At 39.2% G+C, this 55,282-nt stretch carries 72 protein-coding genes and 1 other annotated feature (2 of these 73 only partly in view); of the genes, 59 read left to right on the top strand and 13 right to left on the bottom strand.

The window, feature by feature from the left end; all coding sequences use genetic code 11:
* The 6 genes from dapF to A5878_RS14230 all read left to right on the top strand — a co-directional run.
* Window positions 1-759: the 3' portion of a diaminopimelate epimerase gene (gene dapF / locus A5878_RS14260; RefSeq protein WP_005228261.1), read on the top strand. 75 nt of this gene lie to the left of the window's left edge; only the last 759 of its 834 coding nucleotides appear in the window; the start codon falls outside the window, past its left edge; its stop codon occupies window positions 757-759.
* Between the two features lie 92 nt (window positions 760-851).
* Window positions 852-1,086: a binding site (T-box leader), on the top strand.
* A 50-nt stretch (window positions 1,087-1,136) separates the two neighbouring features.
* Complete coding sequence (locus A5878_RS14250) at window positions 1,137-1,994, top strand: MetQ/NlpA family ABC transporter substrate-binding protein (RefSeq protein ID WP_060791470.1); 858 nt, start codon at window positions 1,137-1,139, stop codon at window positions 1,992-1,994.
* A gap of 14 nt (window positions 1,995-2,008) precedes the next feature.
* Window positions 2,009-3,034 (top strand): methionine ABC transporter ATP-binding protein, encoded by a 1,026-nt coding sequence (locus tag A5878_RS14245; RefSeq protein ID WP_060791469.1) that lies wholly within the window; start codon window positions 2,009-2,011, stop codon window positions 3,032-3,034.
* Window positions 3,027-3,686: a methionine ABC transporter permease gene (locus A5878_RS14240; RefSeq protein ID WP_086295742.1), complete on the top strand. Its 660-nt coding sequence runs from the start codon at window positions 3,027-3,029 to the stop codon at window positions 3,684-3,686. The genes A5878_RS14245 and A5878_RS14240 overlap by 8 nt, the downstream gene beginning before the upstream one ends.
* Before the next feature lie 183 nt (window positions 3,687-3,869).
* Window positions 3,870-4,202 (top strand): zinc ribbon domain-containing protein YjdM, encoded by a 333-nt coding sequence (locus A5878_RS14235; RefSeq protein ID WP_010749972.1) that lies wholly within the window; start codon window positions 3,870-3,872, stop codon window positions 4,200-4,202.
* A gap of 94 nt (window positions 4,203-4,296) precedes the next feature.
* Window positions 4,297-5,004, top strand: a complete 708-nt coding sequence (locus A5878_RS14230) for a zinc metallopeptidase (protein ID WP_005228270.1) — start codon at window positions 4,297-4,299, stop codon at window positions 5,002-5,004.
* A 71-nt stretch (window positions 5,005-5,075) separates the two neighbouring features.
* Here the strand turns inward: A5878_RS14230 and A5878_RS14225 are convergent, their stop codons facing one another.
* Both A5878_RS14225 and A5878_RS14220 read right to left on the bottom strand, forming a co-directional pair.
* Complete coding sequence (locus A5878_RS14225; protein WP_010749970.1) at window positions 5,076-5,768, bottom strand: HAD family phosphatase; 693 nt, start codon at window positions 5,766-5,768, stop codon at window positions 5,076-5,078.
* Window positions 5,769-5,770: 2 nt separating this feature from the next.
* Window positions 5,771-6,556 carry a DeoR/GlpR family DNA-binding transcription regulator gene (locus tag A5878_RS14220; protein WP_086295741.1) on the bottom strand — a complete coding sequence of 262 codons (786 nt, stop codon included), beginning with the start codon at window positions 6,554-6,556 and terminating at the stop codon, window positions 5,771-5,773.
* Between the two features lie 237 nt (window positions 6,557-6,793).
* Here A5878_RS14220 and lacG point away from each other — a divergent pair, with 237 nt between their 5' ends.
* The 5 genes from lacG (at window position 6,794) to A5878_RS14195 (ending at window position 14,002) form a co-directional block, all read left to right on the top strand.
* Window positions 6,794-8,194 (top strand): 6-phospho-beta-galactosidase, encoded by a 1,401-nt coding sequence (gene lacG / locus A5878_RS14215; RefSeq protein WP_060791468.1) that lies wholly within the window; start codon window positions 6,794-6,796, stop codon window positions 8,192-8,194.
* 24 nt (window positions 8,195-8,218) lie between these two features.
* Window positions 8,219-8,536, top strand: a complete 318-nt coding sequence (locus A5878_RS14210; protein WP_010749967.1) for a PTS lactose/cellobiose transporter subunit IIA — start codon at window positions 8,219-8,221, stop codon at window positions 8,534-8,536.
* Between the two features lie 12 nt (window positions 8,537-8,548).
* Entirely contained in the window at window positions 8,549-10,222 is a 1,674-nt protein-coding gene (locus A5878_RS14205; protein ID WP_010749966.1) for a PTS lactose transporter subunit IIBC, read from the top strand.
* A 15-nt stretch (window positions 10,223-10,237) separates the two neighbouring features.
* Complete coding sequence (locus A5878_RS14200) at window positions 10,238-11,869, top strand: glycosyl hydrolase 53 family protein (RefSeq protein WP_060791467.1); 1,632 nt, start codon at window positions 10,238-10,240, stop codon at window positions 11,867-11,869.
* Window positions 11,870-12,394: 525 nt separating this feature from the next.
* Window positions 12,395-14,002 carry a CTP synthase gene (locus A5878_RS14195; protein ID WP_060791466.1) on the top strand — a complete coding sequence of 536 codons (1,608 nt, stop codon included), beginning with the start codon at window positions 12,395-12,397 and terminating at the stop codon, window positions 14,000-14,002.
* A 263-nt stretch (window positions 14,003-14,265) separates the two neighbouring features.
* On the opposite strand, the gene A5878_RS14190 is transcribed toward A5878_RS14195, so the two are convergent.
* Window positions 14,266-14,721 (bottom strand): YehR family lipoprotein, encoded by a 456-nt coding sequence (locus tag A5878_RS14190; protein ID WP_005233973.1) that lies wholly within the window; start codon window positions 14,719-14,721, stop codon window positions 14,266-14,268.
* Between the two features lie 368 nt (window positions 14,722-15,089).
* On the opposite strand from A5878_RS14190, the gene A5878_RS14180 reads away from it, so the two are divergent.
* The 4 genes from A5878_RS14180 to A5878_RS14165 all read left to right on the top strand — a co-directional run bounded on the left by A5878_RS14180 (window position 15,090) and on the right by A5878_RS14165 (window position 19,053).
* Window positions 15,090-15,959, top strand: coding sequence for a class II fructose-bisphosphate aldolase (locus tag A5878_RS14180; protein WP_005228297.1), 870 nt, complete (start codon window positions 15,090-15,092; stop codon window positions 15,957-15,959).
* Window positions 15,960-16,132: 173 nt separating this feature from the next.
* Window positions 16,133-17,392, top strand: a complete 1,260-nt coding sequence (locus A5878_RS14175) for a UDP-N-acetylglucosamine 1-carboxyvinyltransferase (RefSeq protein ID WP_060791464.1) — start codon at window positions 16,133-16,135, stop codon at window positions 17,390-17,392.
* 2 nt (window positions 17,393-17,394) lie between these two features.
* Complete coding sequence (gene rho / locus A5878_RS14170; protein WP_005228301.1) at window positions 17,395-18,690, top strand: transcription termination factor Rho; 1,296 nt, start codon at window positions 17,395-17,397, stop codon at window positions 18,688-18,690.
* A 99-nt stretch (window positions 18,691-18,789) separates the two neighbouring features.
* Window positions 18,790-19,053, top strand: a complete 264-nt coding sequence (locus A5878_RS14165) for a type B 50S ribosomal protein L31 (RefSeq protein WP_005233979.1) — start codon at window positions 18,790-18,792, stop codon at window positions 19,051-19,053.
* 71 nt (window positions 19,054-19,124) lie between these two features.
* Here the strand turns inward: A5878_RS14165 and A5878_RS14160 are convergent, their stop codons facing one another.
* The 6 genes from A5878_RS14160 to A5878_RS14135 all read right to left on the bottom strand — a co-directional run bounded on the left by A5878_RS14160 (window position 19,125) and on the right by A5878_RS14135 (window position 23,648).
* Window positions 19,125-20,324, bottom strand: a complete 1,200-nt coding sequence (locus A5878_RS14160; RefSeq protein WP_143353834.1) for a site-specific integrase — start codon at window positions 20,322-20,324, stop codon at window positions 19,125-19,127.
* Window positions 20,325-20,446: 122 nt separating this feature from the next.
* Window positions 20,447-21,430 (bottom strand): Abi family protein, encoded by a 984-nt coding sequence (locus tag A5878_RS14155; protein WP_086295740.1) that lies wholly within the window; start codon window positions 21,428-21,430, stop codon window positions 20,447-20,449.
* Between the two features lie 105 nt (window positions 21,431-21,535).
* Window positions 21,536-21,976 (bottom strand): hypothetical protein, encoded by a 441-nt coding sequence (locus A5878_RS14150; protein WP_086295739.1) that lies wholly within the window; start codon window positions 21,974-21,976, stop codon window positions 21,536-21,538.
* Window positions 21,977-22,099: 123 nt separating this feature from the next.
* Window positions 22,100-22,651 (bottom strand): hypothetical protein, encoded by a 552-nt coding sequence (locus A5878_RS14145; protein WP_086295738.1) that lies wholly within the window; start codon window positions 22,649-22,651, stop codon window positions 22,100-22,102.
* A gap of 92 nt (window positions 22,652-22,743) precedes the next feature.
* The gene (locus tag A5878_RS14140; RefSeq protein WP_086295737.1) at window positions 22,744-23,220 is read right to left on the bottom strand and encodes an ImmA/IrrE family metallo-endopeptidase; all 477 of its coding nucleotides are present in this window, start codon (window positions 23,218-23,220) and stop codon (window positions 22,744-22,746) included.
* A gap of 8 nt (window positions 23,221-23,228) precedes the next feature.
* Complete coding sequence (locus tag A5878_RS14135) at window positions 23,229-23,648, bottom strand: helix-turn-helix domain-containing protein (RefSeq protein WP_086295736.1); 420 nt, start codon at window positions 23,646-23,648, stop codon at window positions 23,229-23,231.
* Window positions 23,649-23,812: 164 nt separating this feature from the next.
* Here A5878_RS14135 and A5878_RS14130 point away from each other — a divergent pair, with 164 nt between their 5' ends.
* Together A5878_RS14130 and A5878_RS14125 are read left to right on the top strand one after the other, a co-directional pair.
* On the top strand, window positions 23,813-24,058 hold the full coding sequence (locus A5878_RS14130; protein WP_074536826.1) for a helix-turn-helix domain-containing protein: 246 nt from the start codon (window positions 23,813-23,815) through the stop codon (window positions 24,056-24,058).
* A 21-nt stretch (window positions 24,059-24,079) separates the two neighbouring features.
* On the top strand, window positions 24,080-24,358 hold the full coding sequence (locus A5878_RS14125; protein ID WP_086295735.1) for a helix-turn-helix domain-containing protein: 279 nt from the start codon (window positions 24,080-24,082) through the stop codon (window positions 24,356-24,358).
* A gap of 590 nt (window positions 24,359-24,948) precedes the next feature.
* Here the strand turns inward: A5878_RS14125 and A5878_RS17835 are convergent.
* Window positions 24,949-25,086, bottom strand: a complete 138-nt coding sequence (locus tag A5878_RS17835; RefSeq protein WP_086295733.1) for a rubredoxin-like protein — start codon at window positions 25,084-25,086, stop codon at window positions 24,949-24,951.
* A 93-nt stretch (window positions 25,087-25,179) separates the two neighbouring features.
* Here A5878_RS17835 and A5878_RS17565 point away from each other — a divergent pair, with 93 nt between their 5' ends.
* The 40 genes from A5878_RS17565 (at window position 25,180) to A5878_RS17800 (ending at window position 51,890) form a co-directional block, all read left to right on the top strand.
* Window positions 25,180-25,317: a hypothetical protein gene (locus A5878_RS17565; protein WP_179190645.1), complete on the top strand. Its 138-nt coding sequence runs from the start codon at window positions 25,180-25,182 to the stop codon at window positions 25,315-25,317.
* 4 nt (window positions 25,318-25,321) lie between these two features.
* Window positions 25,322-25,576 carry a hypothetical protein gene (locus A5878_RS14110; RefSeq protein ID WP_086295732.1) on the top strand — a complete coding sequence of 85 codons (255 nt, stop codon included), beginning with the start codon at window positions 25,322-25,324 and terminating at the stop codon, window positions 25,574-25,576.
* 18 nt (window positions 25,577-25,594) lie between these two features.
* Complete coding sequence (locus A5878_RS14105) at window positions 25,595-25,816, top strand: hypothetical protein (protein ID WP_086295731.1); 222 nt, start codon at window positions 25,595-25,597, stop codon at window positions 25,814-25,816.
* Between the two features lie 168 nt (window positions 25,817-25,984).
* Window positions 25,985-26,809, top strand: a complete 825-nt coding sequence (locus A5878_RS14100; RefSeq protein WP_230321977.1) for a hypothetical protein — start codon at window positions 25,985-25,987, stop codon at window positions 26,807-26,809.
* 14 nt (window positions 26,810-26,823) lie between these two features.
* Entirely contained in the window at window positions 26,824-27,231 is a 408-nt protein-coding gene (locus tag A5878_RS14095; protein ID WP_086295729.1) for a hypothetical protein, read from the top strand.
* Window positions 27,206-27,706: a Holliday junction resolvase RecU gene (locus tag A5878_RS14090; protein ID WP_086295728.1), complete on the top strand. Its 501-nt coding sequence runs from the start codon at window positions 27,206-27,208 to the stop codon at window positions 27,704-27,706. The genes A5878_RS14095 and A5878_RS14090 overlap by 26 nt, the downstream gene beginning before the upstream one ends.
* A 4-nt stretch (window positions 27,707-27,710) precedes the next feature.
* Window positions 27,711-28,013: a hypothetical protein gene (locus tag A5878_RS17560; RefSeq protein ID WP_086295727.1), complete on the top strand. Its 303-nt coding sequence runs from the start codon at window positions 27,711-27,713 to the stop codon at window positions 28,011-28,013.
* Window positions 27,973-28,353 carry a hypothetical protein gene (locus A5878_RS14080; protein ID WP_256925793.1) on the top strand — a complete coding sequence of 127 codons (381 nt, stop codon included), beginning with the start codon at window positions 27,973-27,975 and terminating at the stop codon, window positions 28,351-28,353. The genes A5878_RS17560 and A5878_RS14080 overlap by 41 nt, the downstream gene beginning before the upstream one ends.
* Window positions 28,354-28,376: 23 nt before the next feature.
* The gene (locus A5878_RS14075; RefSeq protein WP_005233996.1) at window positions 28,377-28,679 is read left to right on the top strand and encodes a MazG-like family protein; all 303 of its coding nucleotides are present in this window, start codon (window positions 28,377-28,379) and stop codon (window positions 28,677-28,679) included.
* A gap of 41 nt (window positions 28,680-28,720) precedes the next feature.
* Window positions 28,721-29,149, top strand: coding sequence for a hypothetical protein (locus A5878_RS14070; protein ID WP_086295726.1), 429 nt, complete (start codon window positions 28,721-28,723; stop codon window positions 29,147-29,149).
* A 42-nt stretch (window positions 29,150-29,191) separates the two neighbouring features.
* On the top strand, window positions 29,192-29,347 hold the full coding sequence (locus A5878_RS17405; protein ID WP_256925792.1) for a hypothetical protein: 156 nt from the start codon (window positions 29,192-29,194) through the stop codon (window positions 29,345-29,347).
* Between the two features lie 227 nt (window positions 29,348-29,574).
* Window positions 29,575-29,904: a hypothetical protein gene (locus A5878_RS14060; protein WP_086295724.1), complete on the top strand. Its 330-nt coding sequence runs from the start codon at window positions 29,575-29,577 to the stop codon at window positions 29,902-29,904.
* Window positions 29,891-30,181 carry a hypothetical protein gene (locus A5878_RS14055; RefSeq protein ID WP_086295723.1) on the top strand — a complete coding sequence of 97 codons (291 nt, stop codon included), beginning with the start codon at window positions 29,891-29,893 and terminating at the stop codon, window positions 30,179-30,181. The genes A5878_RS14060 and A5878_RS14055 overlap by 14 nt, the downstream gene beginning before the upstream one ends.
* Window positions 30,181-30,510, top strand: coding sequence for a hypothetical protein (locus A5878_RS14050; RefSeq protein WP_086295722.1), 330 nt, complete (start codon window positions 30,181-30,183; stop codon window positions 30,508-30,510). Before A5878_RS14055 ends, A5878_RS14050 begins: the two co-directional genes overlap by 1 nt.
* A complete protein-coding gene (locus A5878_RS14045) occupies window positions 30,500-30,688 on the top strand; it encodes a hypothetical protein (RefSeq protein ID WP_086295721.1) in 189 nt (62 codons plus the stop codon). The genes A5878_RS14050 and A5878_RS14045 overlap by 11 nt, the downstream gene beginning before the upstream one ends.
* Window positions 30,689-30,693: 5 nt before the next feature.
* Entirely contained in the window at window positions 30,694-31,179 is a 486-nt protein-coding gene (locus tag A5878_RS14040; protein ID WP_086295720.1) for a hypothetical protein, read from the top strand.
* 3 nt (window positions 31,180-31,182) lie between these two features.
* Window positions 31,183-31,320 (top strand): hypothetical protein, encoded by a 138-nt coding sequence (locus A5878_RS17555; protein ID WP_179190652.1) that lies wholly within the window; start codon window positions 31,183-31,185, stop codon window positions 31,318-31,320.
* Window positions 31,321-31,501: 181 nt separating this feature from the next.
* Window positions 31,502-31,972: a hypothetical protein gene (locus A5878_RS14035; protein WP_086295719.1), complete on the top strand. Its 471-nt coding sequence runs from the start codon at window positions 31,502-31,504 to the stop codon at window positions 31,970-31,972.
* A gap of 286 nt (window positions 31,973-32,258) precedes the next feature.
* Window positions 32,259-32,438, top strand: a complete 180-nt coding sequence (locus A5878_RS14030; RefSeq protein WP_179190651.1) for a sporulation protein Cse60 — start codon at window positions 32,259-32,261, stop codon at window positions 32,436-32,438.
* A 59-nt stretch (window positions 32,439-32,497) separates the two neighbouring features.
* The gene (locus A5878_RS14025; RefSeq protein WP_086295717.1) at window positions 32,498-32,902 is read left to right on the top strand and encodes a hypothetical protein; all 405 of its coding nucleotides are present in this window, start codon (window positions 32,498-32,500) and stop codon (window positions 32,900-32,902) included.
* Window positions 32,899-33,264 carry an HNH endonuclease gene (locus A5878_RS14020; protein WP_086295716.1) on the top strand — a complete coding sequence of 122 codons (366 nt, stop codon included), beginning with the start codon at window positions 32,899-32,901 and terminating at the stop codon, window positions 33,262-33,264. The genes A5878_RS14025 and A5878_RS14020 overlap by 4 nt, the downstream gene beginning before the upstream one ends.
* Before the next feature lie 114 nt (window positions 33,265-33,378).
* Complete coding sequence (locus A5878_RS14015) at window positions 33,379-33,831, top strand: P27 family phage terminase small subunit (protein WP_086295715.1); 453 nt, start codon at window positions 33,379-33,381, stop codon at window positions 33,829-33,831.
* Window positions 33,828-35,555 (top strand): terminase large subunit, encoded by a 1,728-nt coding sequence (locus A5878_RS14010; RefSeq protein WP_086295714.1) that lies wholly within the window; start codon window positions 33,828-33,830, stop codon window positions 35,553-35,555. The genes A5878_RS14015 and A5878_RS14010 overlap by 4 nt, the downstream gene beginning before the upstream one ends.
* Before the next feature lie 67 nt (window positions 35,556-35,622).
* Entirely contained in the window at window positions 35,623-36,807 is a 1,185-nt protein-coding gene (locus A5878_RS14005) for a phage portal protein (protein ID WP_179190663.1), read from the top strand.
* A complete protein-coding gene (locus tag A5878_RS14000) occupies window positions 36,779-37,351 on the top strand; it encodes an HK97 family phage prohead protease (protein ID WP_086295712.1) in 573 nt (190 codons plus the stop codon). The genes A5878_RS14005 and A5878_RS14000 overlap by 29 nt, the downstream gene beginning before the upstream one ends.
* Before the next feature lie 11 nt (window positions 37,352-37,362).
* On the top strand, window positions 37,363-38,733 hold the full coding sequence (locus A5878_RS13995) for a phage major capsid protein (RefSeq protein ID WP_086295711.1): 1,371 nt from the start codon (window positions 37,363-37,365) through the stop codon (window positions 38,731-38,733).
* Window positions 38,734-38,735: 2 nt separating this feature from the next.
* Window positions 38,736-39,023: a head-tail connector protein gene (locus tag A5878_RS13990; protein ID WP_086295710.1), complete on the top strand. Its 288-nt coding sequence runs from the start codon at window positions 38,736-38,738 to the stop codon at window positions 39,021-39,023.
* A complete protein-coding gene (locus tag A5878_RS13985) occupies window positions 38,995-39,321 on the top strand; it encodes a phage head closure protein (protein WP_086295709.1) in 327 nt (108 codons plus the stop codon). Before A5878_RS13990 ends, A5878_RS13985 begins: the two co-directional genes overlap by 29 nt.
* Window positions 39,311-39,646, top strand: coding sequence for a hypothetical protein (locus tag A5878_RS13980; RefSeq protein WP_086295708.1), 336 nt, complete (start codon window positions 39,311-39,313; stop codon window positions 39,644-39,646). Before A5878_RS13985 ends, A5878_RS13980 begins: the two co-directional genes overlap by 11 nt.
* Window positions 39,639-40,001: an HK97-gp10 family putative phage morphogenesis protein gene (locus A5878_RS13975; RefSeq protein ID WP_086295707.1), complete on the top strand. Its 363-nt coding sequence runs from the start codon at window positions 39,639-39,641 to the stop codon at window positions 39,999-40,001. Before A5878_RS13980 ends, A5878_RS13975 begins: the two co-directional genes overlap by 8 nt.
* Window positions 39,998-40,639, top strand: coding sequence for a major tail protein (locus A5878_RS13970; RefSeq protein ID WP_086295821.1), 642 nt, complete (start codon window positions 39,998-40,000; stop codon window positions 40,637-40,639). Before A5878_RS13975 ends, A5878_RS13970 begins: the two co-directional genes overlap by 4 nt.
* A complete protein-coding gene (locus A5878_RS13965) occupies window positions 40,639-41,103 on the top strand; it encodes a hypothetical protein (protein ID WP_086295706.1) in 465 nt (154 codons plus the stop codon). Before A5878_RS13970 ends, A5878_RS13965 begins: the two co-directional genes overlap by 1 nt.
* Window positions 41,104-41,147: 44 nt before the next feature.
* Entirely contained in the window at window positions 41,148-43,475 is a 2,328-nt protein-coding gene (locus tag A5878_RS13960; protein WP_086295705.1) for a phage tail tape measure protein, read from the top strand.
* Between the two features lie 11 nt (window positions 43,476-43,486).
* Entirely contained in the window at window positions 43,487-44,185 is a 699-nt protein-coding gene (locus A5878_RS13955; RefSeq protein WP_179190649.1) for a phage tail protein, read from the top strand.
* The gene (locus A5878_RS13950; RefSeq protein WP_086295703.1) at window positions 44,182-46,923 is read left to right on the top strand and encodes a phage tail tip lysozyme; all 2,742 of its coding nucleotides are present in this window, start codon (window positions 44,182-44,184) and stop codon (window positions 46,921-46,923) included. The genes A5878_RS13955 and A5878_RS13950 overlap by 4 nt, the downstream gene beginning before the upstream one ends.
* An 11-nt stretch (window positions 46,924-46,934) precedes the next feature.
* The gene (locus A5878_RS13945) at window positions 46,935-47,168 is read left to right on the top strand and encodes a hypothetical protein (RefSeq protein WP_086295702.1); all 234 of its coding nucleotides are present in this window, start codon (window positions 46,935-46,937) and stop codon (window positions 47,166-47,168) included.
* Window positions 47,169-47,170: 2 nt separating this feature from the next.
* Window positions 47,171-50,032, top strand: a complete 2,862-nt coding sequence (locus tag A5878_RS13940; RefSeq protein ID WP_086295701.1) for a phage baseplate upper protein — start codon at window positions 47,171-47,173, stop codon at window positions 50,030-50,032.
* 70 nt (window positions 50,033-50,102) lie between these two features.
* Window positions 50,103-50,567, top strand: a complete 465-nt coding sequence (locus A5878_RS13935; protein ID WP_086295700.1) for a hypothetical protein — start codon at window positions 50,103-50,105, stop codon at window positions 50,565-50,567.
* Between the two features lie 11 nt (window positions 50,568-50,578).
* Complete coding sequence (locus tag A5878_RS13930; RefSeq protein ID WP_086295699.1) at window positions 50,579-50,824, top strand: phage holin; 246 nt, start codon at window positions 50,579-50,581, stop codon at window positions 50,822-50,824.
* A gap of 43 nt (window positions 50,825-50,867) precedes the next feature.
* The gene (locus A5878_RS17800; protein WP_086295698.1) at window positions 50,868-51,890 is read left to right on the top strand and encodes a CHAP domain-containing protein; all 1,023 of its coding nucleotides are present in this window, start codon (window positions 50,868-50,870) and stop codon (window positions 51,888-51,890) included.
* A gap of 646 nt (window positions 51,891-52,536) precedes the next feature.
* On the opposite strand, the gene A5878_RS13920 is transcribed toward A5878_RS17800, so the two are convergent.
* Window positions 52,537-52,794 (bottom strand): hypothetical protein, encoded by a 258-nt coding sequence (locus A5878_RS13920; protein ID WP_086295697.1) that lies wholly within the window; start codon window positions 52,792-52,794, stop codon window positions 52,537-52,539.
* Window positions 52,795-52,982: 188 nt separating this feature from the next.
* Window positions 52,983-53,273 carry a DUF5960 family protein gene (locus A5878_RS13910; RefSeq protein ID WP_086295695.1) on the bottom strand — a complete coding sequence of 97 codons (291 nt, stop codon included), beginning with the start codon at window positions 53,271-53,273 and terminating at the stop codon, window positions 52,983-52,985.
* A gap of 784 nt (window positions 53,274-54,057) precedes the next feature.
* Between A5878_RS13910 and A5878_RS13900 the strand changes: the two genes are divergently transcribed.
* Complete coding sequence (locus A5878_RS13900) at window positions 54,058-54,684, top strand: restriction endonuclease (protein WP_086295693.1); 627 nt, start codon at window positions 54,058-54,060, stop codon at window positions 54,682-54,684.
* 226 nt (window positions 54,685-54,910) lie between these two features.
* Entirely contained in the window at window positions 54,911-55,156 is a 246-nt protein-coding gene (locus A5878_RS17550) for a hypothetical protein (protein WP_016608418.1), read from the top strand.
* Window positions 55,157-55,183: 27 nt separating this feature from the next.
* On the opposite strand, the gene A5878_RS13895 is transcribed toward A5878_RS17550, so the two are convergent.
* Window positions 55,184-55,282, bottom strand: partial view of a MurR/RpiR family transcriptional regulator gene (locus A5878_RS13895; protein WP_060791463.1) — the final stretch only. Its footprint extends 675 nt past the window's final position; 99 of the gene's 774 nt are visible here — the last part of the coding sequence; its start codon lies beyond the right edge, outside the window — the gene reads right to left on this strand; it ends in the stop codon at window positions 55,184-55,186.

The following is a 55,282-nucleotide window of genomic DNA, read 5'->3' as shown; positions in this document are numbered from 1 at the left end:
TCCCATGAACAACTGTCGCAATTTGCTGCTCAGGTTTGCCATCGGAAATTTTCTGTTGGCGCGGATGCAGTCATGGCAGTGGATTTTCCCACAGGAACCGCTGATTTTCGGATGCGGTTTTACAATGCTGATGGGACCGAAGCAGAAATGTGCGGCAACGGCGCTCGCTGTATTGCCCGCTATGCCTTTGAGAAGGGAATTGCTGGCGAGCAGATGACCATCGAAACAGTTGCTGGCGATGTCCCCGCATGGCGCTTGTCGGCAAAACACTACAAAGTAACCTTGAATCCACCGACCGTGACTACATTTGATCAAGCGTACCCGAATCCAATGGTTTCTTTCGTGGACTATGTGGAATTGGGTGATCCAGGAATTCCTCATGCGGTGGTTCACTATCCTGGTCTGGCAGAAACTGAGTTGGAACAGCTGGCTGAACTTGCCAAAGAGATACGCTATTGGGAGGTTTTCCCCAAAGGGGCGAATGTCAATTTCTATGAAGAAGATGACAAGGGTGATCTGATCGTTCGCACGTATGAACGAGGGGTGGAAGGTTTTACCTATGCGTGCGGCACAGGTTCTGGTGCCACTGCGTATGTCGTGACCAAACGTCACCAGCAAGCGGCAGCGAATGTCTTGCTGCACGTGTTAGGTGGCGAGTTAACGGTAGAAGTTGATGTTGATCAGGGCGCATTAGAATTGATCGGTGATGCGGTTATGGTCTCTGAAGGCTTGATTTTAGATGAGAATTTGACTGTATAAACGCTGTGAAAATCATTGTAAAAAGATGGTTTTTTCGTGAAAAAAAGAATTGACATTCATTTGAGGCTATCGTATAGTTAAACACAACTTAAAAACACGCGATGATAAGAAGAGTAAGTCAGTTTCGATTGGATCAGAGAGCTCGGATTGGTGAGAAAGAGCACAGCCGTTTGACTGAAGATGGCCTTGGAGCGTTTGGACGTGAGCAAAAGCAAGCGTGCAGCGGGATTGCCCGTTACAGCAAAGCAGTTGATAAACTGATAAGGTTGGCAGCTTGTGCCAATGAATTAAAGGTGGTACCACGAACATGGTTGTTTCGTCCTTTCTCTATGATGGAGAAAGGACGTTTTTTTATTATAAAAAGGGGGAACTAAAAAATGAAACAGTTGAAAAAGGGAATCGTTGGGTTAGTTGCTGCTGCTGTCTTAATTACATTGGCAGCTTGTAGCAATACTAGCAGCACGGAGGATACACAGTCTGGTGAAAATAGTGTAGATGCAGTGGAAGAAAAAGTCGTTGGAGTGGCACCTGGACCATATGGGGATATGGTGACAGAGGTGATCTCTCCATTACTGGAAGAAAAAGGGTATCAACTAACGACCAAAGTGTTTAATGATTATATTCAGCCGAACAATGCCTTGGCGAATGGACAAATCGATGCCAATTTGTTTCAGCATACGGCCTATCTAGAAAAATTTTCGGCAGATAACCAGTTATCTCTTACGGCATTACAAAAAGTGCCAACATTGGGAATGGGCATCTATTCGAAGCAACTGTCCAGCTTGGATGAGTTAGCAGACGGGGCGACTGTTTCGATTGCCAATGATGCCTCAAATTTAGCTCGGACCTTGCAACTGTTAGCTGCCAATGAGTTGATCACCATCGCAGACAATATCGACGAAACGAAGGCAACGGTGAATGATATCGAAGAAAATCCGAAGAATCTGACATTTAAAGAATTAGACGCAGCCCAATTGGCTCGTTCGTTAGATACAGTCGATTTAGCTTTAGTACCAGGAAACTTCGCTTGGGCGGCTTCTCTTGATCCTGCAGATGCTTTGGCGTTGGAGTCGTTGAAAGAAGAATATAAAAATGTCTTTGTGGTGTCCACCGAAGAAGAAGACAGTGATTTTGCTAAGGCAGTTACGGAAGTATTAGAAAGTGACGCATTTAAAGAAGCGATTGCCGAATCACCGTTCAGCAACTTTGATCAACCGAAATTTTGGACTGAGTAAGAAGGGCATACCTTATGGCAAAAATAGAAGTAAAACAAGTATCAGTGACATTCACTCATAAAAAACAAATCAAAAAAGCAGTGGATTCCGTTGATTTTTCCGTTCAAGCTGGAGAAGTATACGGGATCGTCGGATTGAGCGGGGCTGGGAAAAGTACCTTGGTTCGTACGTTGAATCTACTGCAGGTGCCCTCTAGCGGTCAAATTCTGATTGATGGTCAAGACATCACGCAAGCCAAAGGCAAACACTTGCGTGAAGTACGACAAAAAATCGGGATGATCTTTCAGCATTTCAATCTGATCCATAATCGAACCATCAAGGAAAATTTAGCCTTTGCTTTGCGCGCTGGTGATTATCCGAAAGATCAGCAAGAAGCGAGGATCAAGGAACTGTTGGAAATGGTGGATCTGCCTCACAAAATTCACGAGTATCCGAATAATTTGTCTGGGGGAGAAAAGCAACGGATCGGCATTGCACGAGCGATTGCCAACGAACCTGAGATTTTGTTGTGTGACGAAGCTACCAGTGCGTTAGATGTTGAAACGACTGAAGAAATTTTGAAATTGTTGATCCGAATCAAGGAACAGACAGGCATCACCATCGTCTTTATCACTCATGAATTGGATGTTGCCCGTAAGTTTTTTGATCGGGTGGCAGTGATGGAAAAGGGGCGCATTGTTGAAGAACAAACGACCTATGGCTTGTTCAGTCAGCCTAAACAGCCTATTACAAAAAAACTGGTAGGCCGCTACTTGGATCTGACGCTTCCTGAAGAGATTCTAGCATCTTTCACGCAAGGCGACTTGCTGGAATTGCGCTACCAAGGTGAGTATACGTTAGAACCGCTGATTTCGACTGTAGCGAAAGCCTACGATGTGTCGATCAATATCATCCATGGGAAAATTGAGTATATCAAAAAAGATGTGATCGGTATTTTGTATATCTATTTGACGGGACCCGACGAAGAAGCAGCAAAAGCCCGAGAACACTTAGCTGCGAACGTCTTTTCTCTAAGAAAGATAGGTGAGAAAAATGGCTGAAACGATTGAGATTTTAAAAACAAACCTGCCTCAAGCACTATGGGAAACATTCTTTATGGTGGGGACCTCAGCAATTATAGGAGTAGTTTTCGGCTTATTGATTGGATTAGTCCTGTTTTTAGTCGGCAGTAACCTTTTTCATAAAAATATTTTCTTGCATCATCTGGCCGATTTTGTCGTCAATGCAATCCGTTCGCTGCCATTTTTGATCTTATTGATTACGCTGATTCCGTTATCAGCGATGCTGATCGGTGATCCTTATACCCCAGCGGGTGGTGCGATTGCTTTATCGATTGCCGCGATTCCTTTTTACGTCCGAATCGCTGAATCCGCATTTGCCGAAATCGACTATGGCGTCCTTGAAGCCAGCGTCGCTTCTGGAGCATCGACGAGACAGATCGTTCGCGAAGTGATTTTACCAGAAAGTCTGCCAGCTTTGATTCGCGGATTTGTGCTAACTTTGATCAGTCTTTTAGGCTACTCAGCGATGGTGGGAACAATTGGCGCAGGCGGCATTGGCGATTTAGCAATTCAGTATGGTTATTATCGCTATGAAACGGCGATTTTGATTGTGGTGATTCTCCTGCTGATTCTTCTGGTACAAATCATCCAGTGGGTCGGCGATGCTTGTGCGAATCATTTCTCAAAATAATACCCAACGCTTTGTAGTTCCTTTTCGAATACACTTGAGTTATCGCTTCTGTTATTACTCTACAGAAGCGATTTTTTTTACTTACAGGTCACTGATTTTTGGTTGCACCGCTAATGGTTTTTCGGTATGCTGATGGTGAGTTGTTTTTTTACAGCGAAAATTATATTTTAAAGGAGCAACACTATGACTCAAATTCCTAACTGTCCAAATTGCCAATCTGAATACGCTTATGAAGACCGCGGGCTGTTTGTTTGTCCTGAATGCGGAAACGAATGGCAAGAGCAACAAGCGATGGAAGAAGCACCCGTATATAAAGATGCCAACGGCAATATTTTAGTCGATGGCGATACAGTAACGGTCATCAAAGACTTGAAAGTCAAAGGCGCATCTGGCGCCATCAAACAAGGAACGAAAGTGAAAAACATCAAATTAGTCGAAGGCGACCACAACATTGATTGCAAGATCGATGGCTTCGGCGCAATGAAACTAAAATCAGAATTTGTAAAAAAAGGTTAAAAACAAAATCTTCCAGTCATCTTCATAATTTTTTCACCACTTTAATGGTAAAATAAGGTCAAAGATTAAAAGGGGGAATTTTATCGTGTATGGTATGGGCGGATACGGGTTCGGCTTTTTTTATGACCCGACTTTCATTCTTGTAATTATCGGTATGGTGATTTCACTAGCAGCGTCAGCGTACGTCAAAAGTACCTTTAACAAATATGACAAAGTCAGAAGTAAAAATAATATTACCGGCACAAAAGCGGCGCAGTACATCTTGCAAAGCCAAGGAATCAATAATGTGGGTGTGCAAGCGATCGCTGGTGATTTGACGGATAATTACAATTCTGGCAACAAAATGCTGAGTTTATCGCAATCCACTGCACAATCAACTTCGGTAGCAGCAATCGGTGTTGCGGCCCATGAGTGTGGACACGCAGTCCAAGATGCCAAAGGTTATTTTCCTTTGCGTTTGCGTCATGCGATCGTACCGATCGCTAATATCGGAACCAGCATCTCGATCCCATTGATTTTGATTGGGGTCCTATTACGAGGATCGTTTCTGATCAACTTAGGCTTGTTGGCTTTCTCATTGGCGTTTATTTTCCAATTAGTGACCTTGCCAGTCGAGTTCGATGCCTCAAAACGGGCGATCCGTATTTTGGCAGATGGTGGCTTGTTAACAGAAGATGAAGTACCACAAGCAAGAAGAGTGCTCTTTGCCGCAGCGTTGACGTATGTCGCAGCTGCCGTAGCAACCTTATTGCAGCTCTTACGTTTGATTATTTTATTCGGTAATAACAACCGTCGGAATTAGAAAATGGAAACAAATAATAACAAAGTGGCTCAATCAAGATTTCTTGGTTGAGCCGCTTTTTGTATGGAATATTATGATTTAACGAAAACTTTTGACAGGTGCTCTGTCCAAAAATCAGTAAAATCTTTGATGGTTCCATCTTTATTTAGCTGTGCCTGTTCAAATACTGATTTATTCTTACCGAATGGATCAATTGCGATAATTGTTCCAATCCCAGCACGCTTGGCAGCAAGCAAACCTGAATAAGCATCTTCGATAACAAGACAATCTGCAGGAGCTAAGCCCAATTTGCCAGCCGCTTTAAGAAAAATATCCGGTTGCGGTTTTCCAGGAAAAGAGCCATCGTCATAGACGATCTTATCCCAATCAAACCAGCGAGCTAAATCGAAAGTATCAAAATAAAAAGCAACATTCTCTTTAACAGTAGCGGTGGCGATCGTTAATGGAATCTGCTGGTCAGTCAGCTGATCAAGAGTCGCTTCAAGCCCCTTTGTCAATTGGAGATCGTTCTTATTTTGCAAGCAAAGCATACGATAATAGCTTTCTTTTTCTTCTGACAATACGGCGATCTCAGAGGCGGTCAAATGTTCTGAAATGAAATGTTTTAAAATCTCCGTATTCGTTCGACCATGGATATTTTTTAAAATATCCTCATCTGATAAACCATCTTTTGTATGATCATGAATCATGTGCAGCCAAGCAGCTTCATGTAGATGAGAGTCCAAAAACATTGTTCCGTTGAAATCAAAAATAATCCCTTTCATAGTTACGCTCCTAGAGTGGTATTTTCGGTTGAATCAGCAATTTGCAGATCGACATATTGTGCATAGTGCTCTTGAACCTCTCGCGAGATCTGGCGATCCGTAATGAGTAAATCGAAATCATGTAAATTATAAAACACATAAAAATCATCCCGATTGAACTTTTTGTTATCAACGAGCAGATATTTCTTGCGAGAATTATTTAATGCGATCTGCTGCGCTTCTCCTTCTTCTGTACTGTAAGTAGAAATTGCTTCGTTGTGAACGCCATTTGAACTGATAAATGCTTTTGTAAACTTTAGTCTTCTTAAATTGTCGTTGGTGATTGGTCCAACAAATGCGCCGGTATTTTTACGGAAATCACCACCAATTAGTAAAATTTCTGGTCCATCTGCTTGCGCAAGAATATCAAAAACCGGGTAATTGTTTGTAATAATCCGAATTTTCTTGTTCAGTAAATGGGTCGCCAAAAGTTCGATTGTTGTACCTGGTCCTAAAAAAATTGTTTCGCCTTCTTGAATTGAGGAGGCTGCTGCGGCAGCAATTTCTTTTTTTTCTTGAATCTGCAGAGTGGCTTTTTCGGTGTGAGAAAGTTCTTGATCTAAAGTGTAGGAAAGACTTTGCGCCCCTCCATGGACACGTAGCAGCTTGCCCGATTTTTCTAATTCATCTAAATCTCTGCGAACGGTCATATCAGAAACATCTAATTGATTGATGATTTCATTAACGGTAAGGATTCCTTTTTTATTGACCATTTCTACGATAGTAAACAATCTTTCTTTTTTCAGCATCGTCTTCACCTCTAATTTAAGGATAATCTACCATATAATCGGATAACAGTCAATCTGTTTCGAACAAAAACAAACAATTATTTGCGTGATACATGTTTATTTCAATGGTTTTTATCATTTTTTTTCGATTTTTGTGATTATTTATGTTTGTTTTTGTTGACAAATGTTTTGGATGCGATTACAATTCAATCAGTTAGAAAGTGTGGAAACTGATTATAGATTTGAGGAGAGATGTACATGCTTAAATTACCAGAAGATTTTATTTTTGGTGGAGCCACAGCAGCCTATCAGGTTGAAGGAGCCACTAAGGAAGGCGGCAAAGGCGCTGTTGCTTGGGATGATTTTTTAGAGGAACAGGGTAGATTCAGTCCCGATCCGGCAAGTGATTTTTATCATCAATATGCAAAGGATATTGAATTGTGTGAACGATTTGGTGTGAATGGGCTAAGATTATCCATTGCATGGAGTCGAATTTTTCCTGATGGTGATGGGGAACCGAACCCAGAAGGAATCGCTTTTTATCATCGTGTGTTCGAAGAATGTGCGAAAAGAAACGTAACGCCGTTTGTGACATTGCATCATTTTGATACCCCTAAACGTTTGTTTGACCAGGGAGATTTTTTGAATCGAGAAACAATAGAAGCATTCGTTTCCTATGCCATTTTTTGTTTTCATGAATTCAAAGAAGTGAAAGTGTGGAGTACCTTTAATGAAATCTATCCTGTTGCGACCAATCAATATTTGTTAGGCGTTTTCCCGCCAGGAATCAAATATGATTTTACAAAAATCATCGCCTGTCTTCATAATATGATGGTTGCCCATGCACGTGTAGTGAACTATTTCAAAGAAAACGAACTTCCAGGCGAAATCGGTGTCGTTCACTCATTGGAGACGAAATATGCGGCAACAGATGCTCCAGAAGATAAGCATGCAGCCTTTTTAGACGATGCATTGTCGATCCGCTTCTTATTAGATGCTACTTATTTAGGCTTCTATTCAACTGAAACCTTGACTGCTCTTGATGAGATATGTGAAGCAAATCAGGCCAGCTATCATTTTCCTGAAGAAGATTTTGTCGAATTGAAAAAAGCCTCCACGCGTAATGACTATTTAGGGATCAATCACTACCAATGCCATTTTGTCAAAGCTTACGATGGAGAAAACGCGATCCATCATAATGGCACGGGTGAAAAAGGGACCTCTGTTTATAAAGTGAAGGGGATCGGAGAACGCATTTATAAAGAAGGAATTCCTCGAACAGATTGGGACTGGCTGATTTATCCAGAAGGGCTTTATGACTTGTTGTTGCGAATTAAAAGCGATTACCCGCATTACAACAAAATCTATATCACTGAAAACGGCATGGGGTATAAAGACCAGTTTGAAGATGGCATCATTATGGATCAGCCGAGAATCGACTATTTGAGAGTCTATTTGGAATCCTTAAGCAAGGCGATAACAGCTGGGGTAAATGTGAAGGGATATTTTTTGTGGTCGCTTATGGATCTTTTCTCATGGACAAATGGGTATAACAAAAGGTATGGCTTGTTTTATGTTGATTTTGAAACCCAGAAGCGTTACCCGAAAGAGTCAGCATACTGGTACAAATTAGTTAGTGAAACCAAAACGATTATTTAATAAGTAATAATGGAGGAAGAAAAGATGAATAAAGAGGAATTACAAATGCTTGGTTTTGAGATCGTTGCTTATTCAGGGGACGCTCGCAGTACATTATTGAAATTATTGAAAGAAGTAAGACAAGGGAACTTTGAGCATGTTGATTCAGCACTGAAAGAAGCCGACGAAAATTTAACCCTTGCACACAATTCGCAAACGAAAATTTTAGCGGAAGAAGCATCGGGAAAAGAGATGGAGATGGGATTCATTTTTATCCATGGACAGGATCATTTAATGACCACTTTGTTGCTGAGAGATCTGATTCAAGACTTTATTGCACTGTACAAGCAGAATCAAGGATAGGAGAAGAACGCTATGGATGGAATCATTAAACAAATCGAAAAAGGGAAACCGTTTTTTGAAAAAATCTCACGCAATAGTTATCTGGGAGCCGTTCGTGACGGATTTTTAACAGCGATGCCGGCTATTTTATTCTCAAGCATATTCATTTTGATTGCTGCGGTTCCTGAGATTTTTGGTTACCAATGGCCTGAAGCTGTCTCCACTTGGTTGTGGAAAGTCTATAATTATTCGATGGGGGTTGTAGGGTTACTTGTTTCAGCAACCACTGCTCGCTGCTTGGCTGATTCGATGAATCGCCGCTTACCGAAAAACAAAGTAATCAACACGACTTCTGTGATGCTGGCTTCTGTGGTAAGTTTCCTGTTGTTAAGCGTCTCTCCAATCGAAGGCGGATTTTCAACGGAATACATGGGGACAAAGGGGCTTTTGGCGTCCTTTGTCGCTGCATTTTTAACAGTTAATTTATATAAGTTTTGTGTGCTGAAAGATATTACCATTAAGATGCCTAAAGAAGTTCCTGGTACGATTTCGCAAACCTTCCGAGATATTTTTCCTTTCTCTTTTTCAGTATTTGCGGCCGTTTTAATTGATTTAGGTATTCGGCAAATTTTCCAAATCTCATTTGCAGAAGCAATCATTACTGTGCTGCAGCCATTATTCACAGCAGCCGACGGTTATTTAGGAATCGCTATTATCTGGGGAGCGATGGCGCTATTTTGGTTTGTCGGTGTTCATGGACCGTCGATCGTGGAACCAGCAATTGCAGCAATTATCTATGCCAATGTGGAAACCAATCTGCAATTGTTCAATTCCGGTGAGCAAGCTTCAAAAGTACTGACAGTCGGTTTAGGAAATTTTGTAGGAACTATGGGAGGAACTGGGGCCACATTGGTCGTTCCTTTTATCTTCTTACTCTTTGCTAAGTCTAAACAATTGAAGGCAGTCGGGAAAGCTTCCTTTATTCCAGTAAGTTTTGCTGTCAATGAACCATTGTTGTTTGCAGCACCCATGATTTTGAATCCTTATTTTTTCATTCCGTTTTTGTTAACACCAGTTGTAAACGTTTGCTTGTTTAAGTTTTTTGTCGATGTGCTAGGCATGAACAGTTTTATGTACGTTTTACCTTGGGCAACTCCGGCACCGATCGGTTTGGTTCTAGGAACAGGCATGGGGGTGTTAGCCTTTGTTTTAGCAGCGGTTCTAATCGTCGTTGACTTCCTGATCTATCTACCATTTTGTAAAGCATACGATGCTGTTTTAGTAGAGCAAGAAGCACAAAAAGCGGAAGTGATCGCAACCGAAGAAGGTGCTTCTGCTGCTATACGTGAGGAAGTACCTGTGGCAGCGAGACAAATTATCAGCGATACAAATAAAGAAATCAATGTGTTGGTGCTTTGTGCTGGAGCAGGGACAAGTGCGATGTTAGCTAATGCTTTAAAAGAAGGTGCATCTGAATCGAAAGCACCGATCAGTGCAATGGCGGGTGCTTATGGTTCTCATTACGAAATGCTGAAGGATTTTGATATGGTGGTCTTAGCACCGCAAGTCAATTCTTACTATGATGATATCAAAGAAGATACCGATCGCTTAGGAATCAAGCTGGTTGCGACAAAAGGAGCAGAATATATCGGATTAACGAGAGATCCTGAAAAAGCCGTTCAATTTATTCTGAGCCAATTTCAATAAAGGAGGAGCAAATGAATGAAAAAGGGAGCTTGGTTGCGTAAAGTCGCTTTATTTGCAGCTGTGATAGGGACTTTGGGGGCTGTTTCAAAAACAGTTGAAGCATCTGCCAGCGAGTTTATTCGCGGAGCAGATATTTCAATCTTGTCAGATATGGAAAAATCTGGTGCAAAATATTATGAAGATGGTATTTCAAAAGATGCCTTAGAGATTCTAAAAAATAATGGTGTCAACTATGTTCGACTGCGTTTGTGGCAGGATCCTTATAATAGTAACGGAGAAAGTTATGGGGCAGGGACAAATGATCTGGAAACGACGATTGCCCTTGCAAAACGAGCAAAAAGTCTTGGACTCAACGTGTTGCTAGATTTCCATTACAGTGATTTTTGGGTTGATCCTGGGAAACAGAATGTTCCTAAAGCGTGGCAAGATCTGACCTTTGAAGAAATGAATACGGCATTGTATGACTATACAAAGAACGTTCTGTCGGAAATGAAGCAGCTAGACGTTTATCCTGATATGGTTCAGATCGGCAATGAACTGAATAGTGGCATGCTCTGGCCTTATGGCAAGTCTTGGGGAGAAGACGGGGGAGAGTTTGATCGATTGGCTACTTTTTTGAAGTCTGGTGTCCAAGCTGTTCGAGACACTCAACCTAAAACAACTCCAGTAATGCTCCACTTAGCTGATGGTGGCGATACAGGAGCATTTACTTGGTGGTTTGATGAAATCACCAGTCGGGGTGTGTCATTTGATTTAATTGGAGTATCGTATTATCCGTATTGGCACGGTTCAATGAATGAACTTCAAACCAATATGAATACGATCAGTCAACGGTATGGCAAAGAAGTGATCGTAGTTGAAACAGCTTATGGGCATACAACAGCGAATGCAGATACTATGCCAAATGCCTTTGGCGAAGCCGAAGCAGCGGCGGGGGGATATGAACCAACGCCGTCAGGACAAGCAGAGTATTTGCTGGATCTAGCCGATCGTATTCAAGCGGTGCCGAATGATCGCGGGGCGGGCTTCTTTTACTGGGAACCTCTTTGGTACAACGGAAACGTGAGTTGGGCAACACAAGCAGGTATGAATTATCTCGGTGTTCAATCCACTATGGGAAACGAATGGGACAACCAGGCGATGTTTGATTTTGCTGGAAACGCCTTGCCAAGCTTGCGTGCGTTTAAACAAGCAGGGACGCAAACAAATCTGGTTAAAAATGCAAGTTTCGAGAGCGATGGACCAACGACCAGTCCTTCCGATTGGCAAACGTGGTTTCAACAAGGAACAGCTGAAGGTACGATCAAAACGGAAGCAGGGACTTTTTTTGGAGACTACAAATTAACTTTTTGGAAGGACCAAGCTTACGAGGCATCAGCTTATCAAAATATTAGTGGCATCAGCGATGGAACTTACACATTGAGTGCCTACGTAATGTCTGGGGGAGAGTTTGATACCAATCAGTTATATATCAAAAATTATGGTGGAGCGGAACTAAATACTGCGGTTGATAAAACCAGTGAATGGACAAAAATTACAATCAAAGACATTCCAATTACAACAGGTGTTTGTGAAATCGGGGTTTATAGCAAGGCTTCAGCAAATGCTTGGACGAACGTTGATTTTGTTTCGTTGGTGAAACAATAGTCTAAGGATTGCTGCGATTGATCCTCAGAGCTCCCTTTCAACCGCATCACTAGCGTAGAAGGCAGGAATCGAACCTGCACCTCGTCTTTGCCAAAAATAACCAGAAATACGTTCCGATCATTTTTACCAAAACGAGTAAAGCGCCAGACTTCATCTACACTTTGTATTATGCCAAAGAGAGTTCAACGATTTCGTAAGAAGCAATGAAAAATTTGCAAAAAGTTGTGCAGAAAACATGAAGGTTGTTTAAGAAAGAATAACCATAGAATTTAGTCGAGAAAAAGAAGGAACCAGCTGTATCAATAAGTAAAGCGGTTTGTCTGGAAACTTCGTTTTTTTCTGAAAAAATCAAATAAAGTTTTCTTGACATTTGCTAGGTGAGAATGTATCATTCTGTTTGGGCACTCTTTACAAGAGTCAGAAAGTGATTTAGAATTTTCGCTCCCTATTCATTTATGGATAGGGAGCTTTTATTATTTTCTAAATGCTTTTCCTGTAAAATAGATTAAAGGAGTTTTTCAGTTTATGACAAAATATATTTTTGTAACCGGCGGTGTGGTTTCTTCTATTGGTAAAGGGATCGTAGCAGCATCATTAGGACGTCTGTTGAAAAATCGCGGCTTGAAAGTAACGATTCAAAAATTCGATCCGTACATCAACGTCGATCCAGGAACGATGAGCCCATACCAACATGGTGAAGTATTCGTAACCGATGATGGAGCAGAGACCGACTTAGACTTAGGTCACTATGAACGCTTTATCGATATCAATTTGAACAAATACTCAAATGTAACAACTGGAAAAATCTATTCAGAAGTTTTGCGGAAAGAGCGTAAAGGAGAATACTTAGGCGCGACTGTTCAAGTGATCCCGCATATCACCAACGAGATCAAAGAAAAAATCATGCGGGCAGCCAAAATGACTGATTCAGATGTGATCATTACAGAAGTCGGCGGTACAGTAGGGGATATTGAATCATTACCATTTCTAGAAGCTTTGCGTCAAATGAAAGCAGACGTAGGTTCAGACAATGTGATGTACATCCATACGACGCTGATTCCTTATTTGAAAGCAGCAGGCGAAATGAAAACCAAACCGACACAACATAGTGTGAAGGAACTGCGCGGCTTAGGGATTCAACCAAATATCTTGGTCGTTCGGACAGAACAACCCGTAGGACAATCAACGAAAAACAAATTGGCACAATTCTGTGACGTGGCACCAGAAGCCGTGATCGAATCTCGTGACGTTGAGACCCTTTATTCGATCCCATTGGCACTGCAAGCGCAAGGCATGGATCAAATCGTGTGTGATCATTTGAAACTGACTGCACCAGCTGCTGACATGACCGAGTGGCAAGCATTGGAAGAAAAGGTACTGAATTTGAAGAAAAAAGTACGCATCGCATTAGTCGGAAAATACGTGGAATTGCCAGATGCTTATCTATCAGTTGTCGAAGCTTTGAAACATTCTGGTTTTGCCTTTGATGCTGACATCGAGATCGATTGGATCAAAGCCCAAGAAATCACACGAGAAAACGTGGATTCTTACTTAGGTGAAGTAGACGGTATTCTCGTTCCTGGTGGATTCGGTGATCGCGGGATTGAAGGAAAAATCGAAGCGATCCGATATGCTCGGGAAAACGATGTGCCATTCTTAGGGATTTGTCTAGGGATGCAAATGGCTTGTGTGGAATATGCCCGCAATGTCGTTGGCTTGGAAAATGCCAATTCCGCAGAAACCGATCCTGAAACAGCCAACAACATCATTGATTTGATGGCTGACCAAGAAAACATCGAAAACTTAGGTGGGACATTGCGCTTAGGCTTGTACCCATGTAAAGTGAAAAAAGGCACCAAAACAGCTGCAGCTTATGACGGAGAAGAAGTTGTTCAAGAACGTCACCGTCATCGTTATGAATTCAACAACAAATACCGTGAAATCTTTGAAGCAAACGGGATGGTTTTCTCAGGTGTATCACCAGACAATCGTTTGGTTGAGATCGTTGAGATCCCAGAAAACAAATTCTTCGTGGGTTGCCAATTCCACCCAGAATTGATTTCTCGTCCAACTCGCCCACAACGCTTGATCAAAGCCTTTGTTGGAGCTTCATTGGATAACCGCCAACCATAATAATCGCTAGCTGCAAACCAAGCAATGAATGTGCGAAACTCCTCATCTCAAGATGGGGAGTTTTTTTGAGTTGCGCCATCCCAGTAGTCCGTAAAAGGTTGAAACTTGCATGAGCGTTGGTAGAAGGTATCCATTTCTGCACACAAAAAACTTCCGTCAAAACGACCGGAAGTTTTTGGCTGATGCATTATTTTTTTCGCTAGCAGTTTGAATGAAATCCGCCAGCGGGAAACCCATGTTGATTTGCTGGTGCCTAGAGAGGATTATTCTTTTAGCTTATACCCTTGATCTAAGAGCATTTCCTCTGTACGTTCCATGCTGATCCCATTTTCGGTGTTTCCTTCGAAACTAACCCCAGGCAATTGTTTCGCTGAATCATAATCCAACTCATCATAATTGATGGTCAATGATTCAGTCGCTTCACTATCTGTATAGTCGAGGGAATAGTCCAACCCTTTGACTTGCTGATACTGTTCTGCAATCGGATCAAGCACGGTTTGTGCTTCTTCTTTAGTCGTTACCCCGATCGCTGAATAAGGCATGACATTGTTCGCAGTCTGAGTTTTTACTTTATCGCCTTCATAAGTGAAGACCAGTTCCATCGAAACCCCATTTTGATCCATTGTGAATGTTTTGGTTTCTTCCTTGGCCCCCGAGCTACAGCTTGCCAAGAAAAGAACTCCGATGACTGCCAAAAATCCAATAAGCGCTTTTTTCATTTTATCCCTCCTTTTTTACATAATAATATAGCCGCTTTCACAAGGCTATTCTTATGCTCAAAAGAGAAGAAGAAAGGATTTGCTGGAAGATTATGATAAAATAACGAAAAAATATGTGAAATTTTTCTCGAATTTTCACATGCCGATTTGTTATCTAACGACCACAGACAGAAGAGCAAAACCTTACAGAATCCTAGACTTTCAGAAAAGATGATGAAAATGCTGGATTTTTATATTTGTGCAATCTTTTTTTGAAAAGAGAAATTCCTCTTTTTAGTAGCAAATACCGCAAATCTTTGCTAAAATAGCATTGTCGGTTAAGCATTGCTTAACAAATAAAGTTTTTCAAAACTTAGGAGGAATTTTTTATGCCAGTAGTATCAGGAGCTGAATTCTTAAAAGCTGCTCGTCAAGGCGGATATGCAGTCGGCGGATTCAACACAAACAACTTAGAATGGACACAAGCGATTTTAAAAGCTGCTGAAGCGAAAAAAGCGCCAGTTCTAATCCAAACTTCAATGGGTGCTGCCAAATATATGGGCGGATACAAAGTTGCTAAAGACATCGTTACAAACTTGGTTGATTCAATGAACATCACTGTTCCAGTTGCAATCCACTTAGACCACGGTGATTATGATGCAGCAATGGAATGTATCGAAGTTGGTTACACTTCTGTTATGTTTGATGGCTCTCACTTACCATTTGAAGAAAACTTGAAATTGGCTAAAGAAGTTGTCGAAAAAGCACACGCAAAAGGCGTTTCTGTTGAGTGTGAAGTTGGTTCAATCGGCGGAGAAGAAGATGGAATCATCGGTTCTGGCGAATTAGCTGACATCGAAGAATGTAAACAAATGGTTGCAACTGGTATTGATTACCTAGCTTGCGGAATTGGTAACATTCACGGTCAATACCCTGAAAACTGGAAAGGCCTTGCTTTTGACCACTTACAAGCAATCGCTGATGCAGTAGGTTCTGATGTACCATTAGTATTACACGGTGGTTCTGGTATTCCTCAAGACCAAATCGAAAAAGCAATCTCAATGGGTGTTTCTAAAGTAAACGTAAATACTGAATTCCAATTATCATTTGCTAAAGCAACTCGTGAATACATCGAAGCTGGCAAAGATAAAGAAGGTAAAGGATTCGACCCTCGTAAATTATTAGCACCAGGTGTTGCTGCAATCGTTAAAGATGCAGAAGAACACATCGACTGGTTCGGTTCAGCTGGTAAAGCTTAATCTTAATCAAAGATCAAAACTCTTAGAATCACCGATTCTAAGAGTTTTTTTGCTTTCCAAGAAAATATTCTTGATGCGGGGATCAAAAATATCCTGCATCTTTTTTCTTTGAGTGATCTGTGCTAAAATTGGAATGATACACATAAATTAAAAAAGAGTATAGGTGGAATTCCATGAAAAAAATTGTCATCAACGGCAATCGTCCCTTAAAAGGTGAAGTCACCATTAGCGGCGCAAAAAACAGTGCAGTCGCATTGATCCCGGCAGCGATCTTAGCTGATTCACCGGTCATTTTAGAAGGAGTGCCTGACATTCAAGATGTGCACTCATTAATTGAGATTATCGAAATCATGGGTGTGAAGACCCATTTTGAAAACAATACGCTAGAAATCGATCCGACAAACATCGTTTCGATCCCGATGCCTAACGGAAAAATCAATAGTCTACGAGCTTCTTACTATTTCATGGGGGCATTGTTGGCGAAGTTTGGTGAAGGCGTCGTTGGGTTGCCTGGCGGCTGCTTCTTAGGTCCGCGACCAATCGATTTGCATATTAAAGGCTTCGAAGCACTTGGCGCAAAAGTCACCAACGAACATGGTGCCATGTATTTGCGTACCGAAGAAGAAGGCTTGACTGGCGAACGTATCTTCCTAGATATGGTCTCCATCGGAGCAACCATCAATGTGATGCTGGCAGCAGTAAAAGCCAAAGGCAAAACGATCATTGAAAATGCCGCACGAGAACCTGAGATCATTGATGTTGCGACCCTTTTAAATAATATGGGAGCGAAAATCAGAGGTGCAGGTACCAATGAAATTCGTATCGAAGGCGTGGAAGAATTGCACGGTTGTCGTCATTCCATCATTCCAGACCGGATCGAAGCAGGAACCTACCTTTCTTTAGCCGCAGCAGCGGGGGAAGGCATTACTGTCAAAAATGTGATTTATGAGCATTTAGAAAGCTACATTGCGAAATTGGAAGAAATCGGCGTGCGAATGGATATCAGCGAAGATGAAATCTATGTGCATCCCTCAAAAGACTTGAAACCAGCGACTGTGAAAACTTATCCTTATCCAGGATTTGCCACAGACCTGCAACAGCCGATCACACCATTATTGCTAAAAGCAAAAGGAACGTCGGAGATCATGGACACGATTTACGCCAAACGGGTCAACCATATTCCTGAATTAGCACGGATGGGCGCACAAGCAACGACAGAAGGCAACATGATTTTTGTTAGCGGACCGAGCCAATTGCACGGAGCAGAAGTTGTCGCTTCTGATTTGCGAGCAGGAGCTTGTCTTGTCATTGCCGGATTGATGGCGACTGGCACGACCAGCGTCTTTAATGTCGAGTATATTTTGCGCGGCTATGATCATATCATCGAAAAACTAACGGCTCTTGGAGCTGATATTCAAATGATAGAGGAGTAATTATGAGCGATTATCTTACGATGGCAGAGTTGGAAAACAAAACCTTAAAAGAGATCTACACCTTTGCCAAAGAGTTTCGAATTCCTTATTACAGCCAGATGAATAAAAAAGAATTGTCATTGGCTGTGATACGGGCGCAGGCGGAAAAACAAGGCTTCTTTTATATGGAAGGAATCTTGGATATCGTAGGCCAAGAAGGCTACGGTTTTTTACGCCCAATCAACTACGGACCGAGTGCAGAAGATATCTATATTTCTTCATCACAGATTCGTCGGTTTAGTTTGCGTAATGGTGATAAAGTCGCCGGTAAGGCGCGCCCGCCCAAGGAATCTGAGCGCTATTATGGATTGATGCACGTTGAGTCTGTTAATGGCAAAGATCCAGAAGATGCCAAAGAGCGTCCGCATTTTCCAGCGCTGACGCCGCTTTATCCGAATCGTCATTTAAAATTAGAAACAACGTCAGGACGCCTTTCTACGCGGATGATCGACATGCTGTCGCCAGTGGGTTTTGGCCAACGGGGACTGATCGTTGCTCCGCCTAAAGCTGGGAAAACCAGCATCTTGAAAGAAATTGCCAATGGGATCACTGACAACTATCCTGAGGTGGAATTGATCGTTCTTTTGATCGACGAGCGCCCAGAAGAAGTGACTGATCTGGAACGCAGTGTCAAAGGCGATGTTGTTTCTTCAACCTTTGACCTGCAGCCTAGCAACCATACCCGTGTTTCTGAATTGGTACTAGAACGGGCGATGCGTTTGGTAGAAGACAAGCGTGATGTCGTGATTCTGATGGATAGTATCACTCGTTTGGCAAGAGCCTACAACTTAGTGGTACCGCCAAGCGGACGTACACTAAGCGGCGGGATCGATCCAGCTGCTTTGTACAAACCAAAGAAATTTTTTGGTGCTGCCCGTAATATTGAAGAAGGCGGCAGTTTGACGATTCTTGCCACCGCACTGGTGGATACCGGCAGCCGCATGGATGATGTCATCTATGAAGAGTTTAAAGGAACCGGCAATATGGAGCTGCAGCTTTCTCGCAGCTTAGCAGAACGTCGGATCTTCCCAGCGATCGACATCAAGAAATCTGGTACCCGTAAAGAGGAATTGCTGATGAGCAGCGAGCAATTGGAAGAAACCTGGCGCTTACGCAACAACATGTTGGGGGATTCCTTGGAGTTCACAGAACAATTCATTCAATTCTTGCGTAAAACGAAGAACAATGAAGAATTTTTAGCGGCTTTTCATGATGTCCATTTCGGAGACAAACGGCAAAAAAGAAATATAAAAAGATAATTGCATCTAAAAACCAAACATGGTAAGATAGTCATGTTGTAAAATCGACAAATCAACTCTGGTGAAGCAAATGAGCCAGGGCAAAGGAGAGAAGAAGAAATGAAACAAGATATCCATCCAGATTATCATCCAGTTGTATTCATGGACTCAACTACTGGTTTCAAATTCTTATCAGGTTCTACAAAGAATTCTCAAGAAACTGTTGAGTGGGAAGACGGCAACACGTATCCATTGATCCGTGTCGAAGTAACTTCTGATTCACATCCATTCTACACTGGACGTCAAAAATTCACACAAGCAGACGGACGTGTGGACCGTTTCAACAAAAAATACGGTCTCAAAGACACAAACGCTGCAGAATAAGACAAACATTGTCCAAGGGCTGTTTTATCAGCTTTCTAGAGGTTTTCCTATTTATAGGGAAACCTCTTTTTTTACATTTGACTACCCCTTTGACTACCCCTAGTATTTTTATCTGGATCTGGGCTGCCGTTTGCCATGAAATTTGCAAAGTCATGAGCAGTTTTTTCTTTTCTTTGTTCAGTTACGTGAGCATATATGTTCATAGTAGTTTTAATATCAGTATGGCCCATTCGTTCCTGCACGTCTTTTATTGAAACACCTGCTTCAAATAGTAAACTACAATGAGTATGTCTAAATCCGTGGACAGTCATTTTAGGCAAACGATTTTCTTTCAGGATTTTCGAAAGATTATGGTTCAGGTAATCTAGATAAAGCGGTTTGTTTTCAGTAGAAGGGAAGAGCAATTGCTCTTGAGATAATGAGTTTATGCCAAACTGAAAAAGAAATTTTTGTTGGTGTAACTTCCATTTTTTTATCAGACCCAGCGTCTCATCATCCAAAGAGATAGTACGAATACTTTTTCTTGTCTTCGGCGGCTGAAAAACTAATTCCCAATTCTGTATAGTTGCTAGTGTTTGTTTGACGTTAAGAGTTTTCTTATCGAAATCAATATCTTTCCAACGTAAGGCATGCAATTCTCCTTTGCGAAGACCCGTATACCCAAGAATTCGAAACATCACAAATAATTGTTCTGAATAATTTTCTTTTACCACCGACAAAAAAGTAAGCAACTGTTCACGATCATAGAAAGGAGCGATGTAGTCCTCTTCATCTACTTTTTGCTGTTTTTTTGGTCGAATTACACCGTCCATTGGATTATTGTTAAGCAACCGAATATTGATAGCATAATTGAATACTGATGTCGTGATACCAATTAAGTTGGAGTATTTTTTATAGTAACTAAACCAATGATTTACCTGTTTTTGACAAAATTGAATAGTAATCTTACTCATTCGGATATGACCAAATAAAGGGAGAATATGTTTGTCTATCGCAACCTTTTGAATAGTGTAAGTACTAGGTTTAACCGTGTTTCTGTATTGTTCTAACCACATATTACATACTTCTTCAAATGTTTTTGTTGTTTCAGTGATGAAATCAGGTTCTTTTGATTCTAGTTGTAAACGAGCAAGTGCAAGCTTTGCCTCCTGCTGCGTTTTAAACCCTCGTTTTGTAGTCCGTTTCTTTTTGCCAGAAATAGGGTCTACACCTAAGTAGATTTGAAACATATAGGCATTAGTTCCATCTTTCTTTTTATACTTTTTTATCATTTTTCATCGTCCTTTCTTTGCCCGCCAGCATGTAGAACGAGGTGGCATCACTCCTTTCTGTATGTCTATTAGGAAATTAAAAAAAGTAAGACCAATAAAAATTATATAGGATAGAAAGATGTCTACATTCTTTTTAAATCATTAACGGATTTCATCCTATCAATTATATTTTCTGGAAGATTAAATAGCTGATAAATATTTTTTCCATTGAAGTTTGTTTTTCTTTCCGCATAAGGAGTGAGTAAAAAGTCTAACTCAGTAACAAAGTTATTTAATTGAAAATTATCATTTAGAAGAATTAATATAATTAGCATAACAGAAAATAAATCATTTTTTCCGAGTCCGTTGTTAAACTCTTCTTTTGTGAGAGTATCTTGTTCTATCATAAAAAATAGAGAATTCATAGGAAGTTGTTTTTGAAGTTTCAAATTTAATGTTCGACTTCCATGTGCAACTTTATTTCTAAAATCTTTAACCATTATTAGGCCATTTTTCAAAAATTCTTTTTGATGCTCGGTACTTAAAATAAGATTAAAATGTTTGAATATGTCTGAGCAGATGTATTCTTTTTCAGACCCTTTCAAAATTGTGTACCATTGAATTGTTAACCCGAACATCAGATCATTAACCAGTATCCAAGGAGGAACATGATTTTTTTTATTTTTATAATATGCTGTTACACTATTTTTTTTGGGTTTTGACAGAACCTTTTTAATATCAGTAATTGTGCCACTTCTTGAAGCATTCGGATTTGCATAGTTTTTAAAATACAAGTATTCTATTTCTTTTACACCGAAACGTTCAGAAACAACATAAGATAATTTTGTCTTTAAAGATTTTTCGATAAGCAATATATATTTCAAAATAATATTGCTAAGAGAAATATCAAGCCAATGACATGTGTAAATCATCTCGAATGTTGTACCATCTGCAAAATCATCATCTTCACCAGCTAAAAAAGTATTTTTGTATCCATTCATAAGTGTGTAATAAGAAATGCTAGATAATGACTCATAAGTGAAAAAATCACGTTCAATTTTTACGTTTCTAGAAGAGATAATATCAATCTGTTGGTCTATCGTCATAAAAGGTTTATCTGGATGCAAAGAAAAATAACCTCCTTTCCTTTCGGAAACAGAGGTTATTCCACAGCCATCTTACTACAACGACCATTGCAATTAACCATATGTTACCGAAAATAATCGTATATGTCAATAATTGAACCTAACCGGATCACCAATCGAAATTTTTTCCGAAAAATCAAAAGAGTCTGTATCAATGAGATCTTTGTTATTAACTTTCAGCTCCGCTAATTTATTTTCTGAAGATCCGAACATCGGGGAAAGGGAACCCAATACTCCATTTGGTGTTTTAGTTATTTTTGCACACTCGAAAAAATCCCAGTGGATTTTGGTGACTTCTAAAGATTCTTTTACATAATCATAGAAACCTAGAGAAGATTTAGTTTTGGGATCAAAAATTTCTGTTCCAGGAATTACAACAGATAAGGAATCACCAACTTTTATAGGTTCTTCGATGTATTGCAAGTTACTCTCATAAATACTTTCATTATAATTTCTTCCTCCGTTTACCAATATAGTAAATTCATCTGGTATAGCTACCACATAAAATTGAAACTTTCTATCTTCCATTATTATTTCTCCATTTCTAAGTTGAATTTATCTTGCTATCTATTAAATATGATTGGGCCCAAAATAAAAGATATGTGTTTAATTTGTTTCAGCACGCTCTTACTTTGGTCGATGGGCATGTTTTTAATTTATTGAAGAATTAACAATATCCCAATTGTATTTCAATTCTTTATCGCCACGACTTTCTAAAATGCCAGATAGGGTTACTTGGTCACCGTTTGAATAATTAGAAATAGTTTTTCCATCCTCAAATTTAGCGATAAATACATAATAAGCCAAATCTGTACCGGAGACCTCGGACCAGGTAAGTCCGTCTTCGTATTTTTGATCAGCAATTACATATAATCTATCATCAGATGAATCAATAACTTTTCCTGACCATTCGACAGTGGATCCTTTTACTTCTTCCCAAGCTGTAGTTTTAGAACCGCTCTCATTAGGAATTGCATCGTATGCTACAACGTATTCGTAAAACCTATTGATAAAGTTTGATAGTACAATTGTTTCGTCGGAATTAACTTCACTAGTTTCGATAGTCATGATTGTAGTGGATTCACTACTGGCAGTTGCTTCTTTTTCATCAGTACCGAATAATGCGGCTGCCACCAAGATAAACACACACAACGCCACAAACGCACCTGTAATGATTGCTAAAATTTTCCATATACCCTTCATTTCTTCCTCCTTATTTCTTTGATATAATATATTTGTACAATCTCAGAAATGAGTAGGCCTTTTAGAAGTTGCACCTTCTAGAAGGCTTTTTATTATCCGAAAACTTTAATGGGTTCAACAAATAGGTACTCGTTGTCAAATGTAAATTTATAGTTGCGATGGTAATGATATTTGCCATACTTGTTGAAGTAATGTATAAGTGCATCTTCAAAAAAATCAAAAGTCACATTTAGAAACTCGCTACATTCATAAATATTATTACAACCGTTTAAAGCGCAATCTAAAAGATCATCAAGTGTGATTAACATCTCAATTCCAAACCTTCTAGCCTTCCACTCTTCTTTCCATGCCCCATCAGCTTTGTAATCAAGAATATTTCCAACGGTTCTTTTATAGTGACCGAACTCTTCAGCCAAAACAACTTTCTTTTTTCTATTGGACTTATTTTTTTCTAAATAAATTCTTCCGTTTCTATATAAAGCAGTATAGCTAGTTACACTTTCAACAGGACCTTCAATAACTGGTAACTCAGCAGCAACATTTGACAGAAGCACTTCAAAATCATCCATAAACAAACCTACTTTTTATCAAATTTATTATCCATCTCATCGAGAAATGAATTTATCTTTCTAAGATCCTCATCTGAAACCATTCTATTAGGATCTTCTGAGTGAGCAGCTATAGTGAAAATCTCCTTCTTCTGTTCGTTAAGCTTAAATTTAGCAAAGTTGTAAACCTCATCTTGTTTTCTATTGTCTAATTGATTAAAAATGTTCAGTAACTTGTCCTGAGGTTTTTCTGTCCAACCCATTAAATATCCTGGGGTTGTATCCAAAGAAATTGCTAACTTTTCTAGAACTTCTGTAGGAAGCTTTTCTATTTCCCCTTTTTCATAACGAAATATGGTGGATCTTGAGACACCTAATTTAGCTGCTAGGTAATCAGCATTGTATCCTAACTCCTTTCTTCTTTGCTTTATTCTTTTTCCCACTTCCATTTGAATACCTCCATAATTTATCTTTAATCAAATACTATCAGATGTGTTGCAAAAATGCAACAAAACAATCGCAAAAATGCAACAAATATGTTGACAATTCTTTTTATCGCTTGTATTATAAAAATGTGAGTTGCAATAATGCGACAAATTTAGGAGGTGAAATCATGCCAGTTGATGTTGAAAGGTTGGATGAGATTATCGAACAAAGGAACACAAAACAGAGAGTAGCAGAGCTTATTGGTGTAAATAGAAGTACTTTCTACAGAAAGTTAAAGGGCGAGGGGAAAGGTTTTTCTGTAGAAGAAGCGCAAAAGATTACGGCAGTAGTGCCACTATCTGGGGAAGAAGCTATTCAAATTTTTTTTGGTAATAAAGTCGCAAAAACGCTACACGAGCAAAGTGATCAATAAAAATATATCGAGGTGGTTATTATGGCAATCATTACAGCACCAATAGAAATGCCAGAATCATTTGGGGAAGAATTAGCAGCAGTTATTGCTGCTAAGGTTCTCCAAAAGGTAGGGGAATCGATCAAAGCTGAAGACCTTCCACCATATCCAACAAAGAAGCAAGTAAAACAAATTCTCCGGATTGGTGAAGAACGGATTAACGAATGGATTGTTGAGGGATTACCTCAAATACCTTTTGGTAAGGAAACTAGATTTGACCGTGATGATATAAAAAGATTCCTAAACAATAAAAAAATCTAATGCCCGCCAGCATGTAGAAATAGGAGGAATCAAATGAAATACACATTATCCCAAGAACTACTGATACATGATCTTATTATAGAAAAAATTAGAAGTTTACACGATCAACTTAATGATCGCAAAAGACCGTTAACCGAATCACAACGAGATTTATCGATTCGGGAATTGAGGAGTTATCAAGATCTAATTTATCAGAATCGGTTAAATAGAACGATGGAAGTGAGGTAGGAAGTGTGAAGATACCAAAAAAAAACAAACTATTCCCAAAAGCCGTTCCCAACTGATAAAGAACGGCGCGACTGGGACGATTTCGTAAATATGACCATTGCTGTGGGTGCGTTGATCATAGCGTTGCTAAATTTATTTTTCCAATTAAAAAATTGAAAATATAAATGGCGAAGTATTTGCAAGAAAACTGGGCAAATATCATGTCAGATTGAAAGGAGGTGAGAAGAATGAAAACAGGAATTTTCAGGACAAAATATTCTACAAAAGAAGGTAAATTCACATGTAGATGGATGATGTTATTTGGAAAATGTTACTTCGTAAAACATAAAAAGGCAGCTTAGGTGCAAGCCGCCAAGGAAAAGTTATTTCGTATAGGTTGAGCCATCACAGCGCGGGCACGGTGGAAGCGTGTCCGTGTGATCATCAAGAGTTACTTTTTGACCACAAGAGTTACAAGTATACGTTCCTTTTCCGGGTTTTTCTCCGGTAGTATAAGTCATATTTTTCACCTCCTCTAAGGAGATTATACACTAAAAGGATTTAAAAATGACTAATCGCTAAAAATTTAACTTAAACGGGGAAGTGGTGATTTTGTGAATAAGAAATGGTTAGCTACGCTCCATGACAATCCATTGTATAAAGCACGTCAATTACAAGGGATTGCTTATGCCAGCTTATTGTTAAACGGTATTTTGTTAGCTATTTGTTTCCTATTAATGATTGGAGGGTAACTAGATGTTTAAAGAAAGAGAAATTATTTTCACAACCAGTCGAATGTATGTTAAACCATACACTCAAAAAAATAAGTCGATTATCTGGAATAAGTTTGAATCGACATGTGAAGTAGAAGATCGTTCATTTGATAGCGATGAGACACCAACAATTGCTTTATATTTCGTTGTTTCAGATGATCAGTTTCAAAAGTTACAAATGGCCATCCCAAATTTGTTACCGGATCTGGTTAAAAAGGGCGGAATCCAGTATGAGTGAAAGTTGCGGGTGATGTAGATGTTATCAAAGGCGATCGATTACTTAGAAAAAATGCCTGCAATTGTTATGCAGGTTCGTATGAGGAAACGTGGCGAGAATTATGTATACAGTATTGAAGCGAAAACTGAACGAGGTAGAGTAGAAACATTTCAGTTGCGTGGAAGGACGTTGTATCACCATGTTTTTCATCTGGGAAAACCAACCGAAGAAAAGGTTCTTTTCCAGTTTTCAGAACAATAAAAAAAGCCGCCAAAACTGGCGACTTCTGAGAATGGTATTTCTTATCTCCGACAAGATAAGTATACCATCCTCAGACTGTTTTTGCAAAAAACGCTGCTATTTCGGCGTTTTATCGTCCTTGTATTAGATACTAACTTAACGGACGTAGAAAATTCTGGGGTGTTTGTCATGAAGAAATCATTTGTTAGAGAACGCAGAGTGGAAGCAGGACCATATAAAGAAATCCGACTTTACAGTAGGACGATCGAGCAAGAACGAAAATGCAGAGAACCCAGAGGTAGGAGAAAGAAAGTAACTGGCTTATCTCAAGCAAGATGGAATCAAGCCCAAAGTAAACGAAAGGCTGCTTTGTTCCTGTATGCAAACTTTGGAGAAAAAGATTACTATGCAACCTTCACTTATTCTGATCAATTTCTACCTGAAAAGCCTGCTGACGCCAAGCGTGATCAAGAAAACACTTTGAAAAAACTAAAAAGACTCTATGAGAAAGAAGGGTTCGAACTCAAGTACATGTGGTTTACCTCTTATCAATACGATGAGGAAGTAGGCTATATCACTCGAATCCATCACCATATCGTTTTAAACAATGGACCATCAAGGGATGCAATCGAGAGTGTTTGGTCTAAAGGACGAGGAAAGAAGAAACAGCCTCTTGGTCGAAGACAAGTGCAAAACATTCAATACGATTCAGATGGGATGCAAGGCTTGGTCAATTATTTAACTGGTCAAGAGAAATGGGAAAATCGCCAGTGGAAGAAAGGTCAAAAGCGATGGTCCAAGAGTCGAAACCTTAAAGAACCACACGAAACAACCAACGATGATTATTGGTCATTTAGAAAACTAAATAAATTAGGTATGTCCAACGATGATGGAGCAGAGGAAATTCTTAAGAGGTTTCCTCAATACCGAATTTTAGGAGATATATTGAAAATTTACGATGAGGATCGTGGATGGTATTTCAAAATCGAACTGTTCAGAAATGATGATGGATAGAGAAAGAGGTAGAAATGGAAAATAAACAGACGTATCTGGTCGCCTGCTTTGATAAATCAGATTGTATCGACATGATGCAGGAAGTCTTTTTGATGTTAAACATTGATGATCAAAACAAAGGGAAATTTTCTCCATGTATTAAAACATTGGAAATCAAATCAGAAGAAAAGGAAATCCGGTTTCTTCAAAATCAGCAAATTTGCGATGCTGCATCAAACAAGTTAAATGATCATTCAGCATACGCAGGAATAGTTAAGAGCGATCGGTATTCACAATTCGTTTGCTTTGAAGATAAAGCACACTATGAGCGCATTTACCGTAGAACACTAGATACATTTGGTCAAAATGACAAAGAAGGATTTATTTCTAAACTAATGCAGAAAGTAGGTAGAAACGATGTCTTCAAGAAATTACCAAAATAGAGTCAACAATGATTTGGGCGATATCTTTGAAAAAATGATTGATCAAGGTTGTTGGTACTACAGAACAAAAGAAATTGCTTTAATTGAAAAAACGCCTGAACCGTTTCGTGTTAAGAAAATAATCGGCGATGGCAGCATGATCGTTTATCCGATTGGTAAAGCTCAACCTGATTACAAAGGAACTCTAAGGGATGGACGTGCCATTGTTTTTGAAGCGAAGATGACCACAACGGATCGATTAAAAAAATCAGTGATCACACAAAATCAGGCGGCCTTGTTGGATCTCCATCAAAAATTAGGAGCGATGGCAGGTGTTTGTTGCATGATCAAAAAGACCGTTGGGTTTATCCCATGGAGTGATTGGCAGAACATGAAAGCAAAATATGGTCGTCAGTACATTCTTGAAGAAGAGTTGGAAGAATATCAGGTTGCTACGCCGGGCTACATCGATTTTCTGAATAAAACGAATTGGTGATCCTATGGATGAAAGAATAACCAGTTTCAAAGTAGCACGTGTCGAATTCACCATGTTTTGCGAGGTACGAGGATGGACGGTTGAGTATTTTTCTAACAATACCAAGAATTACCGTCAATACTATGCAAGATGTTACGTTCCGGAAAAGGCAGATACCTATCATTTTATTATTACACTTGCAGGGAAGTACTATCGCCTTCTCGGAAATAAGCAGTGGGAGCCTTATGAATATGTATATAAGCCAGCAGATGCAGGAGGTGATCAACATGAAACAGAATCAACAGGCGATGAAGCAGAAAGAACATGAAAAAAAGAAGCGTCACAGAGAACGTGCTTTAAAACTACAACGATTACTTTATCTATCTAACCTTGATGATCGAGAGATTGATCCAATAAGCGAGGAAGAGCTGGAAGCATTGCGTATTGAACTCTGGAGAGGGGAGCAATCCCATTTGCGAATTGTAGAGGTTATTTACAAAGGCGAAGTGATTTTCACAGGTACTCGGAAAGACGTATGTCGGAAGTGCAAAAAAGCAAATCGAACGATGAACGATTTATTACGTTATGGTCATGAAGATAAGCAAGGAAGGACTTACCGTTATAAGGATTGGACTGAATCCTTTGAAGAGCAAGTTGACTTTGATTAAGCATAATTATTGGAGGGAAAATTATGAATGAATTAGTTGAATTAGTAGAACAATGGTCAAAAGAAAAAGGATTGGATAAAGCAGATTCTAGCAAACAAATGTTGAAAGTTGTCGAAGAAACTGGTGAAGTTGCAGCTGCATTAGCAAGAAACGATCGAGATGCACTAAGAGATGGTATTGGCGATGTAGTAGTAACCTTGATCATCTTGGCAATGCAAAATGATATGGACTTGTACGAATGTTTGAATTTTGCTTATGACGAAATCAAAGGACGGACTGGAAAGATGGTCAATGGTGTTTTCGTTAAATCCAGTGATCTGAAATAATTCCAGAATCGGAAGATATTACCAACTAGGAGGAGAAGAAAATGAGTAAAGAAATGCACGAAAAATGGATGTGTTCTGTGGATGAAGAGCGTTGGCAAGCCACTGAATATTTTGACACTAAAGAAGAAGCCGTGAGATTTGGTATTGAGTCAATTAAAACCTTTAACAAGAATCCAGAAGACGAGTGTTTGGATGATGAAATGGGAAGTACACCAGAAGAAGTTGTAACTAGCTTTTTTGTGGGACAAGCGTTCTGTCCAGGAATACCTTTCAACGTTGATGATTTACTAGAACGTATACAGGAAGCTGCTTATGAAAATGGAGGAGAATTTGCCGAAGACTATTTAGATGATGTAACAAAAGAACACAGGGAAGAACTAGATGACTTAATTCAAAACTGGTTCATAAAGCACAAATATTTACCTAACTGGTACAACATTTATGAAATTGATGAAATTAGTGTGATCTGATTCCACTAACCACCAAAATAGCAAACTGAAGGAGGTAAGGATTTGAAAGTATTAGAATTATTTGCCGGTACCAGATCCATCGGAAAAGCTTTTGAGAAAGCAGGGCATGAAGTCTTTTCTATCGAATGGGATAGAAAGCATGAACTTTGGAACAGGAGGAAGAGTGATGAACAGGCGCCAAAAAAACAAACAATTTAAAAACTGGCTAATCGAAAACGGTTATCCAGATAAAAAAGTAACACTTCATTGTTCAGAATGCGGAAACAAATTGAGCTTTAAGAATGAATACCATAAAAGACACCTTGTGTGTGACGAATTTTGCTATATGCATAGCTTAGGTCTTGGGTGGAATGATTTTCTGTGATGAGCTGTTGGACAAGCAACGAATTCAGCAATCGTCAGCGATAAATGAACGGAGGGGAAAAATGACATTTATAGATTTTGATCCAAGATACAGATTTTCCTTAATTCATCAGCGAGGCAACATTCGAACAGTACACGGATACTACGACAAAGAAATAGAAGCATCAGTTAAAATTAAAAACATTCTAGATACTGAAGATATCGAAAATTTGGAGGATGTAATCGAACTTTATAAAGTCGACGTAACTGATCTAGAAGAAAAGCACAATACAGAGTTAGAAAATATCGATATGCATGATGTATGTTCGGAAAGTCAATTGATTCATAAACTAGTTGTTGATGACAATTTCCTTTGGAAAAGATTTGAGGTTAGCAAACATGATACCAAATAGCATCAAAGTAGCTGGTATGACATATAAAGTTGAAGAAGTGCCGTTTGTTGAAATTGATGGAGACAGAAACTTTCAAGGGGTCTGTCTCTATCATGAAAATACAATTCAAGTTCTTGAGACATTGTCAGAATCCAGAAAGGAACAAACTTTTGTGCATGAACTGACGCACGCTATTTTTTATGAAGCGGGGTTTGAAGAGCAAGACGAAAACATGATAAACCGAGTGTCCTTGGTTCTACATCAAGTTTTAAAGGATCGTCATTTAGAGGTGAAATAATGGCAGAAGAACAATTTTACATGAAATATACTCGTGGTTACCTAGTTTATGTAAAAAATGATACCGGCAGACGAGTGAAGGTGACTTGGAAAGAGTTTTTCGAAAGCTATGATCCAAACAAGAGAGTTAACTTTCAGGATTTGGTTGAACTTATACCAGTTGATGAAAAATACGAGAAGGCTCGTGATCAAATGGAATTTGAAAAGCTAATCCTGAGAGAAAATGAACCCATTGTAGATCAACTAGATTTATTTCATGAATATAGCGAACCAATTGATTTTGATAAATTGGTAGCAAATTTAAAGCAGGAGCAAGCCGATGAATCGTAAAACTATCCTTGTATTATTACTAGCAGCGATTTCAGCCGTAAGTTGGCTATCCTATACAATTGTGGACCAGCAAAAGCAGATTGTGAAGCTAGAACAGCAGCTGCAGCATGAGCAGATGAAGTACAAGATTATTATCAACGATCCGTTAGTCAGGGATGCGATGGAAAGTGGAGGATGAAACAAATGTTAAAAGAAATAGCACGAATTGCTTTGCATGGTATGAATTCGAACGATGAAGAAGTCATTAAAGCTTGCTTAGAAAAAATATGGATCATGTCCATTGAGAATGTTTCAGAATCAGAAGCCAGTAAAAAAATGAATGACAAGCAGAAAGATAAAATCAAGGCAGATGATGATCGGGGAGCATATTTAATAAAAAAATACGGCACATATAAAGGACATTCAAAATTCAAATTGGCATTAGATTTCTTTCAAGTGAGTAATGACCGATTTTTTGAAATATATAAGTTTAATTTTGTCCCTCAAGGTGAATTGTATGAGGTAGCCAGATCATATATAACCGGAAGACAATTGAATGAGGGATTAATAGTTGGACCAAGTGTTTCTGCCAATATGCTGAGACGTTCCGGAATGGAGATAGATGTTTCGAGCAGTATTGCAAATCAGATTCGTAATTCTATGAGTAAATCATTCCGGCTAGGGGGATAAATGATGGACTTTGCAGTGTTAGTAGCCATAGCACTTTTTGCCACAGTTTTCGCAAGTGTGATTTTTGGTAAAGAATTAGATGAAAAGGAGAAGCAAGCCATTGCCAAAGAAAAAATCGAAAGTAAAAAAGAAGAAGCGTAAGTTACTAGAAAAAGCCAAGGCGAACGGAACCATAAATAAAAAAGTCCTTGGTAAGACATTGAAGAGTTTAATCATTGATGAAGAACATCAACATGGCTCACATTTTGATAAATAAAAAAGCCACTACCTTTTGGGTAAGTGACCTGTGACAAGACTATTTTACCATAAAGGGGTGGCGTTTGTGAGATTTCAATGGCTTAAAAACTACCAAGACTTAGAAGAACAAATACTCTTCATGAAATGGAATCTTAACAAGAGTAGGTTGGAATTAGATCGATGGGTCAACGGTGATTTAGCAAACGTGCGCCTTGAAAAGAATTCAAGATCATCATCGTTGGAAGAAAACATCAGAATCATAGAGAATGAATTAGAGCTGCTTGAAAAAGAAAAAACAGAACTGATGGAGTTGATCGATTCGTTCAGTGGAGCAGACGTCCAAATTGTAAAGTTAAAGTATATTGATGACATGGATGTTTATGATATAGCAGATGCTACAGGTTACAGCGTATCTTATATAAGAAAGCGGCTTACAGAGATTCGCAAGACATTATCATTCGTGGATGAATATGAGGCAAGGCGAGAGGAACGGTTGAAGAAGCAAGAAGAAATGGATTACTATTCAGCAGACCAGGATCAATTAAGTTTGTTTTGACATTGCCACAAAATGCGACCTCAAAGCCTGTGTATATTTCTTGATTTAAACAGGTTATAGTAATAGCGTAGAAGAAACGGAGAGTCGGTTGTTGGACTACTCACAATAATCCAAATACCGAAAGGGGGCTAATCCCTCATCGCTTTACTTCTTTGACGGATACGAAAGACAGCACAATTTTTTGAAAGAGGTGGATCATCTCATTTCAAAATTCGCTAGTGCTGTCTTTTTGTAATTGTTTTCATTTCCATCATAGAGTATGCTTATCTTAATTGGAGGTGATAGCATGGAAGTTAAAGTTATTTCAAGTTCAAGCCAAATTGGTTTTGAACAGAAACTAAACGAGTTTCTATCTGAATTAGCAGAACAAGAAAAAGAAGTTATTGATATTAAGTACCAGACACAAGCTTATACGCGTAATAGCAGTACGCAATTAAACCACTCTGCTTTAGTCATTTACAAATAAAAATTAAGACATCCGGTTGGGTGTCTTTTTTTATTCACAATTATAAGGAGGAATCACAAATGATAGTACCTATCAGAAAAACAATTGCTGGAACAGAGTATTGGGATACAGAAAAGAAACAATCGTTGTTTGTACCTAAAGGTAGTGAACCGGATTTTGAAGTGACTGAAAATCCTAAGTCGATGATCACACCTGAAGGAGACAAGATGATTGTTGCTTATGACGAATCAGACGGAAAGGATAAAACTGTTGTTTCCGAAATAATCCAGCATAAAGATGGAACAGTTGGAGTACAAGATATTACGGTTGTTGAGGATACTGTTCAAGATGAAGAACCATCGGAACTGGAAGGTATGACTGCTAAGGATCTACGTGCATATGCGAAAAAGAACGGTATTACAATTCCAGCTGCTATCCGATCTAAAGGAGATATCTTACGAACGATTGAAGAAGCAGAGAAATGAAGTACTGTGGATTTGACGGATGTCAGGTCAAGATAGATCGTGGCACCTATTGTAAGGAACATGCACCAAGGCGAAAGACCAAAGCTAAGAAGAGTGCATACCACCATGAGAACAAATCATTCTATCGGACACAAGCATGGCGTGATGTTTCTGATTTTGTTTATGAAAGAGAAGGTGGTTGTTGTCAAAGATGTGGTCGCTTTGTATTCGGAAGGCGAGCACATCGACACCATGTAGTACCGATCAAGAAGAACGACATGCTCAAGCTTGATCCAAACAACATCCGATTATTGTGTCCAAGTTGTCACGTAATTGAAGAAAATGAAACAGACGAGAAAAAAGTTTTCCCGTCTTATTTTTAATTAACCCCCCCTATCCTTTTCGAAAAATTTTGTTCGCCGGGAGATAGGTCAGAGGGAGTTACGCGCATCGTTTTTTTAAAAATTTCAAAAAATAAAAGGGGGGTACGTATAAAAATGACGACGAAGGCGCAACGTAAAGCGATTGTTGATGAAAAAGTAAGTGCGGAAAAAGCAAGAATTTTATTGATTATGCGGGAGTCTGATATTTATATGATTACTTTAGACCCCTTGATTGAATCCTATTTGGATATTTTTGAAATTTACCAATATAAGTTCTTGGCATGGAAAGAAAAGGGGTTTCCAGAAACGCAAAAATACACCAATAAATCGGGAGCGACTAACCCAACAAAACATCCATTGGCCCAACAAGTTGAATTTTGGTCTGACAAAAAAATGAAAGCCTTGGACTATTTAGGTCTAACTAACAAAGCCGCAATTGGTAAAAAGGTTACTGGTGGATCTACTGCAAGGCAAAACGAAGAAATCACACGTCCAGAAGAAAAGCTAATGGATGAATTAGCCGAACATCGGAATAAATGGCGAGTAAAAGCAGGTGGTAATTCATGATTGAACCCGGTGTAAATTACGCTGACTTATTTGCTAAAGGTGTAAGGAAACATCCGCACAAATATCCAAAGACAGTTAGATTAGCAATTGATCGCTGGTACCGGTGGAAAAAACGTAAAGATATTTGGTTTGATGTTGATCGTGCGAATGAAATGATGGATTGGGTTGAATCGTTTATTGTGCATACCAAGGGTGATATGGTTGGCAAACCGTTTCTTTTAGAACCTTGGGAAAAATTCATTTACTCATGGATTTACGGTTGGGTGAAGAAAAACGAAAAGGGCCAAACGGTTCGAGTTACTCGTGAAGCTTATGTACAGATTCCCAAAAAGAATGGTAAAACGTTAATTGGTGTGGGTTCTTTAGGATATGCGATGTATGGTGAAGGAGCCTTATCCGTCAATTGCTATGCATGTGCTTCCGATTATGCTCAAGCGCAATACGCCGCACAGCCGTTCGCTGATACGATTTTGAATAACGAAGTGCTGCTTGATGGAACGAAAATTTTTAAAGGCCCCAAAGGAACCGTAGCAAGCGTCACTTATCGATATATTGTCAATAATATGGCTTATACAAATAAATTTATCGTTCAAACCAAAAATATCGAAAACATTGAGGGATCAAATCCCTATTTCATTGTTAACGATGAATTGCATAAGCAAGAAAAAATGGAGCAATACGACAACTTCAAATCTGCTCAAATCTCTTTGCCGCAACCTTTGATGTTTAACATTTCAACCGCTGGTAAAGGATCGTCTTCGGTCGGCATGCGTGTCTACCGTGAAGCTAAAGAAGTGTTGAAAAAGGACGATAACGATTCGAACTTTGTTTTGATTTACGAACCAAACAAAAACTATGATTGGACTGATCGTAAAGTTTGGGAAATGTGCAATCCTAACTGGGGAATATCTGTTGACTTGTCAGCTTTGGAATCAGCTTTTAAAACGGCTCAACGTTCTGCCCATTCAAAAGCAGAATTTTTGACCAAGCATTTGAATGTGTTCGTCAATGGTGCTGATAATTTCTTTGAACAGGATCAAGTAGAACCTTGCTTAGTATCTAGTAAAGAATTAGGGGATCTTCAAAATGAACCTTGCTACATAGGTTTGGATCTATCGAAAACACGAGATTTAACTTGTGTTTCTCTCAATTTCCCAACATGGGATGAAAATGGAAAATCAATTTTAAAAGTTAAACAGCTCTATTTTATTCCGAGTGAAGATTTAGATTTCCGAGAAAAAGAAGACAACGTACCTTATCGAGAGCTAGAAGAACAAGGGTTTGTTGAATTTTGTGATGGAAAGATGATTGATCAGGAGCAAATACTTCAGTTCATTGAAGATTGTATGGAACTATACGATATCCAGCAGGTCAATTATGATCCAGCGATGAGTGCTAAGCTTATCGAGAAGTTGGAGAATTTAGGACTAGAATGTATCGAGGTGCCACAGTATCCCAAATACTTGAACGGTCCATTCGATGATGTCGAGCGACTTTTCTATGAACAAAGAATATTATTCGATAATCCACTTATGCTGTACTGTACATTAAATGTCGTAGCAGTAACCAATATGAGTGGACAAAAAGCGCCAAGTAAACGTCAGTCAAAAAAGAAGATTGATGGTTTCGTGGCGTTTTTATGTGCCCACAAAGAAACGATGAATCAAATGACAGATTTTGATGATGGGCAGTTGGCAGATTATTTGGGAAGTATTTACAGATAAATTATTTGAAAGGCGGTGAGACTTATTGAGATTAAGAGATAGAATTTCAAATGCAGTATTTTCATTCATGGAGAAACGAGGGTATCTTGAAGATATTTTCGGTAAAAACACACGTTATGGTCAAAGGTATGTTACTGACAATTCAATCATGGAATCGTCTGATGTATACGAATTAGTTCAAGATATTTCTAATCAAGTCGCTTTGGCCACTCCAGTGGTAATTGGACCAAATGGCCAAGAAGTGAAGGATCATTTCTTGTTGAATATCCTAAATAATCCAAATGATTATCTAACTGGGTTCGAGTTTTCAAAATTGGAAACAAATACACTTTTGATCAATGGAGAAACATTTCCTTTGACAGATCGTGATCAACTCCATTTGGCGTATGGCGTTACTACCAAAATCAATGAACGGCTGCAAGAAGAGTTTAGTATGAATGGCCAAGATATACCTAGTCAAATGATCAGACATATTAAAAACATTGGTACTGATTCATTAAAAGGCGCCGGAATTATTGACCTAGCCAGAAACACGCTAGAAGGCGTTCTAAGCGCCGAAAAGGTATTGACAGATAAATACTCAAAAGGTGGATTACTTGCGTTCATGCTCAAACTGGACGCGCACATTAATCCGAATAACAGCGCACAAACTCAAATCGTTGCAAAGATTCTTGATCAGTTAGAAGGAACCCAAGACGACAACAACCACACAGTCAAGATGATTCCTTTGGGGAAAGGATATTCAATTGAGACTTTAAAAAGTCCAGTTGATGATGCAGCAATTTTGAATTACTTGGGTGTTTACAAGAAAGATTTGGGGAAATTTTTGGGGATCAATGTCGATACTTATCAAGCATTGATGAAGTCAGATATTGAAAAAGCAATGATGTACTTGCATAACAAAGCAATCAAACCAATATTGAAGAACAAGGGCGAACATTACACCGCTCTTTTTTTTATGCCTAATTCTGGCTATCGAGTGGAATGGAAAATCAATATTTTGGACTTTGTTCCTTATTCAACCAAAACAAATATTGGTTACAACATTGTTCGTACTGGTATTACAAGCCCAGATAATGTGGCAGATATGCTTGGTTTCCCTAAACAAAACACGCCAGAAACACAAGCAATTTATATTTCTAATGATTTATCGAGGATCGGCCAAAAGAATGCAACAGATGATTCGTTGCCTACTGGTGATGATCTGAAGGGAGGTGATGGAAATGAAAAAGAAGGAAATTCGGACATTTGATATCACCAACTTGAGTACGAGGGATGATACCGAAAACAATAGTCGAATCGTTACTGGTTATGCAGCAGTTTTTAATAGCCGCACGCTTTTATGGGAAGGACTTGAAGAAGTGATTTCTCCCGGTGCTTTTTCAAGAGCATTGTCTGGTTCAGACGTTCGATGTTTGTTTGATCATGATTGGTCCAAAGTTTTGGGTCGTACAAAAAGCGGCACACTTCGATTAGAAGAAGATGAACGTGGTTTGAAATTCGAAGTTGAATTGCCAAATACCACGGTCGCAAATGATCTGATCGAGTCTATGCAACGCGGCGATATCAACCAATGCAGTTTTGGTTTTATTCCAACAGAAGAAACATGGGATTACAACACTGACCCAGTGCTTCGTACGGTCAATGAAGTTGATTTATTCGAAGTATCAATTGTTTCTTTACCTGCTTATCAGGATACAGAAGCAGCGCTTGCTAGAAGCAAACAGGAAGTCCAGCAAGACATTGCAACACGCAAAAAAATGATTCAAAAAATTAACGGGGCGCTTAACGCATAGGAGGATACACCATGAAAAACAAAAAACTATTGAAAAAATTACAAGCTCGTCATGAGCAACGCTTGACTGAATTACGCGGACGAATCGAATCTGGTGAAGTACGTGAAGCTGATCTTGAATCCGTACAAAATGAAATTGACACTTTGATTGATGAACTAAAAGATATCAAGACAGAATTGGATGAAGGCACAGATGAACCAGCGACGGATCCCGAAGACGGTGAAGGTCGTTCAGCTGATGATGGGGATGATACAGATCCAGTAGATCCACCAGCGGATGAGCCGGAAGCAGGCACGAAAGAAAATCGTGATGGGATGATCACTCAGGAACAACGCGATGGCTTGTTGGGCAACATTAAAAAAGGAATGGAAGGACGTAACGCTTTGAACAAAAAACAACGAGAGCGGCAACAGCGCAAAGCATTTGCTGATTTCATTGTCGGGAATATCTCTGAATATGAAGCACGCGCATTAGGTATCGTTACTGGTAATGGATCTGTCACAGTTCCAGAAGTAATTGCTTCGGAAGTTATTACGTACGCACAAGAAGAAAACTTGTTACGTAAATATGGGGTAGTAAAACGTACGGCAGGAGACGTTAAATATCCGTTCCTTGTCAAAAAAGCAATGGCAAACGTCAGCAAGAAAGAGCGTACTACAGATGTTCCTGAAACGGATATCGAATTTGATGAGATCACATTGGATCCAGCTGAATTCGATGCATTGGCAACTGTAACTAAGAAGTTGTTGAAAATGTCTGGTGTTCCAGTTGAAGATATCGTGGTCGAAGAATTGAAGAAAGCCTATGTACGAAAAGAAATCAACTACATGTTCAATGGTGATGACACAGGAAATGAAAACCCTGGCGCATTAGCTAAAAAAGCTGTGGCATTTACACCTGAAGTAGCTGTGGACTTGACTGCTGAAGATGCTGGTCAAAAACTCTATGACGCTTTGATCGAAATGAAAAACACTCCTGTGTCTGAAGTAATGAAAAAAGGGCGTTTCATTATCAACCGGGCTGCATTGACTGCAGTTGAAAAAATGAAAACAACTGACGGTTTCCCATTGTTACGGCCATTCACTCAAGCTGAAGGCGGAATCGGGCATACTTTGGTTGGATACCCTGTTGATTGGACTGATGCTGCAGATAAGAAAGGCGAAGTTGATACACCGGTAATTTACTTCGGGGACTTCTCTGCATTTAAAATTCAAGAAGTTATTGGGGCATTGGAAATTCAAAAACTGGTTGAAAAATTCTCTGGTAAAAACCAAATTGGTTTCCAAATCTATAACTTGTTAGATGGGCAACTGATCTACTCGCCATTTGAACCAGCAGTTTATCGCTATGAAATCGGGGCAGCTGCCGGCGGCGGTGAATAATCATGACCGATGAATCTAAAGAGCTATCTTTGGAAGAAAAGTTCAAGGCGCATATTCATTTTGAAGAGGGTATGGATGATTCCATGCTCTCTTTCTATTTGGAGATGGCCAAGGACTACGTGATGACCGCTACTGGTGGTCAAAAAGAATATTTGATTTTATTGGTGGCTGGTATTGGTTATGAGTATCGGGTTGCTGAAGGTGAATTAGAAGCAGCTTTGAATGCCATTACGCCATTTATTGTACAAGGGGTGATCCAAAATGCCGAAGCGACAGACCAACAAACTTAGGTGGAAGGCTAAATTATTGGATATCGTCGAAACAGTTGACGATCGTGATCGACCGGTCACTGAATACCAAGAAAATCGTGATCTTTGGTATCAGGATATCGGCGTGACTGCACAAGAAAAATATCTTTCGCAACAAGCTAAAACTGACGTTGTCAGACGGATTAAGATTAGATTGGATAAATCTATCACCGAAAAGCTAAGTGCCGTAAGAATTGATTCTGTGGCTTATAACATTACTCGTATTTATACGAATGTTGATGATCGTGAAATGGAGTTGAGTTTGGCTTATGTCGATTAGCTTAAATGAATTGAGACTGTTACTCAAAACACTTCCCTACAAACTATATCGGAATATGGCGCCAAAAAACACAGCTTATCCTTATATGGTTTACACCTACGATAGCACTGAAAATGTTCATGCCAGCAGCAATGTCTATCGTCGAAAACGAACCTATCAATTGTCACTGTTTACTGACGGTACCGAAGATGATCTATTGCCGATTGAAGACTTGTTTGCAAAGAACAAGATTCAATATGGCGATTTCTATTCAACTGCTGGTTCCGAAAATGATGACACGATCACTAATTTCTATACAGAAATACAGGTGATTGTCGATGGCTAGAAAAAACGGATTTGAAGCACAAGCTGACTTCTTTGGCAATTTGATGAAACAAGACCCAACGAAGATTACGATGAAGTCTCTAGAAGAAGCTGCTGAGTACTACTTGCAAATGCTTATGCCAAACATTCCAGAATCTTTATTTGACAAAGAACATGCGAAAGATCATGTAAAAGTTGAAATAGGAAAGAAGAATGTGCAAGTTGCATTTGAGAATACAGCTTATTATTGGCGGTTCCCGGAAAACGGCACTGTTGATCAAAAAGCGCAACGCTTCGCAAGCAAGACTTACAAAAAACATAGCGATAAAATCGCTGAAATTATGACAAGAAAAATTATGAACCAATGGAAAGGATGATTTCTTTGGATGCAAAAGAAATTAAGTTTTTTGAAGGATTAGATGATGTATTGATCACAATGATGTTAACACCTGAGTCACCGAATACTGCACCAACTTATGACGAGATCGTACGTTTACCAATTGCCACAGAGTTGGCTATTAGTGGTAACGGATCTACATTAGAGAAATACGCTTCTAGCAAGCTTTTCCGCTCAATCGGGCGAGAAACCAAACACGAAATTGGCTTAACGCATGTTGGTATTCCTGTTTCTTTGATGGATAGGATTAAAGGTTTGGTTGCTCAAAAAGGGGTTACTTTCAATAAAACCAATGCCGTTGAATTACCATACTTTGCTTTTGGATTTATCGGAAATATTGAAGGTGGGGGCAAGAAAGCTGTTTGGTACCCTAAAGTACAATTATCAAATGTTATTGATGAAACATATGTTACAGCAGAGGCAGAAATTGAAATCAATGATGTAACAGCGAATCTAAATGCTTATGGGTTGAATTTCAATAATGTCATGTACTCAACATTTGATTCCTATCGCGAGAGCGCAGAAGGAATCACTTTGGATCAGTTCATTGCGCAGCCGGTATATAGTGAAGAACAATGGGCAACCTTATCTGCAGCACCATCGGGTGGTGGCGACTAATGGCAAAACTATCCGATTATGGCATTACATTAGGCGAATTAGAAACAGTCACTATTCAAGGTCATAAATTTCCGGTAGACGCCACCATGGAAACGTGGGAATTTATCGCTGAAATCTATGATCAAGATTATTCTGTTTTTGAAGCAGATATGAATGACATGTTAAAACGAGCAGATGGCCGAATGGATTTAAGATCCGTCACGCCGTCTGATTTTAAAATTATGCGAGCATTGATCTACGGCATGTTGCGGACTGGTGGACTCGAAGAAGATCCTAAGACGATCGAACGTTTCTTAGGAATGGGCGAGGAAGTGCTGCAAGTCTACTCAGTTTGTATGAGGATCTACGCACCAAAACAATTCCAAGAGGTAGACTTAAAAAAATCCAAAAAGCCACAAGATTATCAAGTCTCAAAAACCCAAAAAAGAAAAAATCAAAAGCGAAATCGCAACAAGAACCGATAGGCACGCCTTGGGATTTCTATCTTTATGTAGTCCTCAATTTTAGGATGAATGGTGAAGTCGCTTATTCTAAAACGATCAAAGAGATCAATAATGACATGAAATTGGCGACTCTTGAATACAAAAATCAGATATCCGGCATGGACAAAAATGCGAGTGCGACGGAAAAGCTAGCAGCTGCTAAACAAAAGCTTGAAAAGCAATTAGATATAGCGGCCGCCAAAACTGAAGCTTTGCGTGAAGAGTATGCTAAATCAGCTAAAGAAACCGGAGAGAACTCCGAAAAAACACGAAAGCTTTACGAGATGCTATTAAAGTCTGAAACTAGCGAAAATAATCTTCGAAAAGCATTACAATCTACAAATGATGCGCTAGATGCGCAAGGGAATAAAGCATTAACTACTGCTGAAAAATTGGAAAAGATCGAAAAAGCAGCCGAAAAAGTGAAATTAGCTGGCGAAAAGCTCTCGGTTGGTGTAACGGCACCAGTGGTGGCAATGGCTACTGCAGGTGCTAAAGCATACAATGATCTTTCTACTGCCCAAACAGAACTACAAGCATCTTTCGGACTTACTGAAAAAGAAGCAAAAAGTTCAACCACTGCAATGGAGAATATTTTCGCAGATGGATTAGTTGAAAATATAGATGAAGCAAAAGAAGCTGTCATAAAAATGATCAATCAGTTTCCTGAATTGAAAAACCAAGGTTCTGATGCTATTCAGGCAATGACTGAGAAGGCTTTAACGCTGGAAAAACTTTTTGATGCAGATATGGATGAAACCTTGCGTGGTGCAAATGCGCTCATGACTGCTTATGGTTATGACGGAAGCGAAGCAATGGATTTGATTACGACTGCCACACAAAACGGATTAGACAAAACGCATGAGTTAGGCGATAACTTAGCAGAGTACGCAACGCTTTTCCACCAAAGTGGATACTCTGCTGAAGAAATGTTCTCTATTTTAGAAGCTGGTTTGGACGGCGGTGCGTATAACCTTGATAAGGTGAATGACTTAGTCAAAGAGTTTGGTATTCGTATGAGTGATGGAACTGTAAAAGATGCTGTTGGCGACTTAGGTGGCGATTTTTCTAATCTATATAAACAAATTGAAGATGGTAATCTTTCCTCTAAGGATGCTTTCCAATTACTTTCGACTGAAATATCTAAAATGAGTTCTGAGCAAGACAAAGCGGCTGCTATTTCTGCGATTTTTGGTACACAAGGTGAAGATGCGGGTATTCAGGTAATTGAAGCTATGTCAGGTGCAACTGATGCAATCGAAAAAAACAAACAAGCATATGATGATGCAGCGGGATCAAGTGACAACTTAACTAATAAAGTTAAAGAAACAGTCACTTACCAAAGTGCTATGAACAATATGATGTTGGCAGCAGCTGAAGTTGGCGAGGAGTTAGCACCTACGATCAATAGTGTTGCTGAAGCAGTGAAAAATGCTGCTCAGTGGTTTAGAGGCTTGGATGAAGACACTCAAAAAACTATTATGACCATTGCGGGGATAGCTACGGTTGTCGGTCCTTTATTGGTGATGTTTGGTACTCTATTTACAAACATTCAAAGAATAGTGACAGTCGGAAGTTCTGTAATTGGCGTTTTTGGAAAGTTGTTTGCATTATTAGCTGGTAATCCTTTTGTTCTAATTATTGCAGGTATTGCCTTGCTTATTGCAGGATTAATTCTCGCCTATAATAAGGTGGAATGGTTTAGGAACGGTGTGAATGCATTCTTTCAAGGTGTATCGGATGTCGCCGTTGAGGTATTCAACTTTATCGGGGGATACATTAGTGGAGTATTCGAAGGTCTTTGGACAAATATTTCCAACGTATTCGAAGCTGGGAAACGCATATTCACTGGTTTTATTGATTTTATCACTGGAGTTTTCACAGGGGATTGGGAACGAGCTTGGAATGGTATTGTAAACATTTTTGGTGGTATCTTCGACGGAATTGTTGCGATTGCGAAAATGCCACTAAACAACATGATCGGACTTATCAACGGATTTATTCGAGGTCTGAATAATATCAAGGTTCCTAAATGGGTACCTGGTGTTGGTGGTAAAAGCTTCAGCATTGGAGAATTACCCTATCTGGCAAAAGGCGGGCATGTACTGAACGGCCAAGCAATCGTTGGTGAAGCTGGACCAGAATTGCTTACGAACAAAAACGGTAAGACAACTGTTACTCCGTTATCAGACGAAGAAAAACGCAAAGGCATTGGCGGTAAAGTACAGCCTTCTAAAGTGGAACAACATATCCATATTGGGAATGTCGATGCGAATAACCCAAGCGAATTAAATAAAATGAACCGTAAATTTTACCGTGCAAGCAAACAAGCACTTGCCGGTGTGGGAGGTTAGTAGGAATGTTCATGGATGCTGATACACCGAATTTTATATTCAAAGGAATCAACGCAGTTATGGATATGGATTGTATTATCGAAACTGAACTTCCTGAGATCTCTCCAAACAAACGCTACGAAGAAATCACTGTGCTAGGACGAAGCGGATCGCTGCACGAAACATTTGATGATTATGAACCTTACGATTTAGGAGTCGAATCAGTCACAGTGCCTTATGATCGGTTACGTGAAGTAAAGCAATGGTTGCGAGGTCGCGGACAATTAATTACCCATAATGATTGCAATACCTATCGAGACGTTATTTGCATGATGGATTCTCCTACTGAGTTTGAAAACGAGTGGGGTTTTTTCTATACCTTCGATTTAACATTTAGATGCCAACCTTTTAAGCGGAAAGTGAATGAGCAGTCATTGCCATTCGCTACTTCGCTGGTCTTTCACGATCCGGGCGATGAAATAGCAAAACCTTCCCTTGAATTGAAACCAACAGGCGGCAACGTCAAACTTACAATCAACAGTACTTCGTTGACGATCACAAACAGTAGTACCGAAATAATCAAAGTCGATTGTGAACACGGAAAAATTATTCAAGGTTCCAAAACACTTTTCAGCAAAGGTGAATGGCCGTTGGTTCGTCCGGGAGAGAACAGACTGACTACCACAGGTATTTCTAGCGGTACAATTTTAAGAAGGAGCGTGTATTTGTGAGTTTAGTTTATGTTTATGAAGAAATGCCAGCGGACTTAGAAACGAACGGTCACGCTTTGATTGATTGGGCTGATTTACCTGAAATCAATCGGATTCTAAATGGTGATTATACTTTCTATGGCAACTATTCATTAGATGGTCAAAATGTAGAATATCTCAAAGAAGATAACTTCATTCGTGCAGAGGATGAAGACGGCAAGATGAAATACTTTGAGATTAAAAAGGTAACGAAAAATCTCAATTCTTTCTCTGTTACTGGACGAGCGATCGGTTACATGTTGAGTCGGAATTTCATTGAGAGTAGTTTCACTCAAAATGGTACAGGATCAATTATCATGGGTAGATTAAAGGCTGCCCTAGCATTTGAGCAGCCTTTTTCATTTGAGTCAGATATTCAAACAGTCCACCAATTCACTGTCAAACAAACTAATCCAGTTGATGCTGTGATTGGTTCAAACAATGGTAATGAGAATCTAGCGAGTATCACAGCTGGCGAATTGGATATGGACAACTATCGTTTTAGATTGCTGTCTCGAATCGGAAAAGACAATGGCTATCGTGTTGATTTAGGAGTGAACCTAGAATCGATTGAGGAAGAGATAGACGGCAACTACTACAATAGCTTGTATTTAATCGGCGGAGTCCCAGAAGGCGATTACGATGAAGACAAGGAGCCTATCACGTACAAATATCTTCAACTAGCAGGAGTAACCGATAAAAACCGCCGTATTGGCAAATACGAAAATTCGGAACTCACCACGGTTGAAGAGTTGAAAAAATGGGGCCAAACAAAATTTGATGTCGATCGAGTACATGAGCCTTCAATTACTCATACGGTCTCTATGGTCCAACTTGAAAACACGATGGAATATGAAGACCTATACGATGATATTGCAAGGCTGCATTTCGGTGATACTTGCTACTGTAAAGTTGCAAAATTAGGCATTGAAGTAGCTGAACGAATGATCGAGTACACTTGGTACCCAACGCTTGGCAAATACAAAAGCGTGACTTTAGGTAATGATATCGAGTTCTACACCAATGCAACGGCGACTGAGACAGCAAAGCTTCGTCAAAAGGTTGAAAGTCGCACTGAATTGATGGTTGAAGCCGTTCGAAATGCTTCTAGTTGGATCACTGGAACAAAAGGTGGCTACGTTCGTATGCGGCCAGAAAAAGCGCCTAGTGAAATCCTAATCATGGATAAACCTTCTGTCGCTGATGCTCAAAAAGTTTGGCGATGGAATTTAGGTGGTCTAGGATACTCTAACAACGGCGTGAACGGTCCTTACGGTTTAGCAATGACTCAAGATGGAGCGATAGTGGCTGACTTTATCACTGCGGGAATTTTGTCGGGTATTCTCGTTCAAGGGGTAGCCTTGAAGACATTGGATGACAAATCATTCCAAGTAGTCGTTGAAGGAGGTAAGGTTTCGTTTGAAAAGAAAGTTGTTTCCACAGGGTTGGATGATGTTCATGGAGAATCATTAGGAGCTATCACATCTACCTATGGAGCAGATAAAAATATCAACGGTTTTGCTATTTGGAAAGAGCCGAATTACATCTTTTCAATTAATACTGGTGATGGTGATGGGAAATCAGTTGCGGTCTTCCAAATTCCTAAAGAAAGTACACCTGATGCACCGTTATATAGACTTAGCGGTGAAGGGACTTTTCGTAATGGGAAAGTGACGTTCCAAGATGCAGTCGCAATGGATGGTCGTTTAGATGTCAAAGAACTGTATGTAAATGGCGTTAAAATTGATCAAAATGGCGGTGGATCTGGAGGAAATGGTGGCGGATGGAATGGCCAATATCCTCCAGAGGTAACAAGCGATCGCGACAAACGTTACTGGCAGATCTGGGCAATGTTTATTGGTGCTGGCGGTACACAACAAGCCGCAGCCGCTTTACTAGGCAACGCTCAAGGGGAATCAGATGCGAATCCAACCGCAGATGAAGGAAATGGCGCTCCTGGTTTCGGTTATGGTGTATGGCAATGGACGGATGGAACAGGCGCAACAAGTGGTCGTGTTTATATGATTAACCTTATGACTAGAGCTGGAATCTCTGGTGATCCAGATACAATCACAACACAGTTTAAATTACTGATGTGGCATGCGCCAAATGGTCAATGGATTGCAACCAGTGCTTATCCATATACTTGGTCACAGTTCATGAATATGACTGATATCGCTGTTGCTACAAGAGCGTTTGAGGAAAACTTCGAACGCCCGTTGAACGATCATCCAGAACGGATTACGTGGGCAAATGAATGGTATCTAAAATTCAAAGACTTAGATATTCCCCAATCTAGCGGCTATATTGTTCCGATTGATGCGCCAGTGACTGTAACGAGTGAATTTGGCTGGAGAACACACCCAATCACTGGTGAAGCAAATTACCACAATGGAATTGATCTAGTAAATAACAATTTAAATGCACCGATTTATGCATCTGCAGATGGTGAAGTAATTGTTGCAGGTGATGCGAACTACTTTGATTGGTATGGAAATTGGGTTGTTATAAAGCACAGTGATGGTATGTACACTGGGTACGCTCACCTTAGCAGCGTAGAAGTCTCTAAAGGAAGTACAGTTACACAAGGGCAACAAATCGGCGTAATTGGAACGACAGGTCCAAGCACTGGAATACATTTACATTTCCAATTTTTCGATGAGATGTATCCTAGTTCAAATGACCATTTTTTTAATCCGCGCGATTATATTGATTTTTAGGAGTGATGAACTTGCCAAAAGAAATAAATGAACCAGGAATCTTACAGGTTACTACAAATAAAAATGTTGTATTTAGAAAGAAAAGTATCCGAAATATTTTTGTAGATCAGGAAGGGAATTGCGTAGTTACAATTATTAAAACAGCAGATGAAGGTGAATTATTAGAAACAAAACAAATCTCAGGTACAATGTTTTTAGATGAAATAGAGCCAATCATTCTGGAAATATTGGGAAGAGGGGAGTAATTATGGGAGTAGTTTTTCCGATCACTTTAAATGTTTATGAACCGAATAACGATATCGGTATTTTACGAATTAGACAATCAGATGAGGGTACACAAACGGTTGATGTTCAAATCCTAGAAGATGCGTTGCCTAAATCCTATTTTGGTTTGCAGGTTTTCTTTTGTTCGCGTATTGGTCAAACTGATGGTTTGGGTATAATCGAACAAAAACTAAATGCAGAAGAAATGACTGATCCTAGAAACGGAAAATTTAAGTACACATTCCGACCAGAAGACTGGCAAGTATTAGGCCGTCAAAATGGATACTTTAGTTTTAGAAAGATGGTCAACGATCACACCTACATTCAGCAGTTTTCCACGAGAGATTTCACGTTCGAAGTAACGAAAAGTATTTATAGCGATGGTATCAAAGAAGTAATCAAAGATGGATCGACTTACGTTTGGACATTTGAGGACTTGCTGCGACTATTCAAAGAGTTCATACAAAACAGCGAAGTAAATATGGGTGACTTGGAAAGCCAGTGGGCAGACTTTGTCGAACAAAACAAAGATATTATCGAATCAATAGATCCTAGTGGTGAAATCCTAACTGCACTTGGAACCTTGGTGTCTTTTCGAGCGGATGACAAAGATATTATCACAAAAATGCGAAATGAGTTCGAAACACGTGGTGTCAATCCCTACTGGTTTGGCGCTAAGGGCGATGGGACAACGGATGATACAGTGGCGATCACAGCTGCTTTTAACTATGCTAAAGCAAGCAAACAAAATATTTTCTTTGAGAATAAAAAATATATTTACAATCCAGTAGATACTGTTGAGTTTAGTCGATCAATCGATTTTGGTCATGCGGAACTTATCAGAAATGATGGAGTTAATGTGAATAAACCGATTGTCAAATTGGTCAATGATAAGCCAACCACTGAAATAGATCCTGACTCTTTTACGTATCCTGTCACAAAGGGAACACAACGTATTTCCCAATTGGCTGGCTATGGCAATGCTTATGTACAAGTGGAAGACTCCTCCAAAAAGATCTTTAAGCGAGAAGGGGTTGCAAATGATCCGGGAGAGGGCGTAATAAAATTCGATCAATTCACAGTTGATAACGATGGCTATCTGACTTCCCAACTCACTTATGATTTTGATGATTTTAGCAAAGTTACAGTATTTCCAATCAATTCAGAGTGGTCAGTAATTAAAGGCGGGAAGTTTTTGAGCATTATTGATGAGAGTGAAGCTTATCGGTATTTCAAAAACGGGATTGAGATTCAACGATCGAATACAATCATTGAAAATATTTACCACGATGTTGATCAAAACAAAGTTATGGGACCACGCTCTGGGTTTATTAATGTTCAAAATTGTGCAAATATCATTTTGAGAAACGTAAAACTGCAACCTTTAAAATATGCTGATTACGGCACCTACGATTTCAATCCTGAAAAAGTAGTAAACCTAACGCTTGAAAACGTAATTGCACAAAATTATACGGACGACCTTTGGGGGTTCATGGGCGGGAATTTTTTAAAAAATGTACTCGTTGCTAATTCTAAGATTTCTCGATTCGATGCGCATATGGGTATTACTAATCTGACGATTCGTGATTCCGAGATTGGAAGAGGCGGCATTCAGGTTGTTGGCTACGGAAAATTGACCTTATCAAATATTGAAACTTATGCACCTAATGTTATCAAACTAAGAAGTGATTACGGTTCGTTTTGGGATGGTGAAATATTAGTAAAAGATGTCATTCATCATAGGACAAAGGATGAAGAGATGAATTTTATTCTCGGAGACTATAAGTATGATTTCGATTATGGGGATGATGGGAGAGTAAAAGGATTGGCTAGAGGCAATCTATCAGTTGAAAATTATACTGTAGATGACCATAATATCGCTACGACAAGCACAAATGGGCTTGTTGGTTTGATAAAAATCGTTGCAAGGATGATAACTACAGACACCGTGGCGTATGCATACCGTTTACCAAAATTAATTCATTTTAACAAGTGCCAAATTATTCGGAAAAGCGCCGAAATGAATGGATTTTATTTCTTTGCCGACATAAACAGTTGGGCCATGCGAGCGCAAAAGAATGCGAGACTATACGGTTCTGGTAATTTTGATGCGAATGTCCAAGTCGTCCTAGATGGAATTGATTTTTATGATTTTTCTGGTGTTGATTGGCGTTCAAATCTTTTCGTCTACGGTGGATCTAATCCACTCGGCACAAATGGCGACGATGATTACGGATCGATAGTTTCTCGACCTTTTTGGCAGATAACTGTTAAAGATTCAACCGGATTTCATGCATCAACCTTAGGCAGATACGTAAAGCTAAATGTATACAATACTGATATCTATTTCTGTTTAGCTTATCAAAGGGCTAGCAGGAGCTGGCTATCCTTTGTTAATTGTCGAATAACTCCTAGGGTATCCGCAGAGACGAGCGTTGCTTTTAAAGCTCGATTTGATCGGTGGTACTTCGTGAACTGTTATTTTGATCAAGTTTTTATCGGTTCATCGACGACCGTAGTTGCAAACCCGTTCGCTTATGCTCTCCAAGATTTGCTAGCGTTTGCGACTGGTGAAGGTCAACCTATCGTACCTACATCATCTATGAGCGGTTGCGGGCTTACTAGTCAATATAATCTGTCCTCATTGAAACCAGATATCGGTAATTTTGATTTCAGATTTGGAGATTTTATTCCTTATAGGGTCTATCACGGGAAAAAAGGGGCTACAACGTGGCGACCAAAAACGAATCTAGCGGTTGGTCTGCAATACTATGACACTAGTTTAAATAAGTTACTCCTGTATGATGGATCTGCATGGAGAGACACAAATGGAAATGTAGTTTAAGCACGCTCAATCGAGTGTGCTTTTTATTTTAGGAAAGCAGGTGGCATATGTTCAGTTGGGGGAAAACAGAATGAAAGAGTTTTTGGAAATCAATAGTTTTTGGGCAGCAGTATTTGGCAGTGGCTTACTGGCTACCCTTTGGCGAGTAGGTACATGGGTCACTAAGCTAGTTAAAGCTAAAAGGGCTGAGAACGAACTTAGGGAGCAGACAATCACAGCTTTAGAAACGGCAAATAATGACCAAGATAAACGTCTACAAAAAGTAGAAGATTATCAAGCGATGGCAGAAGCCAGAAGTCAGAAAATCGTTAAAGCTGAGAAAGCTTCTTTGCACAATCAAATTTGGAACAAGGCAGATGAGTACATTAAGCGTGGATATATCACTGTTGGTGAGTTGAACAACTTTGATTATCTATTTGAAGCCTATAAGAATCTAGGTGGAAATGGAACTGGCGACACATTACGTGCCAAGGTATCTAATTTAAATGTACGTGATGAAGGTATTCTGCAACAAAAAGAAATTGATGAACATTAGGAGGAAATATCATGAAATTAACAAACAAACAGTATGATCTAGCAAAAAAAGTTTTAACCGTTGGGGTGCCAGGTATCACGGCGTTTATCGTAACTCTAGGTGGTTTATATGGATTTTCAACAGAAATCATTGTTGGGACGATCACAGCTGCTGCAACTTTAGCCGGTGTGTTCTTGAATATAGCAAGTTCTCAATATCAAGATGATCAGAAACCCGATTATGGCGATGGTCAAGAATTCACACAAAAAAAGGAGTAGCCAAAACGGCTGCTCTTTTCTTTTATAGAAAGGATGATAGAGAATGACTGTATCAGCAAATACGATTTTAACCGAAGCAAGAAAATATCTCGGTACTGTAATGGGAACAACTTCCCATAAAAACATCGTCGATAAGTACAATGCAACAAAGCCGCTTCCAGTCGGCTATCAAGTGAAATACACCGATGACTGGTGTGATACGTTTGTCAGCTTTATCGGAATTAAAACTGGCGCAACTGATTTAATTGGTCGTGAGTGTGGGGTACAACGCCATATTGACATCTTTAAATCTAAAGGGATTTGGATTGAAGATGGAAGAATTACACCTAAAGCAGGAGACATTGTCTGCTTTAACTGGGATGATGCGACACAGCCAAACGATGGATGGGCGGATCATATTGGATTTGTTGAATCTGTTTCGAATGGTGTGATCACCACTATTGAAGGCAATTACGGGCGCCAAGTAAAACGGCGTACGATGCCAGTAGAATGGGGTTATATTCGAGGGTATGCTCGCCCGGCTTATGGCACTTCCGCATCATCAGGTGGCGCAGCAGGACAAAAAACGATCGAAACAATCGCAAAAGAAGTGATCAATGGTGCTTGGGGGAATGGTGACGACCGCAAGAAGAAACTAGCGGCTGCCGGTTACTCCTATGATGCAGTACAAGCGAAAGTCACTGAGTTGTTAAAAGGATCTTCAAGCAGCCAAGCATCAACCAATCCATTTGCCAATATCACTGTAAATGATAAGTGGGATACTGATCTAAACAAATATCTGCAAAGATACTACAGCCTGAAAACAGTAGATGGTATTATTTCTGGTCAAATTAAAGGCTCTTGGAATGCAGGAATCATCGGTATCACCTTTGGTACTGGTGGTAGTGATCTAGTGGCAGCTATTCAAAAAGATCTGTGTCTTACAGTCGATAGAAACATGGGGCCAGGGACTATTGGAAGTATGCAAAGCAAAGCAGGTACTACTAAGGATAAGGAAATCACGAATCCGTCTGCATTAGCCAAGAAGATCAAGCAAAATCTTAAATCAAAAGGAAAACCATGGTAAATAAATAGCCCGCTTCTGCGGGCTTGTACATAGATCTTATTCATTTTACTTGCAGTAATTTAGTTTATGCTATAAATTAGTAGATGCGTGCAATACTTTACGAAGAGTATTTGGCGGTAATGCTTGGGGAAGTGTGCCAATACTCTTCGATTATTATATTTTATCATTATTTTTATTTAATAGATATTATTGATTAGAAAATCGTCATAAATTTATTGAATTTAATTAATAAAAGGTGTAACGTAGTTTCATACCCACAAAGTTTATTTTTTCATTTACACTTCTTTGCTAAATCCACTCTAGGCAGAATAGGGTGGATTTTTTGTTGAAATAAAAACTATGTTCTTGTAGAATGGAATCATAGCCTTGACCGGGGCTATTTCATTTTATATCTTTTTTCAGGCCCACTCTCCTTGAGGGTGGGTTATTTTGAGCAGAAGGTTTGAACAATTTGTAAATAGTTAATATAATTAAATTACCTTATAAAAAAACTTTTTCATCTAATTGTGCCACTCCTCCCCGGGAGTGGTTATTTTTTTGCAAAAAAATAGCACAGCATATTTTCATATGCCGTGCAAGTGGAACTATGTTCCGTCATCATAATAATCATCATATAGTAATTTGCTGAATAGGAAAAGTAAAACGCTTATCGAACATTGATATTTTCAAATTCAATCATGATCTTCGTCTTACCAATCACCGAATACTTCTTCACAACAAACTGCTTACGATCATTATACTCACCAGCAACGACAATCTGCATTCCCTCATCTACATCTGCCAAAAAGTTCAAACTATGCGCAGCAATTAAACAGTTAACTCCATCAAGCGAGAACCGCACCAAAGGGGTTTTGCTCATCTTCAACACACGTATCTTCGAAACTACACCTTTCATCGATTTCATAACAATCGCCTCCATAGCGTTGTACATAATAGCGATAATTTGTTTGGCCTAAAGTGACAGCGACATAAAACTCGACACATTTTGTGCCGTATAAAGCTTCCTGAGATTCAGAAATAGAGTCAGGGAAATCATTTATAAACTCAGAAAGAGATACGTACCTTTGCTCATATTGAGTAATAATATTCATATTAGTTGCCGCCCGGTTTGTACTTGATGTCAGGATCGTACTTTCGGAGAATTTTTTCTTGGGTCCTCACGTGATCAAATAGATAGTTGTCGCCGTCTTTTTTAAATACAAAAGCCAGTTCTTCCGAATAACCACTGTAGCTTGAGGGAACGGTAAAGTAGGGTTTTCCGAAATTATCCATGGTCCTAACGAATTGATCATATAATAGATGAGCTGGGCCCATTCTTCCGATAAATTCGTAGTAGTAGCGTTCAAAAGCATATGTCCGTTGGTGCGCAAGTGGTATTTGCATATCAATCACTCCTTGCAAGAATTATACGAACAAACGTTCGTTTTGTAAAGCGAACAGAAAAAATTATTAAAGTAAAAAAAGCCTAACACAGGCTTTGAAAACTATGTATGTTGTTTCGTTTCATGCTGGCGGATTGACTACCCCTTGACTACCCCGAAAAGAAATCAAGAGAAATTATAGAGTATATGACAATACTAAAAAAACTGAATTTAAGCTAATTGAGAAATACTAGACCTTATTAGTAAATTCAAAGATATGAAATACGGTCTCAAAGACACAAACGCTGCAGAATAAGACAAATAACTGCAAATGTTGTTTCGGCAACATTTCTGAGGTTTCCCTTTTACGAGGGAAACCTTTTTTTATTTTTATAGGTAATAGACACTCAACTGCTAAAGCGAAAGAAACCATTCAGAATCTGTTACAAGTAAAGTAAGAGGACTCAATAGATCAGTAAGACAAGAATGTGGAAATTAGCACTATAACGAATCCTATCTAAAAATTTTCTTAAATGAAGCAGTGATCAAGAGTGATTTGATTTAACCTTCGATTGTTATTGAATATTCAAGCTTCAATTGACTTTTAGCTTAAATAAAATTATCATTAAATTAATAATATCCCTATATAAGTTTCTTATTTTGACTTATTTCACCGGATTCAAACGATTTTTTGAGAAAAGTAGATTTTTCCTCTCTTAGAACCAGTTTTATTCTACATAATCAAAGACCACTTACTAGCTAAGCTTTAACTAATCACATCCAAAACAATCAAGAAAGGAAGAGGCATGTTTTCATTTAAGAAAAAGAAGGAAGTTATTAATTTACCAGAACTAAGCAACTTTAATGAACGTACATACCCGAAAAAATTGAAAAAGATTGTGGCTCAATTAGAAACCTGTAAATCTGAGGATTTGAATTATATTGCTGAATGTATTTTACAAAAGATGGGATATACCGTCCAAAACATCGATGGTTACAAAGATGGTGGTATTGATGTGTATGCTTTTTCTAATAATAAAAAGGCAATAGCGGTCCAATGTAAAGCTTGGAATCCGCAAAAGACAACGGAGCGGATCAGTAAGCCACTCGTTGCCGCATTTAAAGGGATTTTTCCAGACAAAGGGTTTCCCAATGGGCTTTTCATCACTACACATTTTTTTACAGATCAAGCATTAGAAATAGCCGGTGATAATCTACTGTTGGTTGACAGAAAAAAGCTGATTGAGCTGCTTGCGCATTTTTATCCAGAAATGATCAGTGAGTTATTTTATTATAAAACCTTGACTGAATTAGAAGAATGCAAGAGTTGTAAAAATGGGAAGAAGTTGAAACTTTATAATAAGAAGAAACGCAACTATTACTATATCTGTGAAACACGTGGAGAGTATAGCTCGTTTAATTATTCATCATGAAAAAAAACAAGAGAAAAGCGTAATGAATGAACGGATATCCGTTATTCATTACGCTTTTTTCGCGACTTATGTCACAGTCATTTTTTTCTCAAATTAATTTTAACAAATGTGTCCTATACGTCGGGTGTAATGACTAAAACAGCCTCGTTTGTTTCGGTAGGTTCGTAGCCAGCTTCCCGTGTTTTTGACGACTTAAAGTGTATTTGAATAGAAGAAAACGTAAGAAATGGCAATCAAGCAAACCAACAATAAACCAGAGAGTGACAGAAAAAGCAGCATGATTCGTTTCTTCTTCAATCCAAGTACAAGTATCACTACATTCAATAGAAAGAAAACAAGTAAAATCGCTAAATATTCCATAACTGGTCCTCTTTTACGTTTTTATTTATCTTACCAGAGATTGGCTGCTTTTCCTAGCAGAAATTGGCTGAAAATGGCTTATTCAAGCGTCTTTCAAAATACTGTAAGTTAAATGAATTAAGGAAAACCAAGAGAACTTTTATGGCTCTGAGACGCTTGCGGCTTGTTTTTGCCAAGCATCATATTTTAACAATAAGTACTCGATCACAAAGAAAAGTGTGGCGGTCGTTTGAAAGGG

Source organism: Enterococcus sp. 3G6_DIV0642 (genome assembly GCF_002140635.1).
In the GTDB taxonomy this organism is placed as follows: Bacteria; Bacillota; Bacilli; order Lactobacillales; family Enterococcaceae; genus Enterococcus_D; species Enterococcus_D casseliflavus.
The sequence above is the reverse complement of the archived record's forward strand: the minus strand, read 5'-3'. Positions and strand labels throughout refer to the sequence as shown.

Excerpts from the sequence above, each read along its gene's own strand:
- A5878_RS14250 (WP_060791470.1), top strand. The coding sequence starts at position 1,137 with ATGAAACAGTTGAAAAAGGGAATCGTTGGGTTAGTTGCTGCTGCTGTC.
- A5878_RS14245 (WP_060791469.1), top strand. The coding sequence starts at position 2,009 with ATGGCAAAAATAGAAGTAAAACAAGTATCAGTGACATTCACTCATAAA.
- A5878_RS14240 (WP_086295742.1), top strand. The coding sequence starts at position 3,027 with ATGGCTGAAACGATTGAGATTTTAAAAACAAACCTGCCTCAAGCACTA.
- A5878_RS14235 (WP_010749972.1), top strand. The coding sequence starts at position 3,870 with ATGACTCAAATTCCTAACTGTCCAAATTGCCAATCTGAATACGCTTAT.
- A5878_RS14230 (WP_005228270.1), top strand. The coding sequence starts at position 4,297 with ATGGGCGGATACGGGTTCGGCTTTTTTTATGACCCGACTTTCATTCTT.
- A5878_RS14225 (WP_010749970.1), bottom strand. The coding sequence starts at position 5,768 with ATGAAAGGGATTATTTTTGATTTCAACGGAACAATGTTTTTGGACTCT.
- A5878_RS14220 (WP_086295741.1), bottom strand. The coding sequence starts at position 6,556 with ATGCTGAAAAAAGAAAGATTGTTTACTATCGTAGAAATGGTCAATAAA.
- lacG (WP_060791468.1), top strand. The coding sequence starts at position 6,794 with ATGCTTAAATTACCAGAAGATTTTATTTTTGGTGGAGCCACAGCAGCC.
- A5878_RS14210 (WP_010749967.1), top strand. The coding sequence starts at position 8,219 with ATGAATAAAGAGGAATTACAAATGCTTGGTTTTGAGATCGTTGCTTAT.
- A5878_RS14205 (WP_010749966.1), top strand. The coding sequence starts at position 8,549 with ATGGATGGAATCATTAAACAAATCGAAAAAGGGAAACCGTTTTTTGAA.
- A5878_RS14200 (WP_060791467.1), top strand. The coding sequence starts at position 10,238 with ATGAAAAAGGGAGCTTGGTTGCGTAAAGTCGCTTTATTTGCAGCTGTG.
- A5878_RS14195 (WP_060791466.1), top strand. The coding sequence starts at position 12,395 with ATGACAAAATATATTTTTGTAACCGGCGGTGTGGTTTCTTCTATTGGT.
- A5878_RS14190 (WP_005233973.1), bottom strand. The coding sequence starts at position 14,721 with ATGAAAAAAGCGCTTATTGGATTTTTGGCAGTCATCGGAGTTCTTTTC.
- A5878_RS14180 (WP_005228297.1), top strand. The coding sequence starts at position 15,090 with ATGCCAGTAGTATCAGGAGCTGAATTCTTAAAAGCTGCTCGTCAAGGC.
- A5878_RS14175 (WP_060791464.1), top strand. The coding sequence starts at position 16,133 with ATGAAAAAAATTGTCATCAACGGCAATCGTCCCTTAAAAGGTGAAGTC.
- rho (WP_005228301.1), top strand. The coding sequence starts at position 17,395 with ATGAGCGATTATCTTACGATGGCAGAGTTGGAAAACAAAACCTTAAAA.
- A5878_RS14165 (WP_005233979.1), top strand. The coding sequence starts at position 18,790 with ATGAAACAAGATATCCATCCAGATTATCATCCAGTTGTATTCATGGAC.
- A5878_RS14160 (WP_143353834.1), bottom strand. The coding sequence starts at position 20,324 with ATGATAAAAAAGTATAAAAAGAAAGATGGAACTAATGCCTATATGTTT.
- A5878_RS14150 (WP_086295739.1), bottom strand. The coding sequence starts at position 21,976 with ATGGAAGATAGAAAGTTTCAATTTTATGTGGTAGCTATACCAGATGAA.
- A5878_RS14145 (WP_086295738.1), bottom strand. The coding sequence starts at position 22,651 with ATGAAGGGTATATGGAAAATTTTAGCAATCATTACAGGTGCGTTTGTG.
- A5878_RS14140 (WP_086295737.1), bottom strand. The coding sequence starts at position 23,220 with ATGGATGATTTTGAAGTGCTTCTGTCAAATGTTGCTGCTGAGTTACCA.
- A5878_RS14135 (WP_086295736.1), bottom strand. The coding sequence starts at position 23,648 with ATGGAAGTGGGAAAAAGAATAAAGCAAAGAAGAAAGGAGTTAGGATAC.
- A5878_RS14130 (WP_074536826.1), top strand. The coding sequence starts at position 23,813 with ATGCCAGTTGATGTTGAAAGGTTGGATGAGATTATCGAACAAAGGAAC.
- A5878_RS14125 (WP_086295735.1), top strand. The coding sequence starts at position 24,080 with ATGGCAATCATTACAGCACCAATAGAAATGCCAGAATCATTTGGGGAA.
- A5878_RS17835 (WP_086295733.1), bottom strand. The coding sequence starts at position 25,086 with ATGACTTATACTACCGGAGAAAAACCCGGAAAAGGAACGTATACTTGT.
- A5878_RS14110 (WP_086295732.1), top strand. The coding sequence starts at position 25,322 with ATGTTTAAAGAAAGAGAAATTATTTTCACAACCAGTCGAATGTATGTT.
- A5878_RS14105 (WP_086295731.1), top strand. The coding sequence starts at position 25,595 with ATGTTATCAAAGGCGATCGATTACTTAGAAAAAATGCCTGCAATTGTT.
- A5878_RS14100 (WP_230321977.1), top strand. The coding sequence starts at position 25,985 with ATGAAGAAATCATTTGTTAGAGAACGCAGAGTGGAAGCAGGACCATAT.
- A5878_RS14095 (WP_086295729.1), top strand. The coding sequence starts at position 26,824 with ATGGAAAATAAACAGACGTATCTGGTCGCCTGCTTTGATAAATCAGAT.
- A5878_RS14090 (WP_086295728.1), top strand. The coding sequence starts at position 27,206 with ATGTCTTCAAGAAATTACCAAAATAGAGTCAACAATGATTTGGGCGAT.
- A5878_RS17560 (WP_086295727.1), top strand. The coding sequence starts at position 27,711 with ATGGATGAAAGAATAACCAGTTTCAAAGTAGCACGTGTCGAATTCACC.
- A5878_RS14080 (WP_256925793.1), top strand. The coding sequence starts at position 27,973 with ATGAAACAGAATCAACAGGCGATGAAGCAGAAAGAACATGAAAAAAAG.
- A5878_RS14075 (WP_005233996.1), top strand. The coding sequence starts at position 28,377 with ATGAATGAATTAGTTGAATTAGTAGAACAATGGTCAAAAGAAAAAGGA.
- A5878_RS14070 (WP_086295726.1), top strand. The coding sequence starts at position 28,721 with ATGAGTAAAGAAATGCACGAAAAATGGATGTGTTCTGTGGATGAAGAG.
- A5878_RS14060 (WP_086295724.1), top strand. The coding sequence starts at position 29,575 with ATGACATTTATAGATTTTGATCCAAGATACAGATTTTCCTTAATTCAT.
- A5878_RS14055 (WP_086295723.1), top strand. The coding sequence starts at position 29,891 with ATGATACCAAATAGCATCAAAGTAGCTGGTATGACATATAAAGTTGAA.
- A5878_RS14050 (WP_086295722.1), top strand. The coding sequence starts at position 30,181 with ATGGCAGAAGAACAATTTTACATGAAATATACTCGTGGTTACCTAGTT.
- A5878_RS14045 (WP_086295721.1), top strand. The coding sequence starts at position 30,500 with ATGAATCGTAAAACTATCCTTGTATTATTACTAGCAGCGATTTCAGCC.
- A5878_RS14040 (WP_086295720.1), top strand. The coding sequence starts at position 30,694 with ATGTTAAAAGAAATAGCACGAATTGCTTTGCATGGTATGAATTCGAAC.
- A5878_RS17555 (WP_179190652.1), top strand. The coding sequence starts at position 31,183 with ATGGACTTTGCAGTGTTAGTAGCCATAGCACTTTTTGCCACAGTTTTC.
- A5878_RS14030 (WP_179190651.1), top strand. The coding sequence starts at position 32,259 with ATGGAAGTTAAAGTTATTTCAAGTTCAAGCCAAATTGGTTTTGAACAG.
- A5878_RS14025 (WP_086295717.1), top strand. The coding sequence starts at position 32,498 with ATGATAGTACCTATCAGAAAAACAATTGCTGGAACAGAGTATTGGGAT.
- A5878_RS14020 (WP_086295716.1), top strand. The coding sequence starts at position 32,899 with ATGAAGTACTGTGGATTTGACGGATGTCAGGTCAAGATAGATCGTGGC.
- A5878_RS14015 (WP_086295715.1), top strand. The coding sequence starts at position 33,379 with ATGACGACGAAGGCGCAACGTAAAGCGATTGTTGATGAAAAAGTAAGT.
- A5878_RS14010 (WP_086295714.1), top strand. The coding sequence starts at position 33,828 with ATGATTGAACCCGGTGTAAATTACGCTGACTTATTTGCTAAAGGTGTA.
- A5878_RS14005 (WP_179190663.1), top strand. The coding sequence starts at position 35,623 with ATGGAGAAACGAGGGTATCTTGAAGATATTTTCGGTAAAAACACACGT.
- A5878_RS14000 (WP_086295712.1), top strand. The coding sequence starts at position 36,779 with ATGAAAAAGAAGGAAATTCGGACATTTGATATCACCAACTTGAGTACG.
- A5878_RS13995 (WP_086295711.1), top strand. The coding sequence starts at position 37,363 with ATGAAAAACAAAAAACTATTGAAAAAATTACAAGCTCGTCATGAGCAA.
- A5878_RS13990 (WP_086295710.1), top strand. The coding sequence starts at position 38,736 with ATGACCGATGAATCTAAAGAGCTATCTTTGGAAGAAAAGTTCAAGGCG.
- A5878_RS13985 (WP_086295709.1), top strand. The coding sequence starts at position 38,995 with ATGCCGAAGCGACAGACCAACAAACTTAGGTGGAAGGCTAAATTATTG.
- A5878_RS13980 (WP_086295708.1), top strand. The coding sequence starts at position 39,311 with ATGTCGATTAGCTTAAATGAATTGAGACTGTTACTCAAAACACTTCCC.
- A5878_RS13975 (WP_086295707.1), top strand. The coding sequence starts at position 39,639 with ATGGCTAGAAAAAACGGATTTGAAGCACAAGCTGACTTCTTTGGCAAT.
- A5878_RS13970 (WP_086295821.1), top strand. The coding sequence starts at position 39,998 with ATGATTTCTTTGGATGCAAAAGAAATTAAGTTTTTTGAAGGATTAGAT.
- A5878_RS13965 (WP_086295706.1), top strand. The coding sequence starts at position 40,639 with ATGGCAAAACTATCCGATTATGGCATTACATTAGGCGAATTAGAAACA.
- A5878_RS13960 (WP_086295705.1), top strand. The coding sequence starts at position 41,148 with ATGAATGGTGAAGTCGCTTATTCTAAAACGATCAAAGAGATCAATAAT.
- A5878_RS13955 (WP_179190649.1), top strand. The coding sequence starts at position 43,487 with ATGGATGCTGATACACCGAATTTTATATTCAAAGGAATCAACGCAGTT.
- A5878_RS13940 (WP_086295701.1), top strand. The coding sequence starts at position 47,171 with ATGGGAGTAGTTTTTCCGATCACTTTAAATGTTTATGAACCGAATAAC.
- A5878_RS13935 (WP_086295700.1), top strand. The coding sequence starts at position 50,103 with ATGAAAGAGTTTTTGGAAATCAATAGTTTTTGGGCAGCAGTATTTGGC.
- A5878_RS13930 (WP_086295699.1), top strand. The coding sequence starts at position 50,579 with ATGAAATTAACAAACAAACAGTATGATCTAGCAAAAAAAGTTTTAACC.
- A5878_RS17800 (WP_086295698.1), top strand. The coding sequence starts at position 50,868 with ATGACTGTATCAGCAAATACGATTTTAACCGAAGCAAGAAAATATCTC.
- A5878_RS13920 (WP_086295697.1), bottom strand. The coding sequence starts at position 52,794 with ATGAAATCGATGAAAGGTGTAGTTTCGAAGATACGTGTGTTGAAGATG.
- A5878_RS13910 (WP_086295695.1), bottom strand. The coding sequence starts at position 53,273 with ATGCAAATACCACTTGCGCACCAACGGACATATGCTTTTGAACGCTAC.
- A5878_RS13900 (WP_086295693.1), top strand. The coding sequence starts at position 54,058 with ATGTTTTCATTTAAGAAAAAGAAGGAAGTTATTAATTTACCAGAACTA.
- A5878_RS17550 (WP_016608418.1), top strand. The coding sequence starts at position 54,911 with ATGGCAATCAAGCAAACCAACAATAAACCAGAGAGTGACAGAAAAAGC.